We start from the raw sequence: 57,671 nt of genomic DNA on the forward strand, positions 1-57,671 counted from the left end.
GACGCCGCTCAGTGCAAGTCGCTCGATTACCGCGTAGCGGTGCACTGAGCGTAGTCGAAGTGTCGAAACTCAGTGCAAGTCGCTCGATTTCTGCGTAGCCGAAATGCTGCTCTCCCTGCCACTTCTTCAAGACTGCCTCTTCTTAATATTTGAACTGATTGACGACTTTCTGCAAATCTACTGCCATTCGAGATAGTTCTGTTGCTGCCTCTAAGGTATTACTGGTTCCAGTAGTCGTACTTTGAGTATTGAGTGCCACAATTCCAATACTTTTAGCAATATCTGATGTTCCTTTGGCTGCCTCAGCCATATTTCGACCAATTTCATTGGTAGTTGCTGTTTGTTCTTCAATAGCACTGGCGATCGTGCTTTGGAAGTCGTTGATTTGATTGATAATACTAGTAATTTGAGTGATGGCTTGAACAGCACTTTTTGTATCTGTCTGAATTGCTTCAATTAGCAAACTTATATCTTCAGTCGCACTTGCCGTTTGTTTGGCTAATTCTTTCACCTCATTTGCTACTACAGCAAATCCTCTACCTGCATCTCCAGCTCTGGCTGCCTCAATGGTAGCATTGAGTGCTAGCAGGTTTGTTTGCCCTGCGATCGAGGTAATGACTTTAATAACTTTACCAATTTCGGTGCTGCTTTGACCGAGTTTGTTAATTGTCTCGTTCGTGCGATCGGCTGTTTTAACTGCCTCAGTCGTCACCTTTGCTCCTTGGGTAACAGTTTTAGAAATTTCTCGAATACTAGCATTCATCTCTTCCACGGCAGTCACAACTGTATTGGTATTCCGACTTACCTCTTCAGCTGAAGCAGAGGCAGAAGTGGCTTGTTCGGCTGTTTGTTCGGCGTTCTCAGTCATTTCTTTGCTGACTGCGGTTAGTTCTTCTGCGGAAGACGCGACTGCTGTTGCCACCTCTGTCATCTGTCTGATTGAAGACTTGAGGCTGCTAATCATCTGATTTGCATTATCTGTGAGCTGCTTAAACTCTCCTGCATTGCTTACCTCGATTTGCTTAGACAAATTTCCTTGAGCAACCGCAAGGCTGACCTCATTTATACCTTTTATTTGCTCTTTTAAATTTGTAGACATCTGATTCAAGTTGTCGAGCGATTCTTTCCAACTCCCACCTACTCCTTTGACAACTGCTTGAGAACCAAGCTTCCCTTCGATACCAATCTCGGATGCCAAGCGATTAACTTCATCAGCAAAGTTTTGATTTAAACTCACCAATTCATTAAAAACTGAGGTAATTTCACCCAGTTGATTATTTTCATCAGCTAAACGGACGGTAAAATCACCGTTTTTTGCTGCCTTAAGTGCTATTAGTAACGCTTGCAATTGCACTTTTATTACATCATCGGTAGGTTGTAAATCTGCACTATCTACCGAGGAAGATTTTGAGTTGGCTGTTTTCCCAGTCCGATTTGTAGTCATTGCAAAGCGCTCCTTAATATTCAATAATCTGATTTGTTAAATTAACATCGAGAATTTTCTCGGTGTCTAAAACTAACAGAAATCCCTCTGGGAGCGGGTAAGCTCCTGCTAGCATCTGACGCATTCTACCTTTTAACGTTGCGGGTGGGGGTTGAAAGATGTTTTGTGCGAACTCTAAAACATCTCCCACGCGATCAACCAGTAAACTAACGACTTCATGATCAGAACGCACAATGATATTAAATCCCTGCGCCTCATCTCCAAGTTTTGTAGTTGATTGTGTGTGCGTTTCACTCATCTCTAATCGACGCTGCAAATCGATGACAGTAATAATTTGTCCACGTAAATTAATCAACCCACAAATATCTGGTGGTGCTAAAGGTACAAGAGTTGTTGCTTGTGGACGAATCACTTCTTGAACGTGTTGCACGTCAATACCAAAGTAAACTCCTTTGAGGAAAAATGTGCAAATTTGTTGTTCAGCCATGAGTCGCTAGTTGCAGCAAATGAGGGTTAGCAATCCGAATTACAGTCTCTACGTCAATAATTTCTGTGATTTGCCCTTGAATTACAGCACAGAAAAGCACACCAGGTCTACTAGGAATACCTTTAATGGTTAGTGGTTCTTCCACAATATCAAGAATGCGATCGACCACTAGCCCAACGCTGAGTTCTGCGTAAGGAGAGACAATAATTATCTGAAGCGTTTCGGCAAGTGTCGCAAAAGGTTCATCATTAAAGCGATCGCAATTATCAAATATCTTATAAAGATCAATTAGTGGCAAAATTTGCCCGTAAGACTGAAAGACATTCTGGTTAGCCACTTTTTCGACAGCAGAAGCAAGAATCTCCTCCAGCCGAAATGCGATCGCCAGTGGAATGCCCATGCGTGCGCCTTGGGGGCCTTCAAAGAGTAAAATTGTTTGGCGATCGCCTGCTTGCTCTTGACTATTTGCAGCATTTTCGCTCAATAACTGCTTTTGTTTGGCGATAATACCAGTTTGGTTTGCCAAACCGACAACATCAATAATTAATGCCACTGTGCCATCTCCTAAAACGGTAGCTCCAGTAAATAGGGATAGCGTCTTTAACTGTCTTCCCAAAGGTTTAACTACAATATCTTGGATGTCTTCAATTGTGTCTACAACCAGTCCAAAGCGATAATTATCAACTTGCACAATTACTAGACTGAGTGTTTCTAAGTTGCTGACACTATTGTGTTGCAATACTTGATTGAGGTAAATCAAAGGCACAAGATTACCCCGCAAGCGATACACAGGCACATCGTATAATATCTCAATACTATTGAGTGCTTCTAGGCGTACTAGCTCTAGTAGACTCCCTTGGGAAATAGCATAGCTATTGCTACCACTAGTGACAATCAATGCTGGAATAATTGCCAATGTCAGGGGAATCTTGATTTTGAAGGTTGTTCCTTGTCCCTGTTGGCTGTAAATTTCAACTGTTCCGTTAATTTTCTCAATATTACTCTTGACAATATCCATCCCAACCCCGCGCCCGGAAAGGTGAGTTACCTGTTCAGCAGTCGAGAAGCCGGATAAAAAAATTAAGTTCATCACTTCTGATTCGCTCATGGTTGCAGCTTGCAGTGCGTTGACTAAACCAAGTTGCTGCGCTCGTCCTTTGAGGCGTTCTAAATTCAGACCGCGACCATCATCGCCAATTTCAATATTTACTTTGCCGCTTTCGTGAAAGGCTCTGAGAAATAGCCGTCCTAAGCTTGGCTTTCCACAAGCAACGCGCTCGGCTGGTAATTCAATCCCATGATCGATGCAGTTGCGTACTAAGTGCGTTAAGGGGTCTTTAATTGTTTCAATAATACTTTTGTCTAGTTCAGTCTCTGCGCCCTCCATCTCTAATTCAACTTCTTTACCAGAAGCGATCGCTAAGTCACGGATGACGCGAGGGAACTTTTGCCAAATGGAACTCATTGGTTGCAGTCGAGTTTTCATCACTCCTTCCTGCAACTCGCCTGTAAGTAGGTTCAGGTGCTGGCAAGTAGCAGCAAAGCCTTTATCCTTAAATTTTGTACTAAATTCGATGATCTGGTTACGAGCTAAAACCAGTTCACCCACTAGGTTCATCATCTGGTCTAGCAGATTAACATTGACTCGGATATAAGCAGATTCTGATGTTGTGGTTGATATTTCTGTGAGTTCGTTATTGAGAGCTTCAAAAGACTCACTAGCTGCTGTATCTTTTTGTGGCGTTTGTGTATTAACAGGCGATTGAGAGGGTTTTGGAGTCTGTTTAGTTTCTGACAATCGGGTTAATGCCCCGATCAGCGCTGAATAATCGCGTAGGCGCAGTTCGTCGTAGACATCGCCATCCTGCTTTGTAGCTTGAATTTGAGACAGGATTTGCCGAATGCCGTCAACTGTTTGTAGTAAAATACTAATAATCTCAGGGGTGATTGCTAGCTGGCGATCGCGCAAACACGAGAGCAAATTCTCCCCAGCATGAGCAAGTGATTCCAAATTAGGAAACGGTAAAAAGCCGCAATTTCCTTTGAGCGTATGGAGTGAGCGATAAATGCGAACTAATGCTTCTCCATTAGTAGATGCTTTCTCTAGCTCAATAATATCGCCTTCAATTTGATTCAAGTTCTCATAGCTTTCAATGAGAAATGCTTCTATATCATCGTCAATTTCATTTGACTCCATTTGTTAATAAAGTAAAGTTTTATTTTATTATAAGTAGAAGGACTAAATTAAACCTAACTTGACATTGCCGGGTTTCGACTCCCTTCGACTCTGCTCAGGGCAAGTCACTCAACCCTCTTTGAGTCAAGCTATCGAGCATTGAGCGAAGTCGAAATGCGTCTTATAAATAATTGTGTCCACTTACTTATATCTTATTTTAAGACTAATTTAATATTAAACTTTAGCAATCTCTATCGAAAGAGAGATGTTTGTCTTTTTCCAGGCTGAAGACATAAGATTTGTCTTAATGATATAGTTAAGAGACAGGCAATATTCTCGTTGCCATTCAACTCAAACGTTCAACAATAGTCGTCGTTCAGACAGTATTACAAGTGCAAATAATGCGATCCTCAGTTTATCGAATCCTAACAACCTTGGTGCTACTCAAACGATATCAAGCAGCTATAGAACTCATATTTGATTTTTGAAAAAAATTCCGTATATTTTAATCTTCTGAAATCCTATTGCCTATTACCTATTGCCTATTGCCTTTTGCCTTTTGCCTACTAAGCCAAGTGATTTCAGTAATCAAACCGGATTCCCATATACCTCAAAATGTATCTTAATGGTATGAGCCTGCGATAAATCGAGCAAGTAACCGATATCTACCACACAACAGTTTTGCATTGGCAACAGATAGCAAAACTGGGATTAGATCGGATTTCAAATACTTAACAAATTTTTAAAATTTTCCCTTATTAAAAATTTTAGCTCCACAACATAACATTATACTTTCAGCGAGTTTGAGAATTTTTCCGAAACTATATTGGCAATTGTAAAATTATATTGATTTATTATTTAATTCATCCCTTTTAATTAATAATGTAGGCTAATTAGCTTAAATCAAGAATTATTAAGCTAAAGCACAAAAGGACGAAGCTGATGGCAATGGTTTTAATTATCGATGATGCAGCTTTTTCTCGCAGAATGATCCGTAAGTTTCTGCAAGTAGATGGCTATGAAATTATCGAAGCAAGTAATGGGCGTGAGGGATTAGAAATGGTTTATAACTATAAGCCAAATTGTGTATTAGTGGATCTTCTCATGCCAGATATGAATGGGTTTGAATTTCTCAAAGCTATGCAAGATAAAGAATTAAAAATCCCAACCATTATCATTTCCGCCGATATCCAAGATGGGGCACGCAACCAAAGTTATAGCTTGGGGGCAGTCAACTTTATTAATAAACCGCCAAAAGAAAGTGAATTGCGAAAGGCAGTCCAGGAAGTTCTTAATACTAAGGAATAAGTTTTCATGAATGTGACAGCAGAAGAACTGGATGCCCTACAAGAGTTAATTAATATTGGAGTTGGCCGAGCAGCAAGTCTACTTAATGAAATGGTAGACTCTCACATTCGTCTGAAAATTCCGGTTGTTAAAGTGTTAACTGCTGCCGATGCCTATAAAGAATTAACAACACGATTTCACGATCAGACTTTGGCAGCTGTAAAACTACGCTTTACAGGATCTTTCTATGGCACTGCTAGCTTAATTTTTCCAACTGACAGCGCATCAACATTAGTTGCAGTGCTTACAGGTGAAGATCCATCGGCTGACTTAGATGCGGTGAAAATTGGCACCCTGAGCGAAATTGGTAACATTGTCATAAATGGGGTAATGGGTTCACTCAGTAATGTACTAAAGAAGCATCTAAACTACACATTGCCCGTTTATTTAGAAGATACGCTGGAAAATTTATTATTATCTGCATACGAGAGCGATTCAAAAATATTACTAGCACAAGCTAGTTTCACAATTGAACGCTTAGAAATTATTGGTGATATTATTTTAATATTTTTGGTGGGCACTTTTGATGCGCTGATCACAGCAATGAATGACGAAATAAGAATAATCCAATAATATAATATAGTTGAAAAAAGTCTTAAAAAACTTTGATAATACAATGAATATAATTGAACAAGCTCAGGAAAAATTTAGCCTTTTAGATAAAATTCCTTTAGGAGCTTTTGTTCTACAGTCAGATTATATTGTTATCTTTTGGAACTGCTGCTTAGAGGAATGGACAAAAATTTCGAGAAGTCAGATTTTGGGAAATTCTATTCATGAATATTTTCCTCATTTGAATCAACCTCGTTACGCTAGCCGTTTGTACCAAATTTTTCAAGGTGGGCCTCCGACAATTTTTTCTTCTCAATTACATAAATATATTATTCCAGTACCTATATCCAAAGATAAATACCGCATTCAACACACAACTGTTACTGCTGTGTCTGCATTGGATGGAAATAAATTTTATGCTCTCTTTTCAATTGAAGATTTAACAGATTTAACGTTCCGAGTTCAGGAATATAAAAACCTCCGCGATCAGGCTCTAGCAATAGCAGAACAACGGCAACAGGCAAAAGAAGTTGCTGAGACAGCAAACCGCATCAAAGATGAATTTTTAGCAATTGTCTCTCATGAACTTCGTTCGCCTCTTAATCCAATTTTGGGTTGGGCCAAGCTACTGAAAAATCGGTCATTAAACGAAGCTACTACTATGCGTGCCCTCGATACCATCGAACGCAATGCTGAATTACAAGCTCAGTTGATTGAAGATTTATTGGATATCTCTCGCATTCTCCAGGGCAAGTTAGCACTTAATTTAGAAATTGTTAATCTTGTTTTTACTATTGAAGCTGCCTTAGAGACAGTGCAATTGGCAGCAGAAGCAAAGTCTATTCAAATTAATCTGCATTTGGATAGAGAAATTGGACAGGTGAAGGGTGATAGTAGTCGTATTCAACAAATTATTTGGAATCTGCTCTCTAATGCCGTAAAATTCACACCACCCGGTGGACGGGTTGAAGTCTACTTAGAACAGATTAATTCTGAGGTACAACTGAGAGTTAGTGACACGGGTAAAGGTATTAGTCCTGACTTTCTGCCATACGTATTTGAGTATTTCCGTCAAGCAGATAGTCGTACAACCCGAAGTTTTGGTGGGCTAGGGCTTGGTTTGGCGATTGTGCGCCAACTTGTCGAGTTACATGGCGGTACAGTTTTGGCAGAGAGTTTAGGAGAAGGGCAAGGTGCGACATTTACAGTTAGCCTACCCGTGTTTCAACACTTGAAATTAGGAAAGGAAAATCAGAATCTATTAGAGAATTCCTATCCATCCTGTACGCTTTATGCTCCACTAGAAGGAATACGTTTGTTAGTTGTAGATGATAATGTTGATACCCGTGAGTTTCTGGGCTTTTTATTAGAACAGCAGGGAGCAATTGTGACGATCGCAGCATCTGCCGATGAAGCACTGGCTGTAATTATGGAGTCAAAGCCAGATTTACTGTTAAGCGATTTAGGTATGCCAGATGTTGACGGTTATACTTTGATCCGAAAGTTACGAGCAATGCCCGCCGATTTAGGTGGGCAAATTCCGGCGATCGCTCTAAGTGCTTACGCCGCAGAAACCACCCAAAAACAAGTTTTTACAGCCGGATTTCAACTCCATATCGCTAAACCAGCCGATCCTGCCAAATTGGTAGCTGCGATCGCAGCACTTGTTAAGAACTGACTTTTTAAAAGTCATCAAGTTTGACGCACGCAGACTATTAGAAAATCAAAGGGTTAACACCCACGCAAAGCAAGCGCGAAAAGAAAATTATTCTTGCAGACGAGCAATTACACAGTGCATAACTTTAATTTCATTCACAATTCGATCCAGTTCTGTGGAAAGCGGAGTTTGTTCTTGAACGGCTTGTAATGTGGGAGTTAAAGTGTTGGAATTGGTAGCAATTTCTGATAACCGAGCAGTATGTAACTGTTCAATTTGGGCGTGAATTGCTTCGAGATAGCTATCCAGCGCTGGTAATGGTTGGGGTGGCTGTTCCCGCCCAAGGGCATCTGCTAAGTTTTCCAAAACTTGGACAATGGTATCGGCAAGTCGCTTGAGTTCAGGAAATTGGTACTCACCGCTAAATTCCCGCAGATGTTCTGCTAAAGTTGTTACCGAACCGAAAAAGCCACGAATGTATATTATCAGCGTCATTACAGGTTCGATTTCTCCCTGAATGTGACGAGGTTCGCTGAACAATCGTTGAGCTGCGGCGTTGGCGTTGGCGTTCTCTAGTGCTGCTTGGTGGCGTAGTATGTTGATATCAGCGATCGCATTCTGTTCTGGATGAAGATAGTTAGCAATTACTTGTTGAAAGTAAGTAAGATTAGCTCGAATTGTCTTTTCCAGTTGTGCAGGAAGTTGCTGTCGTTCCCAACTAGGGAAAAGCAAATAGCTACCAAGCAGTGCTAAGACACCCCCAGCCAAGCTATCGAAGATCCGCAATACTCCAACCTCCCAGCCACCTGCACTAATCATGTTGAGTAGCAAGATGATGGCGGGAGTCAGCAGGATGATAAATAAGCTGTAGCTTAACGATCGCACCGACATCGCAACAAACACCAGCAGCAGGAAACAAACTGCACTTGCTAATGAATTCTTAACTAGTAAAACCAGAACAATACCGATAATTCCACCCAAAATAGTACCAACGACTCTTTGTACTGTTGTCTGTGACGTTCCACCAAAGTTGGGTTTAAGTGCAACTAAAGCTGTTAGCGTGATCCAGTAGCCTCTAGGTAGTTGAAATAGCGACGCAAGTAATTCAGCAAGAGTTGTTATGAGTGCGAGGCGCAACGCATGACGAAAGAGGACTGAATCAAAAGTGAAATTATTTCGCAGCGTATCAATAATTGTAGAACGCTCTGGTTGAGCTGGGGGCGAAATATCTCGCTGGGCAATGCTGTTACGCAGTTTTCCTTGGCTTAAATCTGTAACAATCTCTGCATCAGTATGAATTTGCTCTACTAGCTTTGTCAGACTGGCTGTAATCTTGCCAAGGTTGAGGAGATCGGAATATTCATTTGTGTGAGCATTGATGGTTTGATTGAGGATTTGCGAACGCAGAACTTGTCTTTGGTGTTCTAGTGCTTCAAGACTTCGATCCAGATCCCCTAAGTGAGGTGAGTTTTTTCCTTTGGCGATCGCTTGTGATAACATTTGCAGAGCAATTGCCGACTGTTCTAACACTTGCTGAATTTCTGGCTGTAACCGAGAAAATAGTTGATGTTCGGATGCGATCGCTAATAGTTCGCTCAGTGCTACCACAGAATTGACAATTTGATTTATATCCTCAATTAATACGAGTAACTGATTTCCCCGCAGGGTAGCTCCTCTTTGCCTAGTCCAGATAGTTGTCCAGACGCTACGGGCAGATATCAAGTTTTGAATAACTGTATCCTGAGCTTGCAAAAATCGCTGTTCCCACTCCTGCTGATTTTTTGGATTTGATGCTCTCTGGCTTGCCAAGTCTACAAAATTGCTCAATGAGAGATAACAGTTAGCCACTGTCTGTATTGCAGGTATATCAGGACGCACCGCCCACAATCCCAATGACAAGACAGTTGTCCATGTTCCACCAGCCAGACATAGCCCACAGTGTTGAATAAGAGTAGGCAAATTAGAAAATGAAGCGAATCTAGCCAGCGCAATCACAAACATTATCGAAGTAACCAAGCTGACAGATGCAGCTACGTTGCCATAGAGATTTGCTAAACCTGCTATAAATATTACCAAGAACGTGGTCGGGACAGCTAACCAGAGATGACTGCTAACCAGACTGGCGATTAGGAACATTACAGTTACCCCAATGGTAGCTGCGATCATCGCGATCGCTCGTTGACGATAGGCTCCGTCAACATTTACCATCCCAACGAACCAAGCCGCCATAGTGGCGATCGCACTTTCAGCAGCATGTCCTGTAATGATTCCAATTCCAATTGGGACACCCAGTATAAAAAGGCTACGCAATCCAGAGGCAATGGCGGGCTTACCTGGCTGGAGTTGAAACTGCTGCAACAACCAACTAAGAGGACGTTTATCTGTAAATGACATTATGAAACTGGCGATTATAACAAAGCGCGATCGCTTCTTAAAGCATTTTAGCCATTCTTGAAATAACTATTTTTTCTCTGTAAGGAAGGCGGTTAAACAATGGCGCTTTTACTGGCAATGGTTTCCAGCCCATTCTGTACCTGCTCAAGTTCTTGGCGCTTTTCGTAAATCCACATCTTTTCAGCCTCACGTTGTTCCAGAGTTTCGTTGTGAGCTTTTTCCTGCTGTTCGAGGAGATTTTCGTAAAGTGCGATCGCTTCTGCAATTACTCTACTGGATGATTCAACTCGGCTATTAAAGACTAAGCCAACAATTTCATCTAACTTCTCGGATATTTTATCCATTGACTCATCGAATTTTTCAAATCCTAATTCAAAAACTTTGCCTTTTATTTGGTCTTTTATTCCATCAAAATCTAGCATTCCAAAACCAAACGAACCTGCAATTGCAGCAGCTACACTTGCAACAATTACGGCAATGAAACCAAGTCCTGTAAATACTATTAATCCAGCCGCTAAAGCACCACCTATCCCAACACCACTGCCAAATCCTCCCATTCCAGTAAAGTCATCATTTATACCATCAATTGAAATTTTTAGCTGTTTGCTAAAATTAGTTTGTATATCCTGGTCTAAGCTGTTAAACTCGCCTTGAATTGCATCTAGTTCATAAGCGATACTAGTATCTAAATACTTAAGATTTTCCTGTAAAATTACCTCTTTAAGTTTCTTATTTCCCCACTCGTCTATTTCTGTTGACAAATCTTTAATAAATTGATTTGTATAATCTCTAATGAGCTTATCTTGGCTAAAAACAGGGCTGTGTTCAGAATTCCAGTATTGACTCTTTTGAGCTATACGATCAATTAATCCTTCACGCCATTCATCCCAAGATTCAGCAATTTGCTCAAACACTAATTCTATAAGTTGATTGGCTAATATATGGATTCTGACATCGCGCCCACTAGCTTCTCCTATTTTTTCTAAAATTTTCTGCTTTTCTGCTTCAGAAATTTGAATTTTTCCATCTAAAGTGTCCTGAGATTGATATAGCCCATCTAAACCTTTTTTGATAACTCTATTAATTTGATTAATAGAGTGCTTAATTTTTACTATTCCACTATCAAACGTTAAGAACTTCTCAATAGACTTGGTAAAATTTTGGAAGGCTTTCAAATAGTCATCTTCAGTTCCCTGTAAAATTGCATCTAGGGCAGCTTGAGCAGAAATAAAATGAACGCGGTTTTCACCTGCAACTATAGGATTTTGACCTTGTACAAATCTTTCGATTCTCTGTTGCACTTGCTCACGTCCCTTTTCGGTACGCACTAAATCTATAAAATTTCCTACCACAAAAAGATTGTTAGCAGGTTCGTTTTCTTTACCATGATTTAGTTGAGTTCTCACATCCTGGAGTAAGTCCCGTTCTATCTGAGTTAGAGAACGTGAGGCATTAGTTAGGAATATTACTGCATCAGTATCCTTCAGCAGTTTTTGAGTAATTGCGCTGCGATCAGGATGTTCGTTTAATCCTGGAGAATCTATAATTTCCACTCCACTGCTACATAACTCTAAATCAGGATGCTCAAAAACAATTTCATCAATTTCATCATGTGCTAATTCATCACTCAAACATCCAAGCGCTGCATCTTCTGAAATTGTTGCCTTTAATTGATATTGTTCAAATGGAATTTCTTCTTCCCGTCCATCTTTATAACGACAGACTACCCGCTTTTGGGTTCCATATTTTAAAACTGTTACCATACCACTACAAGGAATCTCTCGCACAGGTTGAATTTCTTCACCTAGTAAAGCATTAAGTAAAGTTGATTTTCCTTGGCTAAACTCGCCTAAAACTGCTAACCTAAATTGCTGAGATTTTACTTTTTGAGATATTTCCTCTACTTCCTCTATCAAAATGTGAGACAAGAAGCCACGATTGGTACAGTCTTGAATTATTTGAAATAGCTGATCACAACAATTGTTTAATTGTTTGCGATATTCTTGGAACTTTTTCAATTCTCCATAAGATAGATTTTTTTGTAGTTTAGTTATTTTGTGTTCTAATTTAGTAGGTAGAGCCGCTAGCATATCACTTGCAGCCTTGACAAATATAGTATCCAGTTGTTGAAATCGAGCAGGGTTGAGTAAAAAATGTACTTCATCTAAAGCAATAGACTCTACATTTGCTTGATGAGTAAAACCAGCTTCTAAAATTAATAAATGTTGTGGTTTAATACCTAAGTGCTTGGCGACTATCTCCAGATACTTTTTCTCGCGTGAATCAATTTTGCCATCAGCACCTGACATTTCATAGCCAAAGCTAATCAACAAAAGCTTTTCTGACTCTGAAAGTGGAGCCGCTAATGCTAATAAGCTGTTAACTTGTTTATAAACTTGATTTTCTTTAACTCCCTTAATCATCAAATGTGTCAACTTACGCACATCACTTTCTGAATTACTAAATCGATAAAGGGTTGTTAGCAAACGTTGCTTTTCTGACTCTGCAACTGTTCCATCTACAAATATCACTCCCAGCAGCACCGTTACTAAATTTGCCAGAAATATCACAGGTGGCGTGAGATTCTTTTTAGTCAGTTTTTGTCCGGTAATCTGCGACAATAGCTCAACAGCCTGAGAGCTAACTAGTGAAATATCCATAAATTATATAAGGCGATAGAGTTTTTCAGGCTTAGTATGCCCAGATTTAGACAAAATTAATTAATATACCGAATAAATACGGTTATCTTTACTTTTTTATACCAGTTAGGCTCAAGGAAATTAGCTTTTAGCAATCTAAAAATATGCTGTTCCAATTTGCACCTGCAATTCAAGCTGGTATTGAAACTGGTAAATATCTACAAGTCTTTAGCAATGGAGTACCCTTAAGCATGGCTAGAGATGCAGTTACCGGACAGTTTGTTGGTCATGCTATTGGTGCTACTGTCAACAACAGTCCTTTATCTCCACTGATGGCAGCTTCTAATCTAGTAACCAGTGGGATGCAGATGTATCAAACTCAGCAAGGGTTTACAGCAGTAATGAATGGATTGCAAACTATACAGACTAGCTTGGGTGTGCTGCAAGCAACTACAGCCTTGATTGGTGTGGGGACAATCGCAGGTGTAGCATTAACAGCAGTCAACCTGCATCAGACAATGAAATTAAGAAAAGAAGTAGAGCAAATGAGGCTGGAAGTCAAAAACGGTTTTATTGACTTGAAACAAGCCTTAAAAGACCAAGGAGTAGAAATTAGACAAATAATCGAACAAGTAGCCCAGGATATCAAATTTGAACAACATCGTACAGCTTTAGTAAGGGCGTATGGAGTGTTTATCCAGGCGATGAATCGCTTTCGTTCAGCGATGCAATTGCAAGATTTCAGCCGGAGAAACGCTGAAATTGATGGCGTGAGGGGAATGTTATTTGCGGCTTTAGCAGATTACAGCAATCCCCATTTACTGGAAGAAACCTGTGCAGCTGGTCAATTACGCAGACTTGAATGTGCTTGGGCAATTGAACAGGCCATTGTTGCAACTTATCAAGTGCAGAATGAAGTTTCAGCAGTTAGCGATCGCCTCATCCTACTCCAAGATAAAATCTGTCAAGATGCTCTCACTGTAATTAATCGCTGCGAATCACATGATGAACTTGATTTTCTCTTTCCCGAAATTATCCGCATTAAAAATCATGATTTAGCGGTATTAAATTCGTGGCAAAATCATGTTAATTGGATACAATCGCTTCCTTCATCAGATTTAAAATTGTTAAGTAGCACTGATTTTAATAGTCCAGAGACTTACTACTCCACAATCAATGTAGCAGAACCGCCAGAACAATTAGTATATGAGAGTTTAGCCGAAAAATCTCATTTCTATTCCCTTCGTGACCAGTTACTATTTATATTCGAGCCTGAACTACGTCGAGAGTACGAATTTTATATTAGTGAACAAGCTGTAATTACTGGTTATAAAACATTAGTTACATTTAATTTGCAACAAGCATCAGACCTAACTGTTGGTAATCTTTATTATTATTTTAAAATCAGAAATGAATCGAAAGATGAGACAGAGATAGTTTTAGCTAACTAAAACAGCTACAGCAATTCTTGAAATAAGTATTCTTGTAAAGTCCGCGTAGGCGGACTTTTTTGTATAGCTGCAACTTCCAGTTACTTGAGCATCATTTACTCAAATACCACTGTTCTATTACCATATACTAATACACGATTTTGTAAGTGCGATCGCACCGCTCTTGCTAATACAACTCTCTCCAAATCTTTGCCTTTTCTCACCAAATCATCAACTTCATCACGATGACTAACTCGCACCACATCTTGTTCAATAATTGGGCCTGCATCTAAATCAGCAGTAGCGTAATGAGCAGTTGCACCAATAATTTTCACACCACGTTCAAAAGCTCGATGATAAGGATTAGCTCCGATAAAAGCTGGTAAAAATGAGTGGTGTATATTAATAATTTGTGGAAATTGATTAATAAAATCTGCACTAACAATCTGCATATATTTCGCCAATACGACTAAATCTATTTTGTACTGACGTAGTAATTCTAATTGTTGGGTTTCTTGTTCTACTTTATTGTCTTTAGTGATGGGAATGTGCTGAAAGTCAATATTAAATTGTTCTGCCACTACCTTTAAATTGGAATGATTACTAATAATTAAAGGGATTTCAGCAACAAATTCTTTAGCACGTTGTCGCCAAATTAAATCAAATAGACAATGGTCTTGCCGACTTACCCAAATAGCAATGCGTGGTACTGTATCAGAAAAACGTAATTCCCATTTAGCACCTAAAGGTTGAGCAATGGCATTAAATGCAGGAGCAATAAATTCTCGCGGCAAATTGAAGCCATCTAATTGCCATTCAATGCGCGTAAGGAATAACCCAGCAGCAAAATCTGTGTGCTGATCTGCATGGATAATATTACCACCATTAGAATAGATGAAATTGGCAAATTTCGCCACCAATCCCCTTCGATCGGGGCAGGAAATCAGCAATGTTGCTGTCGGATTTGTCATAATAATATCGGCAGATTTTGAGTTAATTATTTACTGTTTGTCTGAGTCGGTTTAGGAATAGTGAGCGGAGGAAGTTTCTGACTATTATCTACAGGTTGTTTCCACTCTGATAATTCCCGATTCACGGCATTTGCAAAATCTGTCGATACCAACAGTACATTTATATTTCCATCGGGTTTAACAGTCGGGTCAGCTTGAGCATACAAAAAACGACCGTTGAAGTTAGACTTACCTAAAAGCAACTGATGGCTTTGTCGGTTTTTCAGGGTGATATTGATTGTGGCTGGGGGTTGATCTAGGGCAAATTGTCCAAGTTCTTTTGCTGAAGTTGATAAGGTGCGATTGCTCTTACCCTTAACCAACAAATCCATTAAATAGGAAACAATAGCATCATTGGCTGGGCCCGATATCGGAGATTTGATTAACCACTTAGGATTACCAGGTTCAGGACTACGTTCTAAACTCACGGTGAGTTTCTTTGTCTTAACTATTAAAAACTGCACATCATCTTCTGCAAAAGAAAAAATTTGCTGTTTTTGCTCCTTGGTTTCTTCTTGCACAGTCGCACCCCGAATTTCATGGAAGTAAACAAAAGCGCCTAAACCCAGCATTAACAGTATCAAAATTAAAGTCGTTCTCGGCAATTTCATTTTTTAGTCATTTGTCATTTGTTATTTGTCATTGGTGAAGAGTTAGTATTTATAACTCCTAACTCCTAACTTTTTTATCGTCGTTTCCACCAAATAATAACTGCGATCGCAAAGCCAATTAAAGGTAAAAGCAACAGAGATGACAATATTAAAAGATTGCCTTGTGTGGTTGTCAGAGTTATCCGACGGTTTTTCGGTTCTTTAGGACGAATGGAAAGGGGTTGCTGATCCTGTTGACTCAACCAAGTAACTGAGTTGAGGAATACATCTCCATTTAGTTGCTGTTGAAACAAACCATCGGTGGCGAAATTAGAATTTCCTAAAACCACTAACCGTGACTCGGTGGCTGTTTGAGATGATGGAGTGGGGGAAGGAGTGGGAGCAGGGGAGGCAGGGGAGGCGGAGGGAGCAGGGGAGGCAGGGGAGGCGGAGGGAGCAGGGGGAGTGGGGGAAGCCTTGCTTTGGGTGGTTGGTGATGGTAGGGGTGAAGGTGTCGGTGCAGATTGGGGTGTGGAAGCAGGTTTAGCTGCTTGTTTTCTTGTTAAGGCAACGCCCAAGGTTAAAGGCCCTTTCATATCTTTACCCTCATTAAACTCCAATTTTTCGCTTTGGAGGTCGCTTTCTGCCCAACTGCTGGGATAGGGTTTGGTTCGCAGCAGTGGAGTAGCCTGAACACCTGGTACAGGGGTAATTTCCAGTGGTCGGGCAATCGGATAAAAAGAATTCCCCTTACCGAAATCTTTGGTAATTGGATGTTGACCGTATTCTGTCACTAAGGGGGCGGCAGGGCCAAGTCCCACGACACTTTCCCCAGAGACATCTACTGCTAAACGATTATCCAGACGAACGCCCCACTCTTGTAGCAAGCTGTTAAGTTTGGGATCGGTATTAGGATCAATCATCAGTAGTAAGTTACCGCCTCGATTCAGATATTCTTGCAAGGCTTTGACTTCACCCTCAAAAAACCCTCGTTTAGGGCCAGCTACGATTACGACAGCAGCATCTTGAGGAACTTTCGAGGTTTCTGCTAAATTCAGGGGTGATGTTGTGAAATTTTTATCGCCTAATCCCTGAACTGCTTGTGATATTGCATCTTTCCCAGGCGAAAGTTGGCGTTCGCCATGACCTTGGAGTAAGTAAACTTTGGCTGTGGTTGAATTTGTTAGTTGTTGCAGGCGACTAGTTAATCTAATTTCCGACAGACGCTCATTTTGATTTACTGTTTGTACTAATTGTCGTTTCTCGCCAGATTCTAAATAAACTTCCCCATAATCTTTAACGCCAAACTTTTCTGCAAGTCCTGGTCTAGCTTGGGGGTCGATATACTCATATTTAAATTTTGAGCTTTGCCTCTGATAGTTTTCTAGCAACTCTCGGTCTTGGGGATTTTGGTTAATATCAAATACCCACACCTTAACTGGCTGTGGCAAAACCCTCACTAATTCCTGTGACTGAGGCGCAAGGGTAAATAATTGAGCCTCTGTTAAGTCTGCGCGCAAATGGTAGCGAGTCCCCAAAAAGTTAATCAATCCCAAAATCGCTAATACTGCCAGAGTCGCTACTAGGGCATTAGTCCCAGCTTGGGTAGAACGACGACTCCACCAGCTAGTTTGGTAGCTTTGCCATATTATCCCCAGTCCACTGATGATAATTCCTGTAATTAGAAATGCTAATGAAATTAGCCCCCAATGTTCAGATACTAATCCAATTGTTAAGCCGATAGTAATTAAGAACGGCCCGAACCAAAACAGATATTTCCACAGTTTGTTTTTTGCAACTATCTTCATGTTATTCGTCATTTGTCATTTGTCATTTGTCCTTGACCATCTGGTATATTGCCAATTGAGTTTAGGTAGGAGTTTAATTTGGGCGCTAGTTCGTTAATGATTGTTTTGATTGCATTTATCTGTTCGGTAGTTAAAAGGTTACGAGTGTAAGCTCGTCTTAACCAATGTTGAGTTTCATTCAAAGAGCCTCTAGCTATTTTTATGAAACGTCTATTGTCTTGAAAACTACCTCTTCCTAAACCTTCCGCTATATTGGCACCGATACTATCAGCTGAACGTACAATCTGTTTACCAATCGTATCTTTTGCAAAAAAATTCCATCCTTCAACAATTTTCCAAATGTCATTTGCTAATTGTTCTGATAATTTATAAACCTGTAATTCTTGGAAACGCTTTGTTGCCATTTATTGAGTTGTCTTGCTGATTTTTAGTCATTCAATTTTCGTCCATATATTTTTAGTTGTCATTATTTTTTAGCAAATGACAAATGACAAATGACAAATGACTATTTATTGCCTTTGAAAGCGTAGTGCATCAATTGATTGGGCGGTGAGAAAGATGCCCAAAAAAATATAACTGGCGAATAAAATTAAGGTACTGGTATCAAAAATTCCTTGAATTAAGGTGTTGTAATGTTTCAGCAACGATAGATAACCTAAGGCTTCGCCCACGGGGCCAGGAACAATTTTGGCAATTAAATCAATCAATAACAATAATAAGATTACTGCAAAGGTGAGAACGGCAGACAGAATTGTGCTATCTGTTAATGAAGAAATAAACATTCCTACAGATAAAATTGCGGCTGCTAGTAAGATTAGTCCAAAATGACCCAGCAAGGGAATTGAGGGCATCATTGGTGGATTTGAGGCGCTGATGGCGATCGCTTCAAACACTAGCATGGGTACAACCATTGTGATAAAAAATGTCAGCACGCCTAATAATTTACCTACAGCTACCGCCCAATTGGTAATTGGTGAGGTGGCTAATAGTTCTAAAGTGCCCCGCTTTCTTTCTTCGGCATACAGTCCCATTGAGAGTATGGGCAGGATAAACAACAATAACCACCCCATACGATCCAAAAATGCTCGGACAAATTCGTAGGGGACATCTATGGGCGGTACAGGTACTCCCAGTTGTTGCCCTTGTGAATCTATTGCCGCGACTCCTAACAATATGCCATCTGGCCCTAGCAAAATCATCACGAAGAATAACCCCGAAAGGAACCAAAATATCCCTGCGATCGCATAAGCTAAAGGCGATACAAAATAACTCTGTAACTCTCGGCGATAAATGGCAATAATATTACTCAGTACTACACCCATTTACGCTGCCTCTCCTTCGTTGTCTGCTGCTAAGTCTACCTCAGGATCGAAATTTTTTTCTTCTGTGGTCAGTTGCAAAAACACATCTTCTAAGGTGGCGTTAACACGCTTCAGTTCATGCAAACCGAATCCTGCACGTACTAATGTTGTGACAATATCTTTTCCTGGTTCTTTTCCTGGTTGCGATATCACTCGCAGGTAAGCGCGATTTGCCTGGGGTTGATGATTGTGTATTCCAGCTGTCGGAATTGATTCTATTAGACTTACACCCGCAACATTTTGCAATACTTGTTTCGCTAGAGCAGCTTCTCCTTCTATTTCCAACTCATACCCTGAGCCACCTGTCAACTGGGTCATTAGATTTTCTGGGGTATTAGTTGCTACAACCTTACCGCGATTAATAATGGCGACGCGGCTACAAGTCATACTCACTTCTGGCAGAATGTGCGTGGAAAGAATAATTGTGTGAGTACCAGCGAGGCTTTTAATTAAATTTCGCACCTCAATTATTTGTCGAGGATCTAGGCCAACAGTGGGTTCATCCAAAATGATCGCTGGGGGATCGTGGACGATCGCTTGAGCAATTCCTACCCTTTGGCGATATCCTTTAGATAGTTTGCGAATAATCACCTGGCGCTTGTTTTCTAAGTTACAGCGTTCGATAGCGGCTGTTACCTTGTTGGGGCGATCGCCTGCTGATACTCCCTTAATTCGGGCGACAAAATGCAAAAATCCTTCCACCGTCATCTCTGGATATAACGGTGGTGTTTCCGGTAAATAACCAATCCGTTGGCGTACAGCCAGAGAATTTTCATGGACATCATAACCAGCAATCCGGGCATTTCCATTAGTTGCTGGTAAATAACCAGCCAGAATCCGCATGGTTGTAGTTTTTCCAGCGCCATTGGGGCCCAACAACCCTAAAATTTCCCCAGGCTCAACGCTAAAAGTGACATCAGTAATCGCTGGGGTAGAACCGTATATTTTACTCAGATGTTCAACTTCGATCATCGGTATAGTGGCGATCGCAATTTCATAGAATACCCAATAATCTTAGATCACGATATTGGGTATGGGGGATTGGCACTAAGATTAGCCGACAACGCCTAAAGTTCCTGGACGATCAGCACAATAATTATTATTTTGGCAGTTGAGACCCTAAGCGGAATATTGACTTGAAGCCATTCTCAAGACTACTTATGCAGAATATTTCATCCGGTGCGATGTCTACGACGGGCGGTTCCTGAGCGCAGCCGTTCGCGCAGCGTCTCCGATAGGAGAAGGGCTACGCCTACGCAGTCGGATAACTCCCATGCAGACAAGCTCTTAGCAGATATCAGGCTGTTTGTCGCTAACGGACAGTTGATTGCAGACATCAAAGGCTTGGAGGCTCAAAAAGGGAATCATATCGTGTCCGGTTAATAGACATCTCCAGAAAAGATTTAGAAACCTTAAATTCACCCGCAGACTTAACCCCCCTACCCCCCGTCCTATAAAGGGTTTGTAGTAAGCACTTTAGTGCTTAGAAAATCAGGACTAAAGTCCTTACTACGAGCCTCTACTTATTTTTCAGCCAGAATCGCGTAAATTTCCCGTTTAACTTGCTCTAAAAGCTCACGCACGCGATTTATTCGCTCTATATTGCCACTACGAGCAACCTGCACCACAACACCAGCTAATTCTGTCGCCGCATTCCGCAACTCGATAAACTCTTGGGGCTTACCTGTAACAAAACTTTTGAAACTATCCCAAGGAGAGTCTGATGTTTCTTGTTGGGCACGTTCTGCCAATAATTGTCTACCCTCATCCGTAATCGTGTAAATCCGCTTACCGCCTTCTTGTGCGCTCTTGAGATAACCCCCTTCCTCCAGCAATTGGAGTGTTGGATACACTGAACCAGGACTGAGGCGACGGAAACCACCATAGCGAGTTTCCATCTCTTTAATCAGGTCATAACCATGACTAGGATGCTCGGATAACAATTCCAGCAGGATGAACTTGATGTCACCCCGACGAGTCCGGTATTCATCTCCCCAACCACGACCAAACATTTCATTACCAAAGTGTTTCTCATGATGTCTACCATGATGTCTACCGTGATGCTGTTCATGTTGAAACCAAGACCTGACAAATGAATCATCTTCGTTAACCCCTGCCCATGCAGGTGCGCCAAAACGTGAGCGAAAGTGTCTAAACATAAATCAATCTCAAATTAACTTTCTCTAATATACGATATATCGCGATAGGTTCCGATATATCGGAATAAAATTTTGATGAAGATTTTTGAAGTAAGCAACTGTGCCAACAACTACAAGCGATGCCTGCACCAACGCAAAGCTAGTCAAAGCCCCATCAAGACTTAGACACTCTACACGGCTGTGGGTAAAAGTTTAATATCCCTGTTTTCGATTAATTTAATCCGGCTCTGATGTCACAGACGACTTAGGGACTTCCAAATAAAATAAATATTCAATTATTGATTGTGGGGTGGGCAACATGCCATTGGTGTAGATTTCAAGCGACCTTGTAGCGTTGCGTCGATGTCGCTGACGCACGGTTGCTGATGCTCAACCAACCAAGGAATAAGTTGTAGTTGTGAATTGTGCGTAGGCCTAGCTCTTCGGCTGCGCTCAGGAACCGCCCGCCGTAGGCATCGTGCGCGATGAAAAAAATACAAACTGCGGAACACCATTTCTATGGAAATTCGATTTATTGGCTTATAGCAGTCCTATTTGATTCGTGAAAAATATAAAATTTGAAAACGAACCCCAAAGTCCGCTAAGGGTGCAAAGGGAAGAAAGAAAAAAGAGATATAATTTTTACAAATGATTTAGGACTGCTATATGTAGTAGAAAGACGCAAAGAATTTCTTTGCGTCTTTGGCGTGAGATTTAGAAGTGGATATTCTCACCTTTATGTTTCTCCACCTACTTAAACTTGCTCCCGCCAACACCAGCTTAAAAGTGTGCCACATGCCACCAGCTTAACTACTTCCAGTGCCCAATAACTGCCGTGTAGTAAATTCATTGTCGATGGAATAGCAGCAGCAGCTTCAAATAGATTGAGTTGAATTCCTATGGCGCACATCTGCGGAGTTAAGAAATAGGTGTCAAGCATAGCTATAGTTAGCAGCAACCCAGATAAAACAATAGTGCCAATACGCCAGTGATATTGGGTTTTCCTCAAAGCTAGTGCCCCAGTCAATACGACAGCAGCAGATAATAATTCCATCCGATTGAAGTTCCAAAAAATCGTATAGCCTGCTGTCGTAAAACCGGCTTGGCTCATCATCCCAGAAAGATAAAGGCTAGGCATAATTACCCAGTCTAAAACTAAACTAGCACTGAGCCAAAACCCCAAAGTCAATATGATCGCGGTTTGCCAAATTGGTCGTTTGAATTCAAGGTTAGAAATAGCAGTCATAAAATAATTGCGTGTGTTGTATTTCTTAGTTTCTAACTTAACTAGCGGTTTGACAAGAAATATCAACTAACCTTTACAAAGCGATCGCTCTTATATTCCTGAACTCAATACCAAGATTTTTTAAACTAGATTGAGAAATATTAAGATTTTATAAAAAGTGATTTAAACAATCCAAGAATTTTACAACCCAATACGCTATGGTTCAGCTTAATCAGTGCAAACATCATTCTTAAAGCTGACAGCGTTTTAGCGGCTGGTCTTTAACAAAATGGCTTTCAATGAGTTCGGGAATATCCTCAAGTTTAAGATGCCCATAGTTAAAAAATCAGGAGAGCATTTGATGAATAAATATACCAATCATTCTATAGGACTCATATTTGATTGTGTGAAAAAAATTCGGTATACCTTAATCTTCTGAAATCCTCTTGCAAGAGTGCCTATTGCCTACCTACACAAGTAATTTTAGTAATCAAACCGGATTCCTATAGATTGCTGATAAATTCTGATTCCTGACTCACCTCGGCTACGCTCAGAACAGGCTCGGCGACCACCTGGATGCTAAATTTTTACAAATTAATTGTTTAGAATAGCTGTGATCGCACCCCAATCTCTTCTAATCTAAAAAAATTGTATTATAGATAACACGCAATTAAGCTTGAACCATGATTAAATTAAATACTAAAGAGCCAAAGAGCTTGAAATATCAATATTTGGAGATGTATGCAGATTGTTTTACCTAAGATATATAAAAATTTTCTGATACTAGCCACTATAACACTAGTTACAGTGTTGGCAGTCTCAGGATTTGCGAAGACAAAACCTCAACACAATGTGATAATTTTTATTACTGATGGATTGCGACCTAGTAAAGTTAATGCTCAGGAAACTCCTAATCTTTATGAAATTCGCCAGAAGGGTGTGAATTTTGTCAATAGCCATTCGCTGTTTCCTACATTTACTACAGCTAACGCTTCTGCGATCGCTACTGGACATTATCTCGGTGACACTGGTGATTTCAGCAATACAATTAATGTCGGCTTTCCTGTCAAGAATGCCAGCAATAGTCCAGTTCCTTTTTTAGAAAATGACGCTGTTTTGGGAGAACTTAACCAACACTTTGATGGCAATTACCTAAACGAAGAAAGCCTATTAGATGCTGCACGTAAAGCCGGATTTAGCACCGCCGCAGTAGGGAAGGTTGGGCCAGTCTTAATTCAAGATGTAACTCAACGAACTGGTAAACCTACAATCATAATTGATGATGCCACTGGTTCTGAAACGGGAATTCCTCTGAGTTCTGAAATAACTGAACTGTTAACCAAAAACGACATTGCCTTAAAATCTCCAGCGCGAGGAGATAATGGTAAATCTGGCAACAGCACAGTATCAGGAACAAAAGTAGCGAATATAGTTCAACAACAATACTTTGCTGATGTTACAACAAAAGTGCTATTACCTCTCTTCAAGCAACGGCAAAAACCTTTTGTTTTAATTTATTGGTCACGCGATCCTGATGGAACTCAGCATAATCAAGGTGATAGTCTCAACACTCTCACTCCAGGGATTAATGGCCCCACTTCACTCGCTGCTCGTCAAAATGTTGATAATAATCTCGCCCAAATCCGTGCTGTTCTCAAACAGTTAAATTTAGAAGCTTCTACAAATATTTTTGTGACGGCCGATCACGGCTTTTCTACCATCAGTAAGGAGAGCAAAACCAGCTATTCAACCACACTTAATTATTCAGATGTTCCCAAAGGATTTTTGCCGCCTGGTTTTCTCGCTATTGATATTGCTCATAGTTTAAAATTGCCTTTATTTGATCCAGATAAGCAAAATGCTGCTGTTGATCCAACTCAGGGACAGCTTTCTAAAAACGGGTTGATTGGTAAAGAACCCAACAAACCTGATGTATTAGTGGCTGCTAACGGTGGTTCAGATTTGATTTATTTGCCTAACCCTGCAAATCGCAAAGCACTTGCTAAACAAATTGTAGATATCCTTTTAAAAGAAGATTATGTTAGCGGTTTATTTGTAGATGATGCATTAGGTTCTATTCCAGGAACTTTACCCTTAAGTGCGATCGGGCTTCGTGGTAAATCTGATCTTCCGAGTCCAGCGATCGCAGTAAACTTTAGAACATTTGATACTGGCTGTGGCGAACCAACCGCTTGTGGTGTGGAGGTTGCAGACTCTTCTTTGCAGCAAGGACAAGGAATGCATGGCTCTTTTAGCCGTGCTGATACTTACAATAATATGGCTGCGATCGGCCCTGACTTTCAGAAAGCTTTTGTAGACCGAGTACCAGTGAGTAATGCTGATGTGGCTATTACCTTAGCTGAGACTTTAAATTTGAAGATTCCCCATCAAGGAAAACTTATCGGTCGTGTTTTACATGAATCCTTGAGCAAAGGAGCAAAAAAAGTTTCTTTTAAATCTCATACTCTGACATCTCAACCAGCTACTAATGGATTAAAAACGATCTTGAAGTATCAAACTGTTGGTTCAACTCGATATTTTGATGTCGCTGGTTTTCCTGGTCGTACACTCGGTTTAGCAAAATAGTACGACATATTTTCTTAGGAACGTTACTTATTTTTCCTGAAATGTCCAGACTCCTTCATCCCAATCTGATTCTGTTGGGGGTGATTGTAACCAATGCTGACAACGCAACAGATGCAACATAGCAGCTTTGTCTTGGCTGTCTGCTGCCAAAACTAGGGCAAATTCAGCTCTAGCACGGTTAAAATCGCGTTTGAGGTAATATTCGCGTCCTTTGTGATAATGCTCAATCACCTGCAATTTTTCGCTTTCAATTGGATTGGAACGCAAACCCAGTAATTCGTATATGGCTACTGGTTCGTTTCTACCCTTGACACGAATGTAATCTAGTTCCCTAGCCCAAATGTTATCTTGGCAAGGTTTAAAAGTGTTATGGCTAATAATAATATCGCAACCATACTGTTTACTGACACTTTCTAATCGGGAGCCAAGATTAACGCCATCGCCAATAGCAGTAAATTCCATCCGCTTACTAGAGCCAATATTCCCACTAATCACGGTATCTGAGTTGATGCCAATACCGATTTTAATTCTGGGCTTATTATCTATATGGCGACGTTGATTAAATTCGTGCAAGCGCTGGCGCATTTCTAAGGATGTTTGTACTGCCATCCAAGCATGTTCTTCTAATGGTAGAGGAGAACCAAATACAGCCATGATGGCATCACCGATATATTTATCAAGAGTGCCTTTATGTTTAAAAACTGCCTCCACCATTGATTCAAAATATTCATTGAGCATACTCACCACTTCTTCTGCTTCCAAGTTTTCTGTTAATGTGGTGTAACCGCGAATATCCGAAAATAAAATCGAAACTTCTTTGCGATCGCCTCCTAGTTTAGCGTCATCTAATTTCAGCAATTCTTCGGCTAATTCCTGGGTCATGTAGCGGTACATCGTACTCTTGAGCCGCTTTTCATCACTGATGTCTTCCATCACCACCAGCGCCCCCCGGACTTGCTCTTGGTCGCTAGCATCGGCAATTGTGTTAATCGATAAATTGATACTATGCTGCTCTATACCAGTGCTGATAAGTGTGCGATCGGGGTAATATTGCTGGCGACCTTTGAAGTCAACTGCATGTAAAGCATCCTGATACCACTTGCTAAAGTCGCCTTCTTTGATGCCGATCGCGTCAGTAACTAATTTACCTTCTAAACGGTCTTCTGGCTCCAGTCCTAGCAAACGCTTGGCACTTTCATTCGCGGCGATAATTAACCCGGCTTTATCAGTGGAAACCACGCCATTGGAAAGACTACGCAAAATATCCCGTTGCATTTGTTCTTGTTGCTTAACTGTGGCAAACAACTGAGCATTTTGCAGCGCGACTCCCGCTTGAATATTAAAAGCTTCCATAAACTCTTCATCGTTGCGGTCAAAGCTAGCTTGGAAGCAGTCGGGAGCTTTGGGCCAATCAGCTGGATTATAAGGCGGAAAATCCCCGGATTTCTTTTTATTTACAAGTTGGGTAACGCCAATCAGTTGTTGATCGGCATTAAATACTGGCATACAAAGCAAGCTACAGGTGCGATAGCCATTTTGCTGGTCTAGTTTTTGGGCTGTCTCTGAGTCAGGATCGTAGTACAAATCAAAGCCAATATTCAACTTTTTGCCAGAAGCCGCTACTATCCCAGCAAAGCCTTTACCTACGGGGACTCGTAACTCTTTGGTTGAACCATCATCCTGAGTGATTTTCGTCCATAATTCATGGCGATCGTGGTCTATTAACCATAGTGTACTGCGATCGGCATTCATCAATTCTTTGGCTTCATCCATCACCCGCTTGAGGGTGTCTTCTAAGTCGAGACTGCTTTGAGAAAGGGACTTGATTGCCTTCATCAGCGCCGCCACTGCTCTTTGTTTTTGGGTGGCTACATAAAAAGAGCGTGAGGACTCTAAAATCAGACAAATCGAAGGGGCAAATTCTTGAAATAATTGTTCGTCAGCACGGGTAAAACCTCTGGTATCAATGCGTTCTGCAAGTGGAGCATCGTGATTATTTACAGATTTTAATTTATTCAGTAATTGCACTACTGCAACTAATTGCCCATGTTCATTTAAGAGTGGCAAAGCTAGCATCGTGTAGGTGCGATAGCCAGTTCTTTTTTCTTGTTCTTGGGCAAAATGCGATCGCGGATCGTTATAAAAATCAAAGGGAATATTAATAACTTCCTTGAAAGTAGCAACTTCACCACCAATACCTTTATTAGCAGGGATGCGAATTTCTAAAGAGCGACCGCCCTCACCCTCAGCTAAAATTGACCAAAGCTCTTGTTTTTCTTCATCCAATAAAAATATTGTCGTCCGGTCTGCCCCCAGTAATTCCCCGGTTTTTAAGGTAATCGAATGCAACATTTCTTGCAGAATGGTTTCAAACCCATGAGAATCCAGCATTGATAGGGTTTGATGGACAATCTGTAATTTTTGCTCGACATCCTTAACGACCTGTTTAAAAGTATCTTGAGTCAGGGGAGCAAGAAACGTAGAAAAAGTTCCTTGTCTTGTGGCAAGAGCACCCACAGGAGCAGAATTTGCTGTTAATTCGACGTTTTCTTGGTTATTACCACCAATAATCAAATCGGTGGTTTCCCCATAACTTGCTTGATACGCTGACATAAGTGGTATTTTATATAGCAGGATGAGATTTTAGGTTTAACAATGAGATTAAATTTATTTAGGTGGTGTTAAAAGCAACAATTAGTCGGCATTATCCATAGTTTAATCGCTTGTTCAGCCAGCGTCATCCTGTGAACAAAGGCGGAAACGGATTACCAACAAGGATGTCTTGACCAGAAGCCCTTCCCACTGGTGGATACAGATGATAAATAGAGGGGTCTGACCCCTCATTTAAAGGATAAAACAATGTTTTTTGCAGGCGAGCAAACATTACTGTGCCCGTAGGGCATGGTCTAACTAGCTGAAAATAGTTGTAATTTATAAGTAATTATACGGTCTATATCTTAGCTCTAGCTCAACTGCGTCTTTCGCAGATATGCCAGCCGGAAAAAACCGCCCCTCCTAATACCATTTCACGAAATTCTTGATACAAATCACTTTTCTTGCTTCCCCTGCCTCCCCTGCAAGAATCTGTATCAACCTTAAGGTGAAACGCTATGACTTATTAAGCGGAGGGGTTAGGATAAAGCGTGTGTGGAACAACCATTTGAGCTTAAGTTGACACCAATGCACGGGAGTCTCTACTAGATATAGATATTCATTTTTATACAGATAAAGTTAATTAAAAATATTAAGCACAATATCATATCAGCCAAACATGAATATAAAATCAGATTCAACCTTTGAGTTGAACCCATATTTACATGGGCAGGACTTACGCAAGAACTCTCTGAAACTCTTATTCCTTTGTGTCCAACTCTTACGAAACGCTACGCGTAGCTTGCTTCCCCGCAGGGGTATGCGTCCTTTGCGGTTCGTTTTATCATGATTTTGCGTAAGTCCTAATGGGATGGAACATTTACTCTCTTGTTGAAAATCCACAGGATTATTTTGATGAAAAAATTGAATACTCACGTGTTTTTAGGCTTGACAAGTGCGTTTTTGGCAACAGGATACTCCATACTAGCTACAGAAATTCCCAAACACAATACGTTAAACCCAAGAAAGGATTTATTAGCACAATCAAAAACTAGTCCAAATGTGAACGAGTATCTGGAAAAAAACAAACCAGAAAGTTATAAAGCTTTAAAAAAGCAGTTAGATATAGCTATTGAGGATGCAAAAAAACCGAGTGAAGATAAAGTAGTAAAAAATCTTTGGTCATTGTCACAAACTAATACTCAAGTAAAGTGGAGAGAAAATAACGGCAAAATTGAATATCTGATGGCGAGTTGGAAATATGTCAAAAACCCAACTGAGGATTGGAAAGTAGGTACAAAAAAAAGCATAGAAGCACGGACTTGGTTAACAGCCGTTCCTCAAGTTAAGGAATTTTGTCAAAATTGTAAGGGTATCGGTATAAATATTCCCGGTAATATCATGCTTTCTCTGAGGTTACAGCAGTATTTAGGCTTGATTTTAAATAGAAATTCAAATAAGACGCATTTTGTCGAAATGTGGGTGAAAGCTGAAGATTTAAGTAGACCATGTGTCGATCCAGAAATTAATGATTCTAGTTGTAATGTTTTTAAAATCCCGATTCCTGCTAGTTATCCGATTTTGCAAGAGATATACACAACTTCTTATGCAGTCGCTAGTCAAGAACATTATCCTTGGACGGGTTTAGGTTACACCTATGATTGGGGAAATCCGAAAAAACCTCGTGAAGGAGCTAGTGAATTTCTGATCGATGGAACTAAAGAAAAACCGATAGAAGTAGAAGTTGTTTCAGTCACAGCGACGAAAGAATATTGTAATAATCAATATTTAACGCTAAAAAATTAGAAATGAGCGCTCATGAAACACCTTGAAGGTAAAGTGGCTTTGGTAACAGGTGCTACGCGGGGAATTGGTAGAGGAATTGCCATTGGTCTTGGTGAAGCAGGTGCAACTGTATACGTCACGGGTCGCAGCCTCAACAACTCTTCCAGTGAGGGGGTTTCAGGAAGTCTTAGTGAAACGAAATCAGCCATTGAGGAAGTCGGTGGTGTATGCATTCCCGTCCAAGTAGACCACAGCGAGGATGAGCAGGTGCGTTTGCTTTTCGATCGCATTCAAGATGAGCAAAATGGCCAACTCGATTTACTGGTAAATAATGCTTACTCAGGAGTTCAGGCATTAAAAGACGCTCAGGGACAGCCTTTTTGGGATTCTGAACCAAGTCTTTGGGATGCTAGCAACAACGTTGGTCTTCGCAGCCACTATGTTGCAAGTGTTTTTGCAGCTCGGATGATGACTAAGCGTAACTCTGGATTAATTTGTACTATTTCCTCGTGGGGTAGTATGTTTTATCTGTTTAATACAGTTTATGGTGTTGGTAAAGCAGCTTGCGATCGCCTTGCTGCTAATATGGCTGTTGAGTTAAAACCCTATAACGTCGCTTCTGTTTCAATTTGGCCGGGTATTGTTGGTACTGAGCTTTTTTCCCGTTTTGCTTCTGAAGTGAATCAAACAAATGCTACTGACCTGAAAAACTCATTCTTGAGCGATCGCTACAACTGGGAAACTCCGTTATTTACTGGACGAGCGATCGCTGCACTTGCTAGTGAGCCAAATATTATCCGCCATACAGGACGCGTGCAGATTGTTGCCGAACTAGCTAAAAAATATAATCTTGTAGATGAAAATGGCGATCGGCCCGCATCATTACGCTCTCTGCGTTTTGTACTACCTGCTGCGTTGCCTGTACTGAGAAACTACTCATGGCTCATACCTGATATTAAACTGCCGTGGTCGCTGCTATTATTGAATGCCCTCAGTTCGCCTAAAATTTAACGTGAGTTCGACGAGTACTATTTTGACCTCTCCCCCAGCCCCTCTCCTACGTCCCTTGCGCGTCTCGAACGCGAGTGCGTCTCTGAAAGACATCGGGCATGCAGCCAGAAGAGATGCGTCTTAAATAATGCAATAATAAGTCTTTGATCTCCGTTAACGAGTATTTGAACTGGATGAATCCACCTTTGATACTCGTGAATTAAAATACCTTTAAAAACCTTGATGTATCCTTACTGCTCACCTACTGTCCACTTCCTTAAAAATAAGCAAATTTTGTCATTCCTTTACTAAACAAGCTGTTTGAGATCGTAAAACGTTTGTATCCTGAATTAATAAGTCTTAATAGTTCTTTTAAAACTGGTGCAAGAAGATTTTCGGTTAATTGTTGATTTAGTTTTAGTTCTAGGTGTTGCAGCCTGTGGCGGACTATTAGCGGCACTTTTGCAACAACCCGTGTTGCTGGGGTATCTCATTGGTGGGATAGTCATTGGGCCAACGGGACTGGGATTGATTAAAGAACTGATTCAAGTCGAGACTCTGGCACAGTTCGGGGTCGCCTTTTTGTTATTCGCCTTGGGTGTGGAATTTTCCTTTGCGGAACTGAAGAAGGTAAAAGCGATCGCTCTTGGTGGAGGTGGACTCCAGATTGCTTTGACAATTTTGGTGACAGTTTTAGTCTGCGGGTTAAGCGGAGCCTGGGGAGCCTTACCTGCGAAGGGGATGTTTTTGGGGTGTATTCTGTCCCTGTCTTCCACAGCCGTTGTCCTTAAGTGCTTGATGGAGCGCAACGAAACAGAAACGCCCCACGGGCAAGTGATGCTGGGGATTTTGGTTGTCCAGGACTTGGCACTAGGACTGATGTTAGCAGTCTTACCAGCCCTCAACCAACCAGCAGAAACTATTGGCATCGCCGTCCTCACAGCGCTAGGTTCGATTGCTTTATTTGCTGCTGGGGCTGTAGCTGCGGGGATTTGGCTGATACCGCCTTTGTTGCAACTGCTAGCCCGTACCGAAAGTAAAGAACTATTTTTATTAGGGGTTGTAGCCCTGTGTTTGGGTATTGCCCTGTTGACAGAGCATTTGGGACTGTCTATTGAAATGGGGGCATTTGTCGCGGGTTTGATGATTTCTGAGGTAGAGTACGCCGACCAAACCCTGACTTATGTCGAACCACTGCGAGATATCTTTGCCAGTTTGTTTTTTGCCGCCATTGGGATGTTAATTGACCCAGTGTTTTTGTGGAACAACCTGGAATTAATTTTGGTATTAGTGGCAATAGTTTTCGTCGGTAAATTTTTGATTGTCACGCCCTTAGTGAAACTGTTCCGCTATCCTTTGAAAACAGCCATAATCGCCGGTTTGGGATTGGCGCAAATTGGGGAATTTTCTTTTGTTCTCGCTAGTGAAGGGCAGTCTTTGGGGCTGGTGTCTCGACAAATATACTTATTAATTTTGGGAACTACCGCAGTCACTCTGATGCTGACTCCTTTTGTACTGCGGCTAGTGCCATTTTTATTTAACTTTGCCGAATCAATGCCTTGGTTAAAACCGTACTTAGAAGAAGATGAGGTGCAGGATGTGTCGGAAGATTTGCCTCTCAAAGACCATGTAGTAGTTTGTGGCTATGGGCGAGTCGGCAAGAATTTGGTGAAGTTGTTGCAGCAACACGACCTACCTGTGCTAGTAATCGACCAATCGGAGAGGAGAATTCAGCAGTTGCGCGAGGCTGGGGTGTCTTATGTCTATGGGAATTGCGTTAGTTTACACGTTTTGGAAACTGCCGGGGTGAATCATGCCAAAGGAATGGCGATCGCACTCCCAGATCCTATAAGTACTCGTCTTTGCTTGAAACGCGCTTTAGAATTGCGCCCAGAATTAGATTTGGTTGTCCGTGCTACCCAGGATAAAAATATTGAGGTGCTGTATCAATTGGGAGCCAGGGAAGTTGTACAACCAGAGTTTGAAGCCAGCTTAGAAATGGCAACCTATTTATTGACTGGCTTAGGCTTGTTGTCGCCGCCTGTAGTCCAACGAGAGATGCAGCAAATCCGCAACGATCATTATTTAGATTTGCGTCCAGAGCGCTCTGCAACTGAAGTTGCTCGTGATTTGCGCCAAGCTACTCGCGATTTAAATCAGCGCTGGTATCCTCTGCCATCGAATTCGCCCTTAATTGGCATGAGCATAGAAGAAGCAGATATGCGCTATTTAACAGGAGTGAGTTTGATGGCAATTCGCCGCGCTAACGGCGAAGAAATCGATTATCCCAAAAATCAAACCAAATTGGCAGAAGGCGATCGCTTATTGGTGGTGGGAGCTGATGAAGAACTGGCAGCTTTGGCAGAATTTGCTAAGGGACAAGTGGCTGTTCCCGGAGAAAATAGTGCTTGTCAGTGGGTTACAGTCAATGCAGACGCGCCAACACTAGGTAAAACCCTTGCAGATTTAGATATCGCCAAGCAATATGGAGTCGAAGTACAGGCGATCCGGCGAGATGGTAAGTTTATCCGCTATCCTGATGGCGGCATGGATTTGCAAGTCGGCGACCAAGTATTGTTATGTGGTGGTTTGACAGGTTTGAGTCAACTACAACAATTGTTTGCGATCGCAAATTCAGTACCCCTGTCTATCCCAGTGGTGAAAGCTGGTGAAGCAGAAGCGCTCAAAGACTTTTTACCTGCCGATAGAGTGACTGATTGAACTTTAAGACTCCGCAAATTTAAAATTCGGCTTGCCCCACACCCTCGTGGTTCGGGTCAATCCAAAATCCAAAACTTGTACTGAGCGAAGTCGAAGTATCCAAAATCCAAAATTGATTGACTGCTCTAAATTTACGTGAGTTCGATGAACCTCTCCCTCCCACAGGGAAAGGGAGCAACGAGAAATTAGGGTTTTGGCTCTCCTCTGGGTGTCCTAGAGGGCTTGTCGAACTCACATTAAATTTTGATTCTCTTTTGCAGAAAAGTATTTAATGGGGTCATCTGCTTGATTTTTGCCAATCGCAGAAGTTTTTGGTCTATTGAATTTGATTACCTTGTTTGAGAAGGAACTTCCAAGAAATAAATTATTCAAATAAACGAACCACTCCAGACACAGAGAACACAGAGGAATAAGGAGGAGGGAGTTTTTTCGCCAGTTTTTTGAGGGAGTATTTTTTTATTTAGAAGTTTTTAACTGAATCTATCTAAGAATTAAGTTTTATTTTTTACAAATTTATTCTGTCTTTACAATACTTTTTTATCTCATATTTTCAGTTATCAGATACTTTGGCGATAATGATATTTACTGTACTGTATTTACAGTACTTTATCCCAAATTATTTGTGATAAAGCTTTTTAAGACTTAATGATAAAAGTCAGATGAAGAGAAGCGATCGCGAAACTTTTTTACGCAATAATGGTTATAAACTAAGAAAAACTACGTTTTTACATCGTTGTAGCTGTATCTTTTCATTTTTAAAATATTACTTAAATTATACTTATAATGTTGTACACAAGTTTACGTATTATTACTAGAGCATTTGCTAATTTACTCTGTAAGCTTTTAGGACAGCCTAGTGTTAGTAATTTAGAAATTCAACTCCATGAGAAACAAGTTCAAATTCAGCAGCTAGAAGAGCAAGAAAGGGCGCTTTACCGAGTTATTAGTAAAATTCGAGCTTCTCTTGAATTAGAAACAATTTTTCGTACAACCACAAAGGAAACTTGCAAGTTACTCCGAGTCGAACGGATTGCCGTTTATCGTTTCTATGAAAACTGGGGTGGAGAATTTGTTAGCGACTTTGAGTTTGCAGAGACTGGATGGGATGATGTAGATACATTAGGAAAAAATACAGTTTGGAATGACTCTTATCTACAAGAAAATCAAGGTGGACGGTATCGTAATAATGAAACTTTAGTTGTTTCAGATGTTTACGCAGCAGGCTTATCTCAATGCCATTTAGAAATTTTACAACAGTTCCATATTCGAGCTTATGCAACTGCATCAATATTTGTGGGAAAAAAACTGTGGGGAGTGCTTGCTGCTTATCAGCACTCACAGCCACATGAATGGAAAAAATTAGAAATTCAGTTTTTGTCTCAGATTGCGACGCAGTTAGGATTTGCAGTTAAACAAGCAGAATTTTTAGCTCAAGCAGAACAAAAAGCAGCAGAACTGTATAAAGCAAATCAGCAGCAGGATATTCTGTTTAATTTAGTTGCTGAAATTCGTGAATCTTTGAATATAGACACCTTATTTAAGACTACTGTACGAGAAATTCGTAAGGCTCTCCGTAGCGATCGCGTCAGTATCTTTCGATTTGATCTGGGATCGAACTATACCTCTGGTGAATTTGTCTCCGAGAATGTATTGCCTGACTACGATTCTACGATCGCCATCAAGGTAAAGGATAATTGTTTTGGTGAAAAATATGCAGTTGCTTATCACCAAGGGCGTATACAGGTAGTATCAGATATTTATCAAGCTGGGCTAAATGATTGCCACATTCAACTGTTAGAGCAATTTCAAATCAAGGCACAAATTGTTGCACCTTTAATGAAAGGAAAAACTTTATGGGGATTACTATGCGTTCATCAGTGCCATTTTCCGCGCGAATGGAAAAAGTCGGAAATTCAATTTATCCACCAGTTAGCTGCTCAGTTTAATGTAGCTTTAGAACATTCTGAATTATTAGAGCAATTCCGCTCTCAAGCTAATCAACTTGCTCAAGCAAACAATGCTTTAGAACTAGCAAATTCTCAGCTAGAAAAACTTAGTAAGCTAGATGCTCTAACCCAAATTGCTAACCGTCATTGTTTCGATCAGTTTTTAGTTCAGGAATGGGATCGACTAAAAATCAGTGAAAATTATTTATCCTTAATTATATTTGATATTGACTATTTCAAGAATTATAACGATTCTTATGGACATCTAGCTGGGGATGAATGCTTAATACAAGTTGCTCGTGCAGCACAATCTGTATTAAAGCGTCCTACCGATCTACTAGCTCGTTATGGTGGTGAAGAATTTATTGTCATTTTGCCAAATACGAACGAATCAGGTGCGATAAAAATAACTAAGTTGATTCAAAAGTCTATTGAGGAATTAAAGATTCCCCATAATAAGAAGAATAACTTTCAACATTTTGTAACCGTCAGTTTAGGTGTTGCAATTCAAAGACCAACAGATAAAAGTTCATATCAAGATTTAATTAACGCTGCGGACAAAGCTTTATATAAAGCTAAAGAACAAGGACGCAATCGGTGGGTTTGTGCTGCAAAAACCTGGGTCTAGTGATGAAAAAATTAAAAATACACAACTTTAATTATGGGATACAAGCCCACAATAAATAAAGAATTGCTTCGAGATGCGAGGTGCAAGGCATCTTTATTCCAAGCCCACGGCTTAAGCCGTGGGCTTGAATTTTTAATCCGAGTGAAGCAAATGATAAAGCGATAGGTTGTGGTGTTTTTGCCTCACTCCTCAATAAAGTTGAGTTAAGCTTTTTTCTCTCCCCCTGCTCCCCCTGCATTAACAGATAAATTTGCTTAACGCAACCGTATTGCCTCACTCCTAACTCACTTTCGGCTTGATGTAGGCGATCGCTTGTTTCCAAACGGTGGTTTGTTGACTGTTTTCATCCGCAATACAGATACACTGTGGGTCTTGCCATAAAACCCTTCCTGTGAGTACATCACCAGTCAGCAGCTTTAACTCTACTGGCGTTGTTTGTTTAATCAGGTTTTGGACTTGTCTAATACTGGGTAAAGTGGTGTCAAATTCGGTAAGCATTTTTAGTAAAGATGAACCTACAAGGCAAAATAAAGAGTAACTAATCCTTGATAATTCATCCTTGAAGAAATGGCAATCGAATTTACTAAGTATCATGGTCTAGGCAACGACTTTATTTTGATTGACAATCGCTCCTCATCTTTGCCTGTAGTGACTCCAGAGCAAGCCATCAAGTTGTGCGATCGCCACTTTGGTATCGGTGCTGATGGTGTAATTTTTGCCCTACCTGGAGAAAACGGCACTGACTACACCATGCGGATTTTTAATTCCGATGGTTCTGAACCAGAAATGTGTGGTAATGGCATTCGCTGTTTAGCTGGCTTTTTAGCAGACTTAGAAGGAGAATCCCGAAATCAAGACTCATATCGCATTCATACTTTGGGTGGTGTAATGACTCCCCAACTTTTATCTGATGGTCAAGTTAAAGTAGATATGGGTTTACCCAGGTTACTCGCTGGCGAAATTCCTACCACTCTTGCACCCGCCCAAGAAAAAGTAATTTCTCAGCCGTTAGAGGTGGCGGGGCAAACTTGGGAAGTCACCTGTGTAAATATGGGAAATCCGCACTGCATTACCTTTGTGGAAGATGTTGCAGCAATTGAGTTAGAAACCATCGGCCCAAAATTTGAGCATCACCCAGTTTTTCCCCAACGCATAAATACCGAATTTATTCAAGTGGTACGCCGTGACTATTTGAAAATGCGGGTGTGGGAACGGGGTGCTGGAATTACCTTAGCTTGTGGTACTGGTGCTTGTGCTTCCTTGGTAGCTGGTGTGCTAACCGGGAAATGCGATCGCACTGCCACTGTAGAATTACCAGGCGGCCCCTTGCAAATTGAATGGTCAGAAATCGACCAACGAGTTTATATGACAGGCCCGGCCCAAAAGGTATTCACTGGGAAACTGTAACCAGCTTCTCATTGACATTACTCAAGTATTTCGAGGTTTGTAGTAAGCACTTTAGTGCTTATAAAATTAGGGCTAAAGTCCTTACTACGAACTTTTTAAGATTCATTTTCTGCTGAAGATTGGATCTGGGAATTAATTTTAGATTGCACAGCTTCTTTATTAGAAATTGCGAGATATATACCCCCTAAAATTAGAGCCAATCCTAACAAGTTAAAAATACTCAAGTTTTCCGAGAAAATTATCCAAGCAAGAATCGCAACAATCACAGGATTGAGTAGTAAAAGTAAAGAGATAAATCCTGATGAAAAATTTTTCAGGCTGTATACAATTAGCCCATGACCCAAGGCTTCGCAAATAGCAGCTAGCGCAAATACTACTAACCACCCCGATAAAGTAACTGGGAAAAACAAGTTTTCCCAGATTAGCACTATTGGTATCATCAATGAAGTTGCGATCGCACAACGCCACACCAGGATGGTAATAGTTGAAAACTTATTGCCGATCTGCTCGATAAGTAAAAAGTTTGCTGCATAAAATATCGATGATGTCAGGGCAACAGCATCTCCTGTAATATTATTATTAGAACGCAATAAATCTTCAAATCCAACAGCGATCGCACCGATTATGGCTAAGATTAGACCGATGATAAATTTGCGCCCAAAAATTTGATTAAAAAATAGCCATCCTCCTAAAGTAGTAAATAGCGGATTGAGGCTACCTAACGCATTAGCATTAGCTGCACCAGTCTGAGTTAGCGACCAAGTCCAAGATAATCGACCTAATACATGAACTAGACCCACTGCGATTAAAAGCGCTATCTCTTTGATTGGATAAGGCTGCTGTGGTAATACAGGTTTATCTTCTGTAATTTGAGTCCGTACTTGGTTAATTCCACTCCATAAGCCAAAGATAATAGTCGCTATCCATAAGCGATTAAATAATGTAGCCACAGGACTCATTTCTCTAACAGCGATTTTAATAAATATTGCTGTTGAAGATAAAGCTAATAATGCAATTATTACTATGATTATCGGCAGGATTTTTGAAGTTTTATCATTTTCTGGTGTTAGGCTTAATTGATTTTCTGCCATTTAGTTTATATTTATTATACGAACCGCCCTTCGGGTGACGCTTGATGACTCGCTACGGCTACGCTAACACCAGTCGCCTACGGCAGGAAACCCTCCTACAGTGCTGGTTCACCAAGTATGCTATCTCTGCGAGAGGCTTCCGGCAACGCGCCGCGTCTCGTTAGAGAAGGGAAAAGGAGCAATTATTTGGGATTACTCAGGTAATAATGCCATAGAAGTCTTGCCGCAACTGCTCGCCACGGCCGCCAGTGCTGTGTCATGGCTTCTAGTTGTGCTGGTGTTGGACGCGTCGCCAAGTTTTTGAGTTTTTGGAAAGCGATCGCGATCGCTAAATCGCCTTTAGGAAAGACATCAGGACGTTGCAGCGCCATGAGCAAATAAATATCAACTGTCCAATCTCCGATGCCTTTGAGGCGCTTTAACTCAGTTCTGATAGTAGTTTCGTCCATTGTTTGGAGCTTGGTTAGGTCAAGCTGACCAGTTGCAATAGCATTCGCTAACCCACGACAGTATAAAATCTTTTGCCGACTGAATCCAATCGCTTTTAATTGAACATCATCTAATCTCAGAAAATTTTCTGGCGTCAGAGTTACAACAACCCCACATAGTCTTGTAAATACTGCCCTTGCAGCCGCTACAGAAACTTGCTGTTCCAGAATTATACACAACAGCGTTGCAAAACCCGCTTCTCTTGACCATATAGGTGGAGGTCCCAGTGTCTCTAAAATCCGAGCCAAATCGCGATCGAGTTTGGCAAGCACCATTAAACCACGGGTAAGACTTTCTTCAGTCAGCGATTCTAGTTCAGGTGTTTGTGCAGCTGTTTCTTCCACTGTCATCTTTAAAAAATTTCAACCTAAAAAGAATAGGATACAGAGCAAGTAAATTGATTTATGGGGATTATAATTTTGAATTACCCTTTGGGGTTGATTCTTGTGTAAGCAGTTTTTGTTTGCGCTCAATTCCCCAGTGATAACCACCAAGACTGCCATCACTCCGCAGCACCCGATGACATGGTACAATCAGCGCAATCGGATTAGCGCCACAAGCATTACCCACTGCGCGGACTGCTTGGGGTTTGGCAAGATTACGGGCAATATCAGTGTAAGTGCGGGTTTCGCCATAAGGGATTTTTTGTAGTGCTTCCCACACTTGTTTCTGAAATGCTGTCCCACGGACATCAAGTGGTAAATCAAGATTTGTTTCACCTCCTGCAATGAAGTCGAGGATTGCTTGTATCCATTCCTTGTGTGTGCGATCGTCACGTATGATGTGCGCTTGGTGAAATTCCTGGTTTAAGATATGTTCAAGCTTGTCTGCTTCATCACCTAGTTTAACGGCACAGATACCCTTCTCTGTTGTTGCCACAAGCAAATATCCTAGCGAACATGGAGCGATCGCATAAACAATGTTGAAAGTTCCTTCTAAAACTGATATCTGTTGTAATTGCATTTATATCTCCTTACATATATTACAAAGGGGAAAAATAAATCTAGTTCCCTCCCCTTTATAAGGCAATACGCTTGGGTTAAGATTAAAACTCTTTGTCAAAGTCAATTTTTTTAACGTAGACGCAAAGCGGCTCGCCGCAGGCTACCGCGAAGGACGCGAAGGACGCAAAGAGAAGAAAGAAATGCTTAACTGATATGTAAGGCGATGATTTTTTCGATATTTTGACTAATTTTAAGTTGGACAATTGATTGCTCCTTGGGGAGAATCACCTTGTAAGGCTTGTAAAATATTTTGAGATGCTTCTATAGCGATGTCATATCGTAAATCATCCACCGCAGATCCTAAATGGGGAGTAAAAAAAGTTTGGTCTTGTTTCTCTAACAGAGATGGAGGAATTTTCGACGGGCGATCGCTACGGGCCCAATCTTCTAGTTCAAAGACATCAGCTGCATAACCTGCTAAATGTCCAGAGGCTAAAGCATCACTCACCGCTTGTTCATCAACTACTGAGCCGCGACACGGATTGATTAAGAAACTCCCTGGTTTCATACGTGCTAAAGATGCTTCATTTATCAGATGAAACGTTTCTGGTTGCAGAGGAACCATCAGCACAACAAAATCACTGCTTGCCAATAGCGTATCTAGAGAAACCTGTGACAAGCACCAAGTTGCTGCTTTTTCCTTAGGTAAAGGTATTGCATCGGTGTAAATCAAGTTCATTTCAAAACTGGAAAGTCGTTGAGCCAGGGCTTGCCCTAGACTGCCCATACCAACAATTCCTAGTGTTCGGTTTGCTAATCCCATGCCGTATAGATGCGGCCGCCAACCTGCAAACGTGCCTTGACGAATCAAGCGATCGCCTGCCAACATCTGACGCGCTAACCCGATAATCAATCCAATGGTCAATTCAGCTGTTGGCACAGCCAATAAACTAGGGACAATGGTGAACCAAACACCTTGACGAGTGCAGGCATCAACATCAAAATTATCGTAACCTTTCAATGCTCCGGCGATAATCTTTAATTTTGGACAAGCTTTCAGAAACGCCTCATCGATTCGATCTGGCATAAAAACCATCAAAGCTTCAGCGTCCTGTGCCAACTTGAGAATTTCTTCACGCGGTAAAGTCTCTCTAGTCGGATTTGCAACTACCTCACAATATTGACTTAAGTTTGTAATAATTTCTGGGTGAACCCAGTGGGTAATTACAACTTTGGGTTTCATCAGCAACCTCCTAGTACCGCAAGGCGGAATTAAAAATTAAAAATTAAAAATGAATACAACATAAGCGTTTTGTTGATTGGGAATGGGTGGTTTATTTATGCCGTGCTGTACTAAACTAAACGTTTTCTAAGATAACTACTAAAACCATCAACCAGAATTACCATAAGCAAAATTACTAGCAGCACTGCTGAAACTTCCCGATAATTGATCAGGCGAAGTGCGCCAATTAGCTCAAACCCAATGCCACCAGCCCCGACTGCTCCCATAACTGTGGAGGCACGAAAGTTATATTCCCATCGATAAAGGGTCAGATCCATCATTTGTGGTAAGACCTGCGGCAAAATTCCGTGATAGATTACTTGCACCTTGTTGGCTCCAGCAGCTCTTGCTGCTTCTAGCGGTGCTTCGTTGACCAGTTCGATATATTCTGCGAAGAATTTGCCGACCATGCCAATGGAGTGAAATCCCACCGCCAAGGTTCCGGGTAATGCCCCAAAGCCAACGGCTGCTACAAAGATAATACCCATAATTAGCTCTGGCACAGAGCGCAAGCCATTGAGAATCAGCCGTGAAACTTGAAATAGCAAGGGATGGGGAGTTGTATTGCGAGCTGCTAATAAAGATAAAGGCATCGAGAAGACAATAGCGATCGCTGTACCTGCAACGCTCATCGCCAGCGTATCAAATAAAGGTTTGACCCAGTTTCGGGCATCACTAAAATCTGGAGGCAGCATTTGATGCAGCAAGTTTAAGATACTGGGAATCCCATCCGAAAGGCGTTTCTCGTCCCAAAGTCCGACCAGAAAGCAACATATAGCTATAGCTAAAAGTGCGATCGCCCAGGTTACTATCGTTCGATACCATTGCCGCCGTTGTTGTTTCAGTAACTGATCGAAAGCTCGTTGAGGATTAAGAAGTGTCACGTTGCCTCGCTCCAAATTCAAAATATCAGGAGTCAGAATTCAGAATACAGAATTCAGAATACAGAATTCAGAATACTCTACTCATAAAAGGATAGAGTTTTAATCAAGAAAACTATTTATAGCAAAGTACTAAGTAAAAACAGAATTCCTACTGAATTCTGATTCCTGAGTTCTGAATTCTTCTGATAAATTACTTTTGCAACTTGGCGATATCAAGATTAAGAATTTTTGCTAAGTCCCTGATGCTATCATAATCTTTATCTTTCGCGGCTCCAAAACCATCAGCTTTGAAGGGTTTAAGAACCTCTTTATCATTCAATGTAAGAAAGGCTGTACGAATTTTTTCTTTTAGTGGCGGTGCTAAATCAGAACGCATTGTCCAGGGATATTCAGGATACTCTTTAGACTCTGCAATCACCTTGACTTTACTAGAATCAATTACTTTGCGTTCAATTAAGGATTCAAAGATGGGTTTACTCAAGCCACCAACTTGAGCATTACCATTTTGAACTGCCAATGCTACAGCATCATGTGAACCTGTGAACGCCTCTTGGTAGTCTTTTTTGCCGGGTTGCAATCCGCTATTTGCCAGCATTGATTTAGGAATCAAATGACTGGAAGTAGACGCTTGGTCTCCAAAGGCTACCGTTTTACCTTTGACTTCTGCCAGTGACTTGACACCGCTAGCTGCGTTAGCAATGATTACAGATTGATAAGTAGTTTTACCGTTTTTCTTTAAAGCTGCAAATGGCTCAATATCACTCTTTGTTTTCGCCAAAACGTAAGACAGTGGCCCAAAATAAGCTAAATCAACACGCTTGTTGCTTGCTGCCTCAATCATTGAGGAGTAATCAGTTGTAACGACAAGTTCAATATGTTTTTGTAGCTTTGTCTCAAGATACTTTTTAAATCCTTCATTGTTTTTAATTACAGTGGAAGGGGATTCATCAGGCAATAAAGCTACTTTCAAGGTTTGAGGGTCAGCCGACTCTGATGTGACTGCTGGACTATTGCCAGAACCTGATTGCTTATTTGCAGATTGGTTGCTAGGACTTTGACAACCGATTAAGGTAGCCATGATAAGTGTCATTGAGACAAGCGATCGCTTATTTAGTAAAACAGTCATTGAGGTTATCCTAAATTAATATAAAAACAGTACAGGAAATTTAGCTATTAAGAATTAATTGTTTCCTGAAAGCCTTGATCGTGAGGACTATCTTTGTCACTATAAAGTTGCTTTAATTCGTAGCCACTGATATCTGCTGGTTTACCATCTAAGACAACCCTTCCCTGAGATAACCCAATAATTCGATCTGCGTAAATTCTTGCGAGATCAATCTGGTGCAGACTGAGAATTGCGGAAATTCCATCTTCTTGACAAGTTTGACGCAGAAATGAGAGGACTTTGTGAGCGCTAGTCGGATCGAGACTAGCAACAGGCTCATCTGCCAAAATCAATTGTGGTTTTTGTGCTAAGGCGCGTGCGATACCAACCCGTTGCTGTTGACCTCCGCTAAGAGCATCTACTCGTGTTAAAGCTTTATGCAAAAGTCCAACCCGATCTAAACATTCTAAAGCAATATACTGATCTGCTTTGGGCAAAGGAAAGAAACTTCGGAGTGTTGAATGGTAAGCTAAACGACCCACTAATACATTCCCAAGAGCCGTTTGCCGACTAATAAGTTGATGCTGCTGAAAAATCATCCCTGTGCGCTTACGATGTTCATACAACACTTTACGATTATGTAGATTTCCCAATCCTTCAACTATCACAGTACCAGTTGTAGGGCGATTAAGATAGTTAAGACAACGCAGTAAAGTTGATTTACCAGAACCAGATGCTCCCAAAATAACAGTAAATTGCCCTTTAATAAAGCTCAGAGAAATAGGTTTAACCCCTATTACTCCGCCTTTATAAGTCATACTTAGACCATCGATTTGAATCATATTTACTAATCATTTTAGTGACAAAATGTCAAATTTTATAATAAAGTTTTGTGGTAAAAATTTGTTTAAGTTTTGAGTGTTGCTGTAGCTACCATCAATCCCCACACAACACCAAAACGAATTTTGGTTGCACGACAGACGACAAAATTTTCATCATTAAGAAAGCGGTGAAATTCCTTTTGGGTATAACACTGCTTATAAGCCGGATCAAAAATTTTAAGTACTAAATCAAATATTTTACAAATTAAATAATCTTTACACCAATCTAAAATAACGACTTTACCATCAGGCTTCAACACACGTCTCATTTCTTTTAATGCAGCAAGTGGCTCATCAAAGTAATGAAACGAATTAGCAGACACAATCACATCAAAACTATTGCTGTCAAATGGCAACCTTGATGCACTTGCCATCTGAAATGATACTTGAGGATAAGCACTACATTTGAGTTTAGCGAGCGCCAGCATTTCCTCTGAAATATCTATACCGACAATTTGTTGCGATGAATACTCAGTTAGTAGTAAACGTTCAAACTCACCAGTACCACAGGCAATATCAAGTACAGTATCTGTTGGTGATATTTCTACCCAGGTTTTAAGGAAAGACAGTGTGTTAACTATATAATTTTTCCAGCGTAGATCATAAACGGCAGCTAATTGGTTGTACTGTTTGCGAACTGTGGTTTCAGTCATGCTGGTTTCTGTAATAAGGATTTCCAGTTGGCTTATCTTTTTAAAGATTGTATTGTAATATACATTGCATTGGGTTAATAGAAGTAATTCCTATTAGACAATTTGAATTTCACTGAAGAAGAATTCAGAAGCCAAAATTCAGTAATCTTGACTTTACGTTTGTTTTGAGATGGCAAGAATAATTAACGTCTTCAGAGAAAAGGAATTAAAATGATTTTCCAACAGAATCATATAACGCTTCTCCATTTGCCAGTAGTGTGAAAAACACTGAGCGATCGCTAATTTAATTTCGGTACTGAGTGCTATAAGCGGTAGCGGAAAGTTTAGCCAGTGCTAAGTAAAAAATACTAGTCTCTAATTCCCAATCCCTCTTTCATGTGTTCTGCTCTATACAGTTCATAATGGCTATTTACTTTTCAAGTTGAGAGAATGTACATCATTTTGGGATTAATAAATGTGAAACCTCTCTGAAGAGAACAGGCTCCAAAAGGATAAAAACCATGCACCAGCAACTTTTTTGTAAAGTTGTAACCAATATTCTTGGTAGAAAGACTGCTTTTTTTACCTCAGTATTAGCGATCGCCATATTTGGTATGGCCTGTACTCCAACTCGTGAAACATCTGCAACTCAAGCAAACACTGCTCAGTCGCCTGCTAACACGACCACCAAAGAAGAACAAGCAGCCATTACAATGGCGGTGATTCCGTGGCAGGTTTCAGCTGAACAAGAAAAGAAACTCCAACCTTTGGCTGACTATTTGTCTAAGGCACTAAAACGACCCTTTAAATTTGAAATTACCAAGGACTACGAAACAGCAATTGATTTATTAGTCCAAAAAAAGGTAGATATTGCCTATCTTGCACCCACCAGTTACATCGAAGCTCATCGCCGTGATCCCAAGGTTGAGCCATTGGTTGCTCAGATTAATAAAGAAACAAAGCGACCTTGGTACACAGCTGTAATTATTGCCAGCAAGGCAAGTGGTATCAAAACCCTTAAGGATTTGAAGGGTAAGCGATTTGCTTTTGTCACCAAGTTATCGACATCTGGATATGTCGTACCAACAGTTCATTTTCAGGAAATAGGTATTAATCCTGAACGAGACTTTAGCTCGGTAATCTTCGCTGGCAGCCATGATAAAACAAAACAAGCTTTAGTCAAGGGGGAAGTAGATGCGATCGCAGACGATCGCCGTTCTTATACCGATCAAGTCAAAGAAGGAAAGATTGATCCCAAAAAATACATAATTATCTGGGAATCTGTCCCACTTCCTAGCGTGCCTCTTGTTGCATCTAGTAAAACCTCCGTCGAGTTGAAAGATAACTTGAAAAAGGCATTGATTGACGCGCCATCAGGTCTTGTAGACCCTACAGGCGGTATTGGAGTTGGCTACACTTTGGTGCAAGACGGAGATTACGACATCGTTAGAGAGTTGCAAAAACGAGTTTCCAGCAAATGAGGCTAACCAAGATATGCGGATAACGACCAAATGTATTGGATCGTCTGCGATCGTTCTGGGATTGGTTGCCTCTACCCAAATTGGAGGCGACCTTTTTATCAGGCAAGCAGAACAAAAAGCACAGGATACCCAGGCAAAAAATACTCAGGCTTTGACGACTATTCTGCAAATAAACGTCTCTTTAAATAACGAAGTAGCCGCGCTTAAGGATATGATCTTGCTCAGACGCGATGCTTCCAATTTGGTGAAATATCAGGAAGCTCTATTTGGATTTACTAAAAATTTGACTGAGTTAAAAAAATTAAAGCCAGAGCTAAATTCAGAGTTAGTCAAGATCAGCGATCGCCATAGCTTGCTTGCCAATCTAATAATCGAATTAACTAATCAATCTAACACAGATAAGCCCTTAGAATTAGCTGAATCCCAACAGGATTTTCGAGTAATCAACGCTTTTTCTCGCGATATTGAACTTTACTTAAAGTTATTAACTCAAAAGCTTCAGCAACAGGATAGCTTCGCCAAGCAAGAGTTTAATAACTTTAAACAGACTACTCAACTTGCTAGACAAATTCTGCTTTTGTCTATTCTTCTAGTTTTTGTCGGTCAGTTATTGCTAATCCTCTTACCAGTAATTCGCTCGATTCAAAAGCTACAACAGGGAGCAGCAAAAATTGGAGATGGAAATCTAGAATACCGCCTGAATATTCAAACCGAAGACGAAATTCAAGAACTCGCAGAAGCTTTTAACCGAATGGCAGGAACTCTAGCTGAGTCCTATCGCTCCCTAGAGTTAAAAAAAGAACTTGCCGATACGGCAAATCGAGCCAAAAGTGAGTTCTTAGCTAACATGAGCCATGAGTTGCGAACTCCTCTTAACGGTATTCTAGGTTATGCTCAAATTCTCCAACGAGATAAAACTTTAACTGATAAACAGCAAGACGGCTTAAGAATTATTCACCAATGTGGTTCACACCTATTAACACTAATTAACGACATTCTAGATTTATCCAAAATAGAAGCCCAAAGAATGGAACTTTACAAAAGTGACTTTCATTTTCCGGCGTTTCTCCAGAGTGTAGTAGAAATTTGTCGTATTCGGGCTGACCAAAAAGGCATTTCATTCATTTATCAACCAACTTCAGAACTACCTATTGGCATTTGGGCAGATGAAAAACGATTGCGACAAGTGTTAATTAATCTACTAGGTAATGCTATTAAATTTACCGAAAAAGGAGGAGTGAGATTTACTATTAGCTTTGTAAACAAATTCTTAGTAAATGAAAGTAACCAAAAACCAATTCATAGAATTCGATTTCAAATCATCGATACAGGAATTGGCATGAGTCAAGAACAGGTAGAGAAAATATTCTTACCATTTGAGCAAGTCGGAGAGGTTAAAAAGCAATCAGAAGGTACTGGATTAGGTTTAGCAATTAGTCAGCGAATTGTGCAATTAATGGATAGTACAATCCAAGTAAAAAGTGAAATAGGTCAGGGTAGCACTTTTTGGATTGACTTGGATTTGCAAGAATCAGTGGATTGGATGCAATCAGCTAGAGTCATATCTGCTGGCAAAATTATCGGCATCGCCACTGGTAAGAAGAGAATCCTAATTGTAGATGATAAGTGGGAAAACCGTTCTGTTGTGATGAATCTACTAGATGAAATTGGATTTGAAATTATAGAGGCAAGTGACGGTCAAGAAGGCTTAGATAAAGCTATGCAATTTCTGCCGGACTTAATCATTACAGACCTAACAATGCCCGTAATGGATGGCTTTGAATTAACACGTCGCCTCCGTCAGCAAGAGGAGTTTCAGGATTTGACCATCATAGTTTCATCTGCTAGCGTGTTTGAATCTGACCAACACAAAAGTTTAGGAGTTGGTGCAGATGATTTTCTACCTAAACCTGTACACGCTGATGATTTACTTCAGAAGTTAGAAAAATATTTACAAATTGAATGGGTTTATGAAACTGTACCAGAAAAATCTGTAAAAGGGACACTCAATACTATCCATAAAAATAGTTCTGTTGTAACTACTGAAAGCAGAATTATTGGGATTACTGGCAATAAGCGGAAAGTTTTGATTGTAGATGACAACTGGGAAAATCGTTCTATTCTTGTCAATTTATTAGGTGATATTGGCTTTGAAATAACGGAGGCAACTAATGGTCAAGACGGCTTAGATAAAGCAGTCGAGTTAAAACCTGATTTAATTATCACTGACTTGTCGATGCCAGTCATGAATGGCTTAGAAATGATCCGTCAGTTGCGTGTGTTGCCATTTGAGAATTTACCAATAATTGTTTCATCTGCCAGTGTATTTGAATCTGATCAGCATGAGAGTTTAGAGGTAGGTGGCAACGATTTTCTGCCTAAACCTGTGCAAGCAGATGAATTGTTTCAGAAGTTACAGAAACATTTACAATTTGAATGGATTTATGATGTTACCCAGAGTCAAGAAGGAGTCAAGGAAAACCAAAATCTAAAAGTTATTTCTGTTGATTTGGTATCAAACACTTGCTTCATTTCTCCATCACCTGAAGAAATTGAGAAACTATTTGAGTTGGCGATGAGAGGTAATATCAAAGGTATTCGAGAGCAAGCTCAAAAATTAAAACTTTTGGATGAAAAGTTTATACCATTTACCGAACAATTAGAGCAACTTGCTAAAAGCTTTCAAATTGAAAAAATTAGGGAATTTATCCAACCATATCGAGGAGAACAACAATGAATATACCTGTTCTGGAGACAGGGGTAATTTTGATTGTAGATGATAATCCCAATAATTTGGAAGTACTATCTGAAGCATTAATGGATACAGGTTGGGAGATATTGATTGCTGTCAATGGTGAAGGAGCGATCGCTCAAGCTGAATACGCTTGTCCTGATATCATACTTTTAGATGTAATGATGCCTGGAATTGACGGATTTACAGCCTGCCAGCGTTTAAAGTTAAATCCTGTAACCTGTGATATCCCGATAATTTTTATGACAGCTCTCTCTGAAACTGTCGATAAAGTAAAGGGTTTGAGTTTGGGAGCAGTAGATTACATTACTAAACCGTTTGAGCATGAAGAAGTACTGGCTCGTATCAAGACACATTTACAAATCCGTAATTTAACTAAGCAACTCCAAATTGATAATCAGCAACTTCAACAAGAAATAGCCGACCGTCTTGCAGTCGAAACCAAGTTACAAAAGCTGACTCAGGAGTTAGAGCAAAGGGTAGAAGAACGTACTTTTCAACTATCTCAAGCACTTCATAATTTTCAGCAAGCTCAGGTTTGTCTGGTACAACAAGAAAAGATGTCAACCCTTGGTGAATTGGTTGCTGGAATTGCTCATGAAATTAACAATCCAGTCAATTTCATTTTAGGAAATCTTAATCACGCCTCAGAATACACCCAAAATTTTATTGATTTGTTTAAACTTTATCAACAATATTATCCCAATCCTGAAGGAGAAATTCAGCAAAAAATAGATGAGATTGATATTGATTTCTTAATGCAAGATTCTCTGCAAATTATGTCGTCTATGTACAAAGGAACAAAACGTCTAGCACAGATGATTCATTCGCTTAGGCATTTTTCACGTCGGGATGATTCAGTAGTACAACCGATAGATATTCATGAAGGTATTGATAGCACGCTATTGATTTTACAATATCGCTTAAAAGCGAACTCAGAACGTTTTGAAATTCAGATTATTAAAGATTATGGAAGTTTGCCACCTGTAGAATGTTTTCCAGGCCCACTGAATCAAGTTTTTATGAATCTGCTTGCTAATGCAATAGATGCTATAGAGGAATCATTTGTGACTAACGCAAACTTTTCCAAAATTGCAGCAAGTGGCGTTCATTTGTTATCGGTAGAAGACAACGGAAAAATCACGATTCGCACGGCTCTGCATAAACAAGGCTCAGTTGTAGTAATTAAAATTGCCGATAATGGTATCGGCATGACAGAAGAAGTCAAACAACGGTTATCTGAACCAATGTTTACTACCAAACCTGTAGGAAAAGGTACAGGGTTGGGTTTATCTATAAGTCGACAAATTATTGAGGAAAAACATGGTGGGACTCTCTCTTTTGTCTCTGAGCCGGGGAAAGGCACAGAATTTTGTATTGAAATTCCTGTACTAAGTCAAAAAGGATAATCTTACTACGCAGTTACAAAACAGTCTAATCAACGTCGAAATACGGCGCGATCGCGAATCTGTACTTGGAGGGTTAGTGGCTGATGGGTACACAATTGTAGATGCAGAAGCAACTGATGATGATCAGAGTGGGGCAGTAATCGAGTCGGTTAAAGCTCAACATGTTTCAGTTAAACATTTTTCTCTCCCCCTGCCTCCCCTGCTCCCTACTCCCCACTTCTAACTAGGGCGATTATTTTCTAATCCTGGGATTTGCTTGGAAAACAACTCGTTAGAATCAACCTGACCATTTGAGATCACAGAGCGCATACCCTCAAAAGCAGCAGGGATAGTGCGCGGATCGATAAATAAGACTTTGCTGCTATCGCTTCTACCAATTGTCGCGCCCATATCCAAATAGCCCAAGGCAAACAGAACTTCCACTGCTTTATTAGCATTGGGATTCGTCTGGAGCTTTTGAGCAATAACTTCAGCTGATTCTGCGATCGCCTGCGCTTTCAAAACTTGTTGCTGACGTTCTGCTTGAGCTTTGAGAACGATCGCCTTTTGTTCAGCTTCCGCTTGTAAAATTACCGATTTTTGACGAGCTTCCGCATCCAATATTTGCGCCTCAGCTTTACCTCTGGCACTATTAACAGCAGCTTCGCGATCGCCCTCAGAAGTTAAAATTGCTGCCCGTTTGCGTCGTTCTGCCGACATTTGCAATTCCATTGATTCACGCACCGCCTGAGACGGAATAATATCTCGCAGTTCTACCCGTGTCACTTTCACACCCCAAGGATCGGTCGCAACATCCAAATCCTGTAATAAAAGTTCACTGATGTGGGAACGAGCAGTAAAAGTTTGATCCAACTCTAGTTGTCCCATTTCGGCGCGAATTTGAGTCAGCACCATATTTACCATTGCCGACTGGAGATTTTCTACCTTGTACCAGGCTTTTTCCATATCCACGATCCGCCAGTAAAACACTGCATCCACCTCAATACCAACGTTGTCACGGGTGATGCACTGTTGGGGAGGAATATCTAAGACTTTTTCTTTGATAGTTTCTCGGTAGACAACTCTATCTAGGAAAGGAACGACAAAATTTAGTCCTGGCTCCAGTTTTTTGTTATAACTACCCAATCTTTCCACCAAAGCTTGATTGCCCTGATTAACAACTTTTACAGAACCTGCGACAGCAGAACCACCAAGGGCTAAAAACACTAGTAAAAAGAACTGTTCCATTATGAATCTCCTAATTTTTAATAAAGAGGATGGGGAATAGGGAATGGGGAATAGGGAAGAGTAGAGTTTTCTAATGCCTAATGCCCAATACTTCTCTACGAGAGGCTGCGCCAACGGCTACGCAGTAGTTGAATCTCGACTTCGCTCGATTACCGCGTAGTCGAAACTCAGTACAAGTGCCCCATGTCCATTAACTAAGAATTCAACAGATTTTCTGGTACGACAATCAAAGTAGTACCTTCCCTCCTAACCACATAAACTCTTTGATGGGGTGCTACAGTAAATTTGTCATCGTCACATCTTGCTTGCCAAGAATTTCCCTCATACCGCACGCGCCCTGTTTTCCCTGGCAGAATTTCTGTTAAGGTTTCAGCTATGACTGCATCCCGAATTTTTGATTTGCGTTGTCTTGGTTGCAAAAATCGACGAGAAAGCACGATTAGGGCTGTAGAAAGCAATAGCCAAACCACAATTTGCAACCATACACTTCCCATACCCACTCCAGACAGCAGCGCCACCACAAAAGCGCTAATTCCCATCATGAAGGCGACAAACGCCGATGGTAAGAACAGTTCCATTAAACACAGAACTGCTCCTGCCAGAAGCCAGATTAAGGTAAAACTTGGCATAGCGCCATCCTAAACTCTACATTGACGTAAATGCATTTCTAAGATTAGATACAGCCAGACGTAAGTTATTTACAGAAAACAAAATTTGGTATTTCTACCAAGAATTTTGCTTAATTTCGGTAACAAGGTGTAGTTAGCGGTACACCAGTCCAGTCTATTCTAGGCTTCAATTCATTGCCAGCTAAAATTAATCGAAGTTCATGTATAAAGAAGAATTCAGAACTCAGGAGTCAGTATTCAGTATAAATTCTCTAGACCTTTGATCCATAGAGTTGTCGCCTAATAAGGTTTTTGGATTTTTCAAGCCAGGCAGAGCAAGGGTTCCACACACCAATTTTTTATAAAGCGACAAGTCTAATATTGGTTTAAAACCTTGCCGCTTGTAGGCAAAATAAGTCTTAAATATTACCATTCTCAAACTTTATCCTTTTTTGGGTAAAGTATTCTAACTCCTGAATTCTGACTCCTGACTCGTAACTCCTGAATTCTGACTCCTGACTCCTGACTCCTGACTCCTATTTTATGATTTCTACTCAATTGATAATTTATTGTATAAATCCAGGCTGTAATAGCCCCATTAATCCTATGGGAGATAGTGTTTGTGCTAGTTGCCAAACTCCTTTAGTTCACCGCTATCTTTGGGCGACTGGCTCATTGTCTGCTCAAATCTCACCAGGTACAAAGGTTGCAGACAGGTATGAGGTAATTAAGCAGCAGATTTGGCTGGATACTCAACCGGGACTGCCGCCAGATGTACCTGAAGAATTACCAACGGAAGTAATTCCTTATTTACGGTTACATCAAGAGCGGTTGCATCTACCCCAAGCTTATGGGTTTGCAAGTAACCTTGAGGGAGATACAACTGATATCCTCTTGTTGGAAAATGTGCCAATAGATAAGACAGGAAATCTTTATCCAACTATTGTTGAGAACTGGGAACAAGCCACGGCGGTACGACAAGTTTATTGGCTGTGGCAAATTCTCCAACTTTGGACACCTTTATCAGAATTAGGACTTAGCCGCAGTTTACTAGTAGTAGACAACTTGAGAGTCCAAGGTTGGTGTGTGCGGCTGTTAGAACTCTACCAAACGCCAGCAGATGAGAAGTTGAGTTTACAAAATCTGGGGGAGTGTTGGCAGTTTTGGGTAGCGTCTGCAAAGGCATCAGTAGCTAAAGGGTTACAAAACATCGTCCAGCAGATGTGTGAAACTGAGGTTGAATTAGAGGCGGTTAATATTCAACTCAATAATTTACTATTAGCATCTGCGGCGGAATTGCCATTAATTCTGAAGGTGGCAGGCTCTACAGATATTGGCCCAATTATGGCGCAAAATGAAGACGCTTGCTACCCCAATACTTTGAGTGATTTAGATGAACCTTTATTGCCTCATTTGTCGATTGTTTGCGATGGCATTGGTGGCCATGAAGGCGGCGAGGTTGCTAGTAAGTTGGCAGTGCAGTCTGTAAAGTTGCAAATTCGCGCTTTACTCAAGGAGGTAACAGAACAAACTGTACTTGTACCACCTGAGTTGTTGCAGGAACAATTAGAAGCAAGCTTACGGGTAGTAAATAATCTGATTTGTGCCCGCAATAATGAACAAAAACGCCAAGGCAGAGAACGTATGGCTACAACCATTGTCATGGCGCTGCAAGTTCCACAACGAGTGCAGACAAGTACGGGATGGCAATCAAATAATACCCATGAACTTTATTTAGCTAATGTTGGCGATAGCCGTGCCTATTGGATTACTCGCAATTATTGCCAGTTACTCACGGTAGATGATGATGTGGCAACGCGGGAAGTACGCTTTGTTAAAAGCTTGTATCGAAAGGCACTTTTCAGACAAGATGCTCGTGCTTTAACTCAAGCATTGGGAACAAGAGATTCAGAATCTTTGCGTATCAAGGTTCAGCGATTCATTGTGGAAGAAGATGGCATCTTGCTACTGTGTTCTGATGGTTTAAGTGATAATAATTGGGTAGAACAATGTTGGCAGGATTATGCAATACCCGTGTTGGCAGGGCAATTGACAGTTGAAGATGCTGTCCGCAATTTGATTAATTTGGCAAATGAAAAAAATGGGCGTGATAATACGTCGGTTGTTCTTACTTATTGTCGTGTTTCTCCAGAATATTTAGTACCTGTGACACCGGCGTTGCCAGAAGAGATTATAGAACCAGAAATACAAGAGGAAGAAGAGGAACAAGAAGAGGAATTAATTTCCTTTACAGAAAGTTCGCGATCGCTACTAGATTTGGATCTAGATTTGGATCTAAATTCGGATCTAGATTTGGATCTTTCAGAGGAACCAGTTATAACCCCAGAAATTCCACCAACTTTAATTACAAAACCTAGTCGGGGTAATGGTTTGGTCATGTTGGGGGGAGTATTGGCGTTGCTTGTGGTGGGTACAAGTCTAGGATTATTCGCTTGGTGGCAAATTAATCCTCAAGGATTCCAGCAAATGTGCCGACAACTCCCCCAAAAAGTGCAGCAAGTGTGTCCGCCTGCAAAGTAAGGAATGGAGATTGGGAAATAGGTTAGTTAATTTATACCGCAATCAGCAACGTCGACTTTGATTCACCTCTATTTTCTGGAAAGCTTGAGCCGAAAGTACTGACATTGATTTGAGTACTGACTTTGATTGTATTAGATAGAAAATATACGTATTTCATTAGATGAGGATTACGTTATATCAGCGAAATATTACTGTGATTTTTTAAAAGTTTTTATATATGTAAATAGCTCATTTCAGAGAATATACGGTAACAATGAGCAAAGCGATCGCGGTACTTTAAATTTAATAAATCTTATATATCAGGTTAAAAAAATCAGAAAATATGACAGATGCAAGATGTAAAAGCCCTTGCTGTTACTCGATCCTAGCCTGCTGGTAAAGACTTTTGTAATGTATAGGTTTTGATGATGGAATTTTTAAATAATTTTTTCTCTACTAGCGAGTTTATTCCTCACGGACATTGCTACCTTTGGAAACCAGAATTAGTGTGGTTACATCTGGTTTCAGATGTGCTAACTGGACTTGCTTATTATTCAATTCCAGTGATGTTGGTTTATTTTGTCCGTAAACGGCAAGATATACCTTTCATCTGGATATTCCTAATGTTTGGCACATTCATCGTTGCTTGTGGTACAACCCATTTAATGGATGTATGGACGCTTTGGCATCCTACTTATTGGCTGTCAGGGTTAATCAAAGCTATCACCGCTTTTGTCTCCGTATTAACAGCCATACAACTTGTGCCATTACTACCACAGTTACTAGCTCTACCGAGTCCTGCCCAACTAGAGGCTGCAAACTCCCAACTAGCAAAGGAAATTGCTGAACGTATACGAACTGAAGAGGTATTGAGGGAAAGTGAACAACGCTGGCAATTAGCTTTGCGCGGCAATAATGATGGAATTTGGGACTGGAATGTTAAAACCAATGAAGTTTTCTTCTCGCCTCGCTGGAAGGAAATGCTTGGTTACGAAGATTGCGAAATTGCTAATCATTTAGATGAATGGACAACACGAGTGCATCCAGATGATCGTGACTGGGTAACACAAGCAGTTCAAGATCATTTTGCTCAGAAAAAACCATTTTATATTACTGAGTATCGAATTTTATGCAAAGATGGCACTTACAAATGGATTTTGGATCGAGGTCAAGCATTATGGGATGAAGATGGTAAAGTAGTGCGGATGACAGGTACACAAAAAGATATCACTGAGCGTAAACAAGCAGAGGAGACACTAAGTAGCCTACTTAACCAACTAGAAAGCAAGGTTGAGGAACGAACAGCAGAGTTAACAATAATTAATCAATCACTACAGGCAGAAATTACTGAGCGCCAGCGAATAGAACAAGCATTGCGGGAGAGCGAACAGCGATTCCGTGCTACATTCCATCAAGCTGCTGTTGGCATTGCCCATGTAGCAATAGATGGAAGCTGGTTATTAGTTAATCAGAGGCTTTGTAATATTCTCGGTTACACACCCGAAGAACTAAATTTGCTAACTTTTCAAGATATTACTCACCCAGATGATCTGAACGCTGACCTAAAATATGTTGGCCAGATTTTAACAGATAATATTCAAACTTATTCGGTGAAAAAGCGCTATTTCCGCAAAGATAGTTCCATCATTTGGGTTAATGTTACTGTGTCTTTAGTGCGTAAACTTTCTGGAGAGCCAAAGTATTTTATTTCTGTAATCGAAGATATTAGCGAACAGCAAGCTGCTCTACACGAACGCAAGCAGTGGGAGGAGCAAATTCAAGCGTCACTGTTAGAAAAAGAGGTGTTGTTAAAAGAAATTTACCATCGGGTCAAAAATAATTTACAAGTTATTTCCAGTTTGCTAAACTTGCAATCTGCCTATATCAAAGATAAATACGATTTGGTAATATTCCAACAAAGCCAGCAACGGATTGCATCAATGGCTCTAGTTCACGAAAAATTGTATCAATCTCAAGACTTGGCAAAGATTAATTTTGGTGAATATATTCGAGATTTGGTAGCAAGTTTATTTGCTGCTTATGAAGTCAATGAAGATGCGATCGCTCTGAAAACAAATATCGACGATCGCATATTCTTAGGCCTGGATACAGCAATTCCTTGTAGCTTAATTATCCATGAACTTGTATCTAATTCATTGAAATATGCATTTCCTACAGGTAAGAATGGTACGATTGCCATCGAAATGACAAAAAATAATGACAATCAGGTTACACTCTTAGTTAGTGATGATGGAATTGGTTTACCATCAAATTTTAATTTCAAAAAATTAGCTTCTTTAGGCTGGCAGCTAGTTGATGCTTTAACCAATCAAATTTTAGGAAATATCAGTATCCAAGGTGCTAGAGGAGTTGAATGTAAGTTGACATTTACATTAATATAAAATAACTAAAATATGACAAACGCAAAAATTTTAGTTGTCGAAGATGAGGCTATTGTAGCCAAAGATTTACAATATCGACTGATAAAATTTGGTTACACAGTTCCCGCGATCGCTTCTTCAGGAGAAGAAGCAATTAATAAAGCAGTAGAAATATCCCCAGATTTAGTACTGATGGATATTAAACTCAAAGGGTCAATGGACGGGATAGAAGCTGCTCAACAAATCTATAAGCATTTGGATATTCCAGTAATTTATTTGACTGCTTATGCAGATGAGACCACATTAAAACGAGCTAAGATAACTGAACCCTTTGGCTACCTACTTAAACCTTTTAAAGAAAAAGAACTAAAAACAAATATTGAAATAGCTCTGACTAAACATGGTTTAGAAAAGGAACTAAAAGTTAATAAAAAATGGCTGGATGCACTTTTAAAAAGTATCAGCGATGGTGTAATTGCGAGCAATTTACAAGAGTTGATAACTTTTATGAATCCTGTTGCTGAAAATCTAACTGGGTGGAAATTGGAAGAAGCTTATGGCAGAACTTCATCAGAAGTATTCAATATTGCCAATGAAGAAACTCATAACCCTATTGAAAGTCCGATTATAAAAGCTCTGCAAGATGGGATTATTGTCAGTCTCCCCGCAGAAACTATTTTAATTACTAAAAATGGAGTAGAAATACCAATCGATGACAGCGCTGCACCAATTAAAGACGACAAAGATAATATTACAGGCGCTGTGTTAGTGTTTCGAGATATTTCTGAGCGCAAACGAGCGATTGAAGCGCGTCAAAAACAAATTGAGCAAGAACAACTTGTAGTGCAATGGGAGGAAATAAATCAACTCAAAAATGACTTTTTGAATTTAGTTTCTCACGAACTGCGATCGCCTCTAAGTAACATGAAATTAATGATTCAAATGATACAAATGTCTAGTAGTACTGAAGAAGCTCAACGTTATCTAGAACTAATGGAAAGCGAGTGCGATCGCGAGCTAGGATTAATTAACGATTTACTAGACTTACAACGACTAGAAAGCTTATCTTATC

41 protein-coding genes and 2 pseudogenes (1 of these 43 running past the window's edge) are annotated in these 57,671 nt (G+C 40.5%); 18 read left to right on the top strand and 25 right to left on the bottom strand.

The window, feature by feature from the left end; genetic code table 11:
• Positions 1-142: 142 nt before the first annotated feature.
• Genes RMX98_RS18295 through RMX98_RS18305 form a run of 3 tightly spaced genes read right to left on the bottom strand, consistent with a single transcriptional unit; the run spans position 143 to position 4,128 of the window.
• Complete coding sequence (locus RMX98_RS18295; protein ID WP_322677046.1) at positions 143-1,444, bottom strand: HAMP domain-containing methyl-accepting chemotaxis protein; 1,302 nt, start codon at positions 1,442-1,444, stop codon at positions 143-145.
• A gap of 13 nt (positions 1,445-1,457) precedes the next feature.
• On the bottom strand, positions 1,458-1,931 hold the full coding sequence (locus tag RMX98_RS18300; RefSeq protein ID WP_322677047.1) for a chemotaxis protein CheW: 474 nt from the start codon (positions 1,929-1,931) through the stop codon (positions 1,458-1,460).
• Entirely contained in the window at positions 1,924-4,128 is a 2,205-nt protein-coding gene (locus RMX98_RS18305) for a chemotaxis protein CheA (protein WP_322677048.1), read from the bottom strand. Before RMX98_RS18305 ends, RMX98_RS18300 begins: the two co-directional genes overlap by 8 nt.
• Positions 4,129-5,049: 921 nt before the next feature.
• Here RMX98_RS18305 and RMX98_RS18310 point away from each other — a divergent pair.
• From RMX98_RS18310 to RMX98_RS18320, 3 genes are read left to right on the top strand one after another with little or no spacing between them, the layout of a single operon-like run.
• Positions 5,050-5,415, top strand: coding sequence for a response regulator (locus tag RMX98_RS18310; protein WP_322677049.1), 366 nt, complete (start codon positions 5,050-5,052; stop codon positions 5,413-5,415).
• Between the two features lie 6 nt (positions 5,416-5,421).
• On the top strand, positions 5,422-6,027 hold the full coding sequence (locus RMX98_RS18315) for a chemotaxis protein CheX (protein WP_322677050.1): 606 nt from the start codon (positions 5,422-5,424) through the stop codon (positions 6,025-6,027).
• A gap of 43 nt (positions 6,028-6,070) precedes the next feature.
• On the top strand, positions 6,071-7,684 hold the full coding sequence (locus tag RMX98_RS18320) for an ATP-binding protein (RefSeq protein WP_322677051.1): 1,614 nt from the start codon (positions 6,071-6,073) through the stop codon (positions 7,682-7,684).
• An 87-nt stretch (positions 7,685-7,771) separates the two neighbouring features.
• Here the strand turns inward: RMX98_RS18320 and RMX98_RS18325 are convergent, their stop codons facing one another.
• Complete coding sequence (locus tag RMX98_RS18325) at positions 7,772-10,057, bottom strand: FUSC family protein (protein WP_322677052.1); 2,286 nt, start codon at positions 10,055-10,057, stop codon at positions 7,772-7,774.
• A gap of 92 nt (positions 10,058-10,149) precedes the next feature.
• Complete coding sequence (locus RMX98_RS18330) at positions 10,150-12,717, bottom strand: dynamin family protein (protein WP_322677053.1); 2,568 nt, start codon at positions 12,715-12,717, stop codon at positions 10,150-10,152.
• Positions 12,718-12,860: 143 nt separating this feature from the next.
• Here RMX98_RS18330 and RMX98_RS18335 point away from each other — a divergent pair, with 143 nt between their 5' ends.
• A complete protein-coding gene (locus RMX98_RS18335) occupies positions 12,861-14,147 on the top strand; it encodes a hypothetical protein (RefSeq protein ID WP_322677054.1) in 1,287 nt (428 codons plus the stop codon).
• 95 nt (positions 14,148-14,242) lie between these two features.
• Here RMX98_RS18335 and purU read toward each other — a convergent pair whose 3' ends face one another.
• The 8 genes from purU to RMX98_RS18375 all read right to left on the bottom strand — a co-directional run bounded on the left by purU (position 14,243) and on the right by RMX98_RS18375 (position 22,279).
• Positions 14,243-15,097 (bottom strand): formyltetrahydrofolate deformylase, encoded by an 855-nt coding sequence (purU, locus tag RMX98_RS18340; RefSeq protein WP_322677055.1) that lies wholly within the window; start codon positions 15,095-15,097, stop codon positions 14,243-14,245.
• Between the two features lie 26 nt (positions 15,098-15,123).
• Positions 15,124-15,747, bottom strand: coding sequence for a DUF4340 domain-containing protein (locus RMX98_RS18345; RefSeq protein WP_322677056.1), 624 nt, complete (start codon positions 15,745-15,747; stop codon positions 15,124-15,126).
• Positions 15,748-15,821: 74 nt separating this feature from the next.
• Positions 15,822-17,534, bottom strand: a complete 1,713-nt coding sequence (locus RMX98_RS18350) for a GldG family protein (RefSeq protein WP_409881607.1) — start codon at positions 17,532-17,534, stop codon at positions 15,822-15,824.
• An 8-nt stretch (positions 17,535-17,542) separates the two neighbouring features.
• Entirely contained in the window at positions 17,543-17,938 is a 396-nt protein-coding gene (locus RMX98_RS18355; RefSeq protein WP_322677057.1) for a four helix bundle protein, read from the bottom strand.
• A gap of 105 nt (positions 17,939-18,043) precedes the next feature.
• The gene (locus tag RMX98_RS18360) at positions 18,044-18,856 is read right to left on the bottom strand and encodes an ABC transporter permease (protein ID WP_322677058.1); all 813 of its coding nucleotides are present in this window, start codon (positions 18,854-18,856) and stop codon (positions 18,044-18,046) included.
• Positions 18,857-19,867 (bottom strand): ABC transporter ATP-binding protein, encoded by a 1,011-nt coding sequence (locus RMX98_RS18365; RefSeq protein WP_322677059.1) that lies wholly within the window; start codon positions 19,865-19,867, stop codon positions 18,857-18,859.
• Positions 19,868-20,418: 551 nt separating this feature from the next.
• The gene (locus RMX98_RS18370; protein WP_322677060.1) at positions 20,419-21,054 is read right to left on the bottom strand and encodes a PadR family transcriptional regulator; all 636 of its coding nucleotides are present in this window, start codon (positions 21,052-21,054) and stop codon (positions 20,419-20,421) included.
• Between the two features lie 733 nt (positions 21,055-21,787).
• Entirely contained in the window at positions 21,788-22,279 is a 492-nt protein-coding gene (locus RMX98_RS18375) for a hypothetical protein (protein WP_322677061.1), read from the bottom strand.
• Between the two features lie 720 nt (positions 22,280-22,999).
• Here RMX98_RS18375 and RMX98_RS18380 point away from each other — a divergent pair.
• Positions 23,000-24,844, top strand: a complete 1,845-nt coding sequence (locus RMX98_RS18380) for an alkaline phosphatase family protein (RefSeq protein WP_322677062.1) — start codon at positions 23,000-23,002, stop codon at positions 24,842-24,844.
• A gap of 27 nt (positions 24,845-24,871) precedes the next feature.
• On the opposite strand, the gene RMX98_RS18385 is transcribed toward RMX98_RS18380, so the two are convergent.
• On the bottom strand, positions 24,872-27,457 hold the full coding sequence (locus RMX98_RS18385; RefSeq protein ID WP_322677063.1) for a GAF domain-containing protein: 2,586 nt from the start codon (positions 27,455-27,457) through the stop codon (positions 24,872-24,874).
• 894 nt (positions 27,458-28,351) lie between these two features.
• Here RMX98_RS18385 and RMX98_RS18390 point away from each other — a divergent pair.
• The 4 genes from RMX98_RS18390 (at position 28,352) to RMX98_RS18405 (ending at position 35,506) form a co-directional block, all read left to right on the top strand.
• The gene (locus tag RMX98_RS18390) at positions 28,352-29,242 is read left to right on the top strand and encodes a hypothetical protein (protein ID WP_322677064.1); all 891 of its coding nucleotides are present in this window, start codon (positions 28,352-28,354) and stop codon (positions 29,240-29,242) included.
• Between the two features lie 12 nt (positions 29,243-29,254).
• Positions 29,255-30,232, top strand: coding sequence for an SDR family NAD(P)-dependent oxidoreductase (locus tag RMX98_RS18395; RefSeq protein ID WP_322677065.1), 978 nt, complete (start codon positions 29,255-29,257; stop codon positions 30,230-30,232).
• Positions 30,233-30,592: 360 nt separating this feature from the next.
• Positions 30,593-32,932 carry a cation:proton antiporter gene (locus tag RMX98_RS18400; RefSeq protein WP_322677066.1) on the top strand — a complete coding sequence of 780 codons (2,340 nt, stop codon included), beginning with the start codon at positions 30,593-30,595 and terminating at the stop codon, positions 32,930-32,932.
• A gap of 783 nt (positions 32,933-33,715) precedes the next feature.
• The gene (locus RMX98_RS18405) at positions 33,716-35,506 is read left to right on the top strand and encodes a diguanylate cyclase domain-containing protein (RefSeq protein WP_322677067.1); all 1,791 of its coding nucleotides are present in this window, start codon (positions 33,716-33,718) and stop codon (positions 35,504-35,506) included.
• A 279-nt stretch (positions 35,507-35,785) separates the two neighbouring features.
• Here RMX98_RS18405 and RMX98_RS18410 read toward each other — a convergent pair whose 3' ends face one another.
• Entirely contained in the window at positions 35,786-36,004 is a 219-nt protein-coding gene (locus RMX98_RS18410) for an Hfq-related RNA-binding protein (RefSeq protein WP_322677068.1), read from the bottom strand.
• Positions 36,005-36,073: 69 nt separating this feature from the next.
• On the opposite strand from RMX98_RS18410, the gene dapF reads away from it, so the two are divergent.
• Entirely contained in the window at positions 36,074-36,913 is an 840-nt protein-coding gene (dapF, locus tag RMX98_RS18415) for a diaminopimelate epimerase (RefSeq protein ID WP_322677069.1), read from the top strand.
• Between the two features lie 95 nt (positions 36,914-37,008).
• On the opposite strand, the gene RMX98_RS18420 is transcribed toward dapF, so the two are convergent.
• The 8 genes from RMX98_RS18420 to RMX98_RS18455 form a co-directional block, all read right to left on the bottom strand.
• A complete protein-coding gene (locus RMX98_RS18420; protein ID WP_322677070.1) occupies positions 37,009-38,004 on the bottom strand; it encodes a DMT family transporter in 996 nt (331 codons plus the stop codon).
• 182 nt (positions 38,005-38,186) lie between these two features.
• Positions 38,187-38,843: a DNA-3-methyladenine glycosylase 2 family protein gene (locus RMX98_RS18425; protein WP_322677071.1), complete on the bottom strand. Its 657-nt coding sequence runs from the start codon at positions 38,841-38,843 to the stop codon at positions 38,187-38,189.
• A gap of 61 nt (positions 38,844-38,904) precedes the next feature.
• On the bottom strand, positions 38,905-39,456 hold the full coding sequence (locus tag RMX98_RS18430; RefSeq protein WP_322677072.1) for a methylated-DNA--[protein]-cysteine S-methyltransferase: 552 nt from the start codon (positions 39,454-39,456) through the stop codon (positions 38,905-38,907).
• 231 nt (positions 39,457-39,687) lie between these two features.
• Positions 39,688-40,680, bottom strand: a complete 993-nt coding sequence (locus RMX98_RS18435) for a phosphonate dehydrogenase (protein WP_322677073.1) — start codon at positions 40,678-40,680, stop codon at positions 39,688-39,690.
• 110 nt (positions 40,681-40,790) lie between these two features.
• Positions 40,791-41,531, bottom strand: a complete 741-nt coding sequence (gene phnE, locus RMX98_RS18440) for a phosphonate ABC transporter, permease protein PhnE (protein WP_409881353.1) — start codon at positions 41,529-41,531, stop codon at positions 40,791-40,793.
• 262 nt (positions 41,532-41,793) lie between these two features.
• On the bottom strand, positions 41,794-42,729 hold the full coding sequence (gene phnD / locus RMX98_RS18445) for a phosphate/phosphite/phosphonate ABC transporter substrate-binding protein (protein WP_322677075.1): 936 nt from the start codon (positions 42,727-42,729) through the stop codon (positions 41,794-41,796).
• A 47-nt stretch (positions 42,730-42,776) separates the two neighbouring features.
• Entirely contained in the window at positions 42,777-43,550 is a 774-nt protein-coding gene (gene phnC, locus RMX98_RS18450; RefSeq protein ID WP_322677076.1) for a phosphonate ABC transporter ATP-binding protein, read from the bottom strand.
• Positions 43,551-43,615: 65 nt separating this feature from the next.
• Entirely contained in the window at positions 43,616-44,242 is a 627-nt protein-coding gene (locus RMX98_RS18455; protein WP_322677077.1) for a class I SAM-dependent methyltransferase, read from the bottom strand.
• A 500-nt stretch (positions 44,243-44,742) separates the two neighbouring features.
• Between RMX98_RS18455 and RMX98_RS18460 the strand changes: the two genes are divergently transcribed.
• From RMX98_RS18460 to RMX98_RS18470, 3 genes are read left to right on the top strand one after another with little or no spacing between them, the layout of a single operon-like run.
• Positions 44,743-45,702 (top strand): phosphate/phosphite/phosphonate ABC transporter substrate-binding protein, encoded by a 960-nt coding sequence (locus tag RMX98_RS18460; RefSeq protein ID WP_322677078.1) that lies wholly within the window; start codon positions 44,743-44,745, stop codon positions 45,700-45,702.
• A gap of 13 nt (positions 45,703-45,715) precedes the next feature.
• Positions 45,716-48,439 (top strand): response regulator, encoded by a 2,724-nt coding sequence (locus RMX98_RS18465; protein ID WP_322677079.1) that lies wholly within the window; start codon positions 45,716-45,718, stop codon positions 48,437-48,439.
• Entirely contained in the window at positions 48,436-49,863 is a 1,428-nt protein-coding gene (locus RMX98_RS18470; RefSeq protein ID WP_322677080.1) for a response regulator, read from the top strand. Before RMX98_RS18465 ends, RMX98_RS18470 begins: the two co-directional genes overlap by 4 nt.
• A 219-nt stretch (positions 49,864-50,082) precedes the next feature.
• Here RMX98_RS18470 and RMX98_RS18475 read toward each other — a convergent pair whose 3' ends face one another.
• Together RMX98_RS18475 and RMX98_RS18480 are read right to left on the bottom strand one after the other, a co-directional pair.
• Complete coding sequence (locus tag RMX98_RS18475; RefSeq protein ID WP_322677081.1) at positions 50,083-51,090, bottom strand: SPFH domain-containing protein; 1,008 nt, start codon at positions 51,088-51,090, stop codon at positions 50,083-50,085.
• A 194-nt stretch (positions 51,091-51,284) separates the two neighbouring features.
• Positions 51,285-51,719 carry an NfeD family protein gene (locus tag RMX98_RS18480; RefSeq protein ID WP_322677082.1) on the bottom strand — a complete coding sequence of 145 codons (435 nt, stop codon included), beginning with the start codon at positions 51,717-51,719 and terminating at the stop codon, positions 51,285-51,287.
• Positions 51,720-52,241: 522 nt separating this feature from the next.
• Between RMX98_RS18480 and RMX98_RS18485 the strand changes: the two genes are divergently transcribed.
• The 5 genes and pseudogenes from RMX98_RS18485 to RMX98_RS18505 form a co-directional block, all read left to right on the top strand.
• Positions 52,242-54,239: a protein phosphatase 2C domain-containing protein gene (locus RMX98_RS18485; protein WP_322677083.1), complete on the top strand. Its 1,998-nt coding sequence runs from the start codon at positions 52,242-52,244 to the stop codon at positions 54,237-54,239.
• Positions 54,240-54,643: 404 nt separating this feature from the next.
• Positions 54,644-55,477: pseudogene (locus RMX98_RS18490) on the top strand (PAS domain-containing protein); the annotation flags it as partial.
• A 129-nt stretch (positions 55,478-55,606) separates the two neighbouring features.
• Positions 55,607-55,951: pseudogene (locus RMX98_RS18495) on the top strand (PAS domain S-box protein); the annotation flags it as partial.
• Positions 55,952-56,020: 69 nt separating this feature from the next.
• Positions 56,021-56,620, top strand: coding sequence for a sensor histidine kinase (locus tag RMX98_RS18500; protein WP_409881609.1), 600 nt, complete (start codon positions 56,021-56,023; stop codon positions 56,618-56,620).
• Between the two features lie 12 nt (positions 56,621-56,632).
• Positions 56,633-57,671: the 5' portion of a response regulator gene (locus RMX98_RS18505; protein ID WP_322677085.1), read on the top strand. Its footprint extends 476 nt past the window's final position; only the first 1,039 of its 1,515 coding nucleotides appear in the window; its start codon is at positions 56,633-56,635; the stop codon falls past the right edge of the window.

Source organism: Nostoc sp. DedQUE02, from assembly GCF_034531035.1.
Taxonomy (GTDB): Bacteria; Cyanobacteriota; Cyanobacteriia; order Cyanobacteriales; family Nostocaceae; genus Nostoc.

Excerpts from the sequence above, each read along its gene's own strand:
- RMX98_RS18320 (WP_322677051.1), top strand. The coding sequence starts at position 6,071 with ATGAATATAATTGAACAAGCTCAGGAAAAATTTAGCCTTTTAGATAAA.
- RMX98_RS18325 (WP_322677052.1), bottom strand. The coding sequence starts at position 10,057 with ATGTCATTTACAGATAAACGTCCTCTTAGTTGGTTGTTGCAGCAGTTT.
- RMX98_RS18370 (WP_322677060.1), bottom strand. The coding sequence starts at position 21,054 with ATGTTTAGACACTTTCGCTCACGTTTTGGCGCACCTGCATGGGCAGGG.
- RMX98_RS18395 (WP_322677065.1), top strand. The coding sequence starts at position 29,255 with ATGAAACACCTTGAAGGTAAAGTGGCTTTGGTAACAGGTGCTACGCGG.
- RMX98_RS18295 (WP_322677046.1), bottom strand. The coding sequence starts at position 1,444 with ATGACTACAAATCGGACTGGGAAAACAGCCAACTCAAAATCTTCCTCG.
- RMX98_RS18335 (WP_322677054.1), top strand. The coding sequence starts at position 12,861 with ATGCTGTTCCAATTTGCACCTGCAATTCAAGCTGGTATTGAAACTGGT.
- RMX98_RS18410 (WP_322677068.1), bottom strand. The coding sequence starts at position 36,004 with ATGCTTACCGAATTTGACACCACTTTACCCAGTATTAGACAAGTCCAA.
- RMX98_RS18420 (WP_322677070.1), bottom strand. The coding sequence starts at position 38,004 with ATGGCAGAAAATCAATTAAGCCTAACACCAGAAAATGATAAAACTTCA.
- RMX98_RS18455 (WP_322677077.1), bottom strand. The coding sequence starts at position 44,242 with ATGACTGAAACCACAGTTCGCAAACAGTACAACCAATTAGCTGCCGTT.
- RMX98_RS18470 (WP_322677080.1), top strand. The coding sequence starts at position 48,436 with ATGAATATACCTGTTCTGGAGACAGGGGTAATTTTGATTGTAGATGAT.
- RMX98_RS18300 (WP_322677047.1), bottom strand. The coding sequence starts at position 1,931 with ATGGCTGAACAACAAATTTGCACATTTTTCCTCAAAGGAGTTTACTTT.
- RMX98_RS18430 (WP_322677072.1), bottom strand. The coding sequence starts at position 39,456 with ATGCAATTACAACAGATATCAGTTTTAGAAGGAACTTTCAACATTGTT.
- RMX98_RS18480 (WP_322677082.1), bottom strand. The coding sequence starts at position 51,719 with ATGCCAAGTTTTACCTTAATCTGGCTTCTGGCAGGAGCAGTTCTGTGT.
- RMX98_RS18390 (WP_322677064.1), top strand. The coding sequence starts at position 28,352 with ATGAAAAAATTGAATACTCACGTGTTTTTAGGCTTGACAAGTGCGTTT.
- RMX98_RS18375 (WP_322677061.1), bottom strand. The coding sequence starts at position 22,279 with ATGACTGCTATTTCTAACCTTGAATTCAAACGACCAATTTGGCAAACC.
- RMX98_RS18305 (WP_322677048.1), bottom strand. The coding sequence starts at position 4,128 with ATGGAGTCAAATGAAATTGACGATGATATAGAAGCATTTCTCATTGAA.
- RMX98_RS18345 (WP_322677056.1), bottom strand. The coding sequence starts at position 15,747 with ATGAAATTGCCGAGAACGACTTTAATTTTGATACTGTTAATGCTGGGT.
- RMX98_RS18435 (WP_322677073.1), bottom strand. The coding sequence starts at position 40,680 with ATGAAACCCAAAGTTGTAATTACCCACTGGGTTCACCCAGAAATTATT.
- RMX98_RS18475 (WP_322677081.1), bottom strand. The coding sequence starts at position 51,090 with ATGGAACAGTTCTTTTTACTAGTGTTTTTAGCCCTTGGTGGTTCTGCT.
- RMX98_RS18350 (WP_409881607.1), bottom strand. The coding sequence starts at position 17,534 with ATGAAGATAGTTGCAAAAAACAAACTGTGGAAATATCTGTTTTGGTTC.
- dapF (WP_322677069.1), top strand. The coding sequence starts at position 36,074 with ATGGCAATCGAATTTACTAAGTATCATGGTCTAGGCAACGACTTTATT.
- RMX98_RS18465 (WP_322677079.1), top strand. The coding sequence starts at position 45,716 with ATGCGGATAACGACCAAATGTATTGGATCGTCTGCGATCGTTCTGGGA.
- RMX98_RS18355 (WP_322677057.1), bottom strand. The coding sequence starts at position 17,938 with ATGGCAACAAAGCGTTTCCAAGAATTACAGGTTTATAAATTATCAGAA.
- RMX98_RS18385 (WP_322677063.1), bottom strand. The coding sequence starts at position 27,457 with ATGTCAGCGTATCAAGCAAGTTATGGGGAAACCACCGATTTGATTATT.
- RMX98_RS18330 (WP_322677053.1), bottom strand. The coding sequence starts at position 12,717 with ATGGATATTTCACTAGTTAGCTCTCAGGCTGTTGAGCTATTGTCGCAG.
- RMX98_RS18310 (WP_322677049.1), top strand. The coding sequence starts at position 5,050 with ATGGCAATGGTTTTAATTATCGATGATGCAGCTTTTTCTCGCAGAATG.
- RMX98_RS18485 (WP_322677083.1), top strand. The coding sequence starts at position 52,242 with ATGATTTCTACTCAATTGATAATTTATTGTATAAATCCAGGCTGTAAT.
- RMX98_RS18360 (WP_322677058.1), bottom strand. The coding sequence starts at position 18,856 with ATGGGTGTAGTACTGAGTAATATTATTGCCATTTATCGCCGAGAGTTA.
- RMX98_RS18365 (WP_322677059.1), bottom strand. The coding sequence starts at position 19,867 with ATGATCGAAGTTGAACATCTGAGTAAAATATACGGTTCTACCCCAGCG.
- RMX98_RS18315 (WP_322677050.1), top strand. The coding sequence starts at position 5,422 with ATGAATGTGACAGCAGAAGAACTGGATGCCCTACAAGAGTTAATTAAT.
- RMX98_RS18380 (WP_322677062.1), top strand. The coding sequence starts at position 23,000 with ATGCAGATTGTTTTACCTAAGATATATAAAAATTTTCTGATACTAGCC.
- RMX98_RS18460 (WP_322677078.1), top strand. The coding sequence starts at position 44,743 with ATGCACCAGCAACTTTTTTGTAAAGTTGTAACCAATATTCTTGGTAGA.
- RMX98_RS18405 (WP_322677067.1), top strand. The coding sequence starts at position 33,716 with ATGTTGTACACAAGTTTACGTATTATTACTAGAGCATTTGCTAATTTA.
- purU (WP_322677055.1), bottom strand. The coding sequence starts at position 15,097 with ATGACAAATCCGACAGCAACATTGCTGATTTCCTGCCCCGATCGAAGG.
- phnD (WP_322677075.1), bottom strand. The coding sequence starts at position 42,729 with ATGACTGTTTTACTAAATAAGCGATCGCTTGTCTCAATGACACTTATC.
- phnC (WP_322677076.1), bottom strand. The coding sequence starts at position 43,550 with ATGATTCAAATCGATGGTCTAAGTATGACTTATAAAGGCGGAGTAATA.
- RMX98_RS18425 (WP_322677071.1), bottom strand. The coding sequence starts at position 38,843 with ATGACAGTGGAAGAAACAGCTGCACAAACACCTGAACTAGAATCGCTG.